This window comes from Rathayibacter sp. AY1A2, assembly GCF_002930935.1.
Taxonomy (GTDB): Bacteria; Actinomycetota; Actinomycetes; order Actinomycetales; family Microbacteriaceae; genus Rathayibacter.
In genome coordinates, this window is the sequence record NZ_PSTP01000006.1 from 1 (window position 1) to 56319 (window position 56319).

The window sequence follows — 56319 nt, forward strand, 5'->3', positions numbered from 1 at the left end:
TCGCGCAGACGCTTCTTGCGGCGGGGAGCCGCAGCCGGGGCGCCGTGCACCGCGATCCGGGGGGCAGGGCCGGCCGCCGCCGCGCCGGCCCCCGCTGCCGCCGCGCCCGCCGCCTCCCCCGAGCCCACCGACTCCAACCCCGGCTACGTCACCCCGCTCGTGCGCAAGCTCGCCGGCGAGAACGGCATCGACCTCTCCACCCTGACGGGAACCGGAGTCGGCGGCCGCATCCGCAAGCAGGACGTCCTCGACGCGGTCGAGGCCGCCAAGTCGGCTCCGGCCGCCCCGGTCTCGGCGCCCGCCGCCGCAGCCGCCAAGGCCGCGCGCACCCCGCTCGAGACGTCGCCCCTTCGCGGCACCACGCAGCCGATGTCGCGCCTGCGCAAGGTCCTCGCGCAGCGCGCCGTCGAGTCGATGCAGACGAGCGCCCAGCTCACCTCGGTCATCGAGGTCGACGTCACGGCGGTCGCCCGCTTCCGCGACTCGGTCAAGAAGAGCTTCCAGGAGAAGACCGGCGCCAAGCTGTCCTTCCTCCCGTTCTTCGCCCTCGCGGCGGCCGAGGCGCTCAAGGCCTACCCGGTGATCAACTCGACCCTCGACGGCGAGTCGATCGTCTACCCGGACCACGAGAACATCAGCATCGCCGTCGACACCGAGCGCGGCCTGCTGACTCCGGTCCTCAAGAACGCGTCCGAGCTGAACCTCGCGCAGATCGCCTCCACCATCGGAGACCTGGCCGAGCGCACCCGCAACAACAAGCTGAAGCCCGATGAGCTCGCCGGCGGCACCTTCACGCTGACCAACACCGGTTCGCGCGGGGCCCTGTTCGACACTCCCGTCGTGTTCCTGCCGCAGACCGCGATCCTCGGCACCGGCATCGTCACAAAGAAGCCGGCCGTCGTGCAGGTGGACGGTGCTGACGCGATCGCGATCCGCTCGACCGTCTTCCTCGCGCTCTCGTACGACCACCGCACGGTCGACGGAGCCGACGCGGCGCGCTTCCTGGTCGCGATCAAGGAGCGCCTCGAGGAGGGCTCGTTCGAGAACGACCTCGGCATCTGAGACGCTCCCCCTGAGCGCGCCTCTCACGAGGCCGCTCCGGTGTAGACGTCGCGGATGAGCCAGCCGGCCTCCGTCCTGATGATCAGGACGGAGGCCGCTGTCGTCCCCGGGGCCGTCCGGAGGTGCACGACCGCCGATGCCCCGTTCACGTCGACGAGGACGGCCGATGCCTCCCCCGTCTCCGGGACAATGGAGGAGGGGCCGTCCGCTGCGTCGCCGAGCGGCGAGTCCGCCGTGACCAGCCCGCGGGCGCACTCCCGATCCCCGCACGCGCGCACCGCGTCGATCAGCACCTCCGCCGCTTGCTCGGCGTCGAGCGAGGCCGCCGCGACCGGAGCCGGCGGCGCCGCGGTCGCCACAGCAGGCGGAGCCGACCGAGCCGGAACGGGCGCGGCTGCGGTCGACGCCTCCGCATCCTGCACCTGCCGACCGGGCCCGCCCGCGAGCGAACCGGCGAGCACCGCTCCCAGCACGATCGCCGTCCCGACGGAGAGCGGTCCCCGACGCCGGACGACGAACGCCCGGAGGCGGTCCTGCCAGCCGTCGAGCGGATGGACCCGCCTGTGCCGGGCAGCCGGAGCGGGCACCGCCTCCCGACCCCGTGCATCCGCGCCGGACGTCGGCAGCGCCCGCACCGCCTCGCCTATCCCCTGCGGATCAGCGAGTCCGTAGAGGTTGCCCTCCAGCGCCAGCAGGTCGCGGTGCCGCGCGAGGGCGGCGACCGGCAGCTCCGGGCAGAGCATCCCGAGGCGCTCCAGGACCCGCTGCAGCGCGTCGCGCGCCGCACGTGGGGTGTCGACGACGGGCGTCGTCAGCAGCAGCAGCGGCCGACCCTCCTCCGTCAGGCCGATGTCGTCCGTCGTCGGAGCCAGCCATGCTCCCTCGAGCGCGGCCGACCGGACCGCGCCCACCACGGGGGCGAGGAGGGTGACCGCGGCGCCGAGTCCGATCCCCCGCTCGACCCGCAGGAACCTCTCGAGCGTGGCGACGACGGGAGGGGCGGTCGAGACGATGCACCTCCTCGGAGAGGACTCCACCCGGACGATGCGCTCGCGGTGGCGGTGCTCGGCGAGCCGAGCCACCGGCGACGCCTGCAGCGCCTCGGCCTCCCGCGGCCGCATCGTCCGCTCGGCCGATGGTGCGGCGTCCGGCGCAGGCGTCCGCCGCCTCCCCGTCCGCGCTCCGCCGATCCTCCGGCCCTGGACCGTCCCGCTGCTCGTCATGAGGCGAGCCTGACCGCAGGCCGAGGCGGAGGACGCCCGCCGATCCCGATCGGTGGAGGGATCGGTGCACGTGCCCTCTGTGGAGGAGCCGGATCCGCGTCCGGGGTCCGCCGCCGCGCTCCCGCTCGGTATCCTTGACGTCATGGCACGCAGCACGGAACCGTCGACGAAGGCGGTCAAGGAACCCGGACGTCTCAAGCAGATGTGGCAGGTGTTCCAGATGACCCGCCGCTACGACAGCAGCGCCGTCTGGATCATCCTCCTCGCGCTCCTGCTCCCGATCCTGCTCGGCGTGCTCCTCGGCATCCTCCTCGGCAACGGCAACGGCTTCGTGATCGCGCTGTGGATCATCGTGGGCGTGATGGCCGGCCTGGTCGCCGGACTCGCCGTGCTCTCGCGTCGCGCCGAGCGCGCCGCCTACGGGCAGATCGCCGGGCAGCCCGGCGCGGTCGGCGCCGTCCTGCGCAGCGGACTGCGCGGCACCTGGACCGGCGGCGAGATGCCCGTCGCCGTCAACGGCAAGACCCAGGACGCCGTCTACCGCGCCGTCGGCCGCGGAGGCGTCGTGCTGATCGCGGAGGGCCCCGCCTCCCGGACCAAGCGCATGCTCGAGGACGAGCGGCGCAAGGTGTCGCGGATCCTGCCGAACGTCCCCGTCACCTTCGTGCACGTCGGCTCCGACGCCGATGCGACTCCGCTGCACAAGGTGCCGAGCCGCCTCTCGAAGACGAAGAAGGTCCTCACCAAGGCCGAGGTCCTCGCGGTGAAGAACCGGCTCTCCTCGCTCAACACGTCGCTGCCCATCCCGAAGGGCGTCGACCCCTTCAAGGTGCGCCCTCAGCGATCGCGCTGACGCACGACACGACAGGCCGGTCGGGATCTCTCCCGGCCGGCCTGCTCCGTCTGCGGCGCGAGTCAGTAGCGGACGAGAACCGTCCCGGCCACCTTGTCGTGGAAGCCGCGCTGGTCCGAGTCCCAGACGAGCGCCGGCACCAGCACGGCCAGCAGCACCGAGCGCACGATCGGGCGCCACACGCCGACCCAGCCCCCGCCGAGACGGATGACGCGCATCCCGAGCAGGCGGTGCCCGATGCTGCCGCCGATGGTGGGGATGAAGACGACCTGCAGCAGGACGAACAGCAGCAGGCTCGCCCAGCGGTCGTAGTCGAAGAACGCGAGCGACAGCAGAGCGGCGACGGCGAAGTCGACGGCCAGGGCGGCGATGCGGCGGCCGGACCGTCCGACCGAGAGGCGGCCCTCTCGCGGGAGGCCGAGACGCTCCCCCGGGTACGAGCTCGGGGCGGCGTCGGCGAAGGTCCTGCGGTCGGCGGCTGGCATCCTCCGATCCTATCCGCGGCGTCTCGGAGCGGACCGAGGAGCGGGTGGTCCGGCCGGCGACGTGGAGCCCGACCCCGGACGATCCCCGTAACATGTCGGAAACAACAGGGACACGGTGGGGAAACCCCCCGTCACTACCCTGGAACGGCTGCGCTCTGCAGCACCCCGTCACGCCATTGGAGACCTTTGCATGTTTAAAGATTCTTCCGAGGTGCTCTCGTTCATCAAGGACACGGACGTCAAGTTCCTCGACATCCGGTTCACCGATCTCCCCGGTGTCCAGCAGCACTTCAACATCCCCGCCTCGACTGTCGATGAGGAGTTCTTCTCCGTCGGTCAGCTCTTCGACGGGTCCTCGATCCGCGGATTCGCGAACATCCACGAATCGGACATGCAGCTGATCCCTGACGTGACCACCGCCTACGTGGACCCGTTCCGCGTCGAGCGCACGCTGATCCTCGTCTTCGACATCTACAACCCGCGCAACGGCGAGATCTACTCCAAGGACCCGCGTCAGGTCGCGAAGAAGGCCGAGAAGTACCTCGCGTCGACCGGCATCGCCGACACCGCGTTCTTCGCCCCCGAGGCGGAGTTCTACATCTTCGACGACGTCCGCTACGAGATCACGCAGAACTCCGCGTTCCACTCCGTCGACTCGGTCGAGGGCGCCTGGAACTCGGGACGCGTCGAGGAGGGCGGCAACCTCGGCAACAAGACGCCCTACAAGGGCGGCTACTTCCCGGTGAGCCCCGTCGACAAGCAGGCCGACCTCCGCGACGACATCTGCCTCAAGCTGATCGACGCCGGCCTCATCCTCGAGCGCTCGCACCACGAGGTGGGCACCGGCGGCCAGGCCGAGATCAACTACCGCTTCGACACGATGGTCCACGCGGCGGACGACATCCTGAAGTTCAAGTACATCGTCAAGAACACGGCCGAGCAGTGGGGCAAGACCGCCACGTTCATGCCGAAGCCGCTCTTCGGCGACAACGGCTCGGGCATGCACACCCACCAGTCGCTGTGGAACGACGGCACGCCGCTCTTCTACGACGAGAACGGCTACGGCGGTCTCTCGGACCTCGCGCGCTGGTACATCGGCGGCCTGCTCAAGCACGCCCCCGCCGTCCTCGCATTCACGAACCCGACGGTCAACTCGTACCACCGCCTGATCCCGGGCTTCGAGGCGCCGGTCAACCTGGTCTACTCGGCCGGCAACCGCTCCGCGTCCATCCGCATCCCGATCACGGGCACGAATCCGAAGGCCAAGCGCATCGAGTTCCGTGCGCCCGACGCCTCCGGCAACCCGTACCTCGCGTTCGCCGCCCAGCTGATGGCGGGCCTCGACGGCATCAAGAACCGCATCGAGCCGCACGAGCCGGTCGACAAGGACCTCTACGAGCTGCCGCCCGAGGAGGCGAAGCTCATCCCGCAGGTCCCCGCGACCCTGGGCGAGGCGCTCGACGCCCTCGAGGCCGACCACGACTTCCTCCTCCAGGGCGGCGTGTTCACTCAGGAGCTCATCGACACCTGGATCGAGTACAAGCGCGAGAAGGAGATCAAGCCCCTCGCGCAGCGTCCTCACCCGTTCGAGTTCGAGCTGTACTACGGGGTCTGATCCCGCAGTACTGCCGAAGGGCCGTTCCTCCTCGGAGGGGCGGCCCTTCGCCGTCCCCGGCGCGCGGGCGTCAGCGGTAGGAGGGAGCGTCTCCCGCGGCCGGCCCGTAGAACAGGCGCTCGAAGACCGCGCGGGAGCGGCGGGTCACGCCGAGGTAGTCGTCCTCGAGCTCCGTCGCGGACCCGGCCGGGTACTCCAGCAGGCGCGCGACGCCCTCGAGCTGCCGGCGGTCGGTCGGGAGGACGTCGCTGGTGCGGTTGCCCCAGAGCGTGGTGCCCGAGCGGACACGGGACGCGAGGATCCACGCGGCGCGCAGCCGCTCCGCGTCCTGCGGGCCGACCATGCCCTCCTCCTCCGCGACCGCGAGGGCGGTGAGGGTCGAGGTGGTCCGCAGCGCCGGGGTCCGCCGCGCGTGCTGCAGCTGGAGGAGCTGCACCAGCCACTCGACGTCGCTCAGCGATCCACGGCCGAGCTTGAGGTGACGGCGGGGGTCGGCGCCCTGCGGCAGACGCTCGCTCTCGACCCGTGCCTTGATCCGCTTCACCTCGCGGATGTCGCGGTCGGAGACCGCTCCCGGGTAGCGGACCCCGTCAGCCAGCTCCTCGAAGTCCTCGATGAGCGCCTGGTCCCCCGCCACTCCCCGCGCCCGGAGCAGCGCCTGCGCCTCCCAGGTCAGCGACCAGCGGGCGTAGTAGGCGCGGTAGGAGTCGAGGGAGCGCACGAGGGGCCCGTTCTTGCCCTCGGGCCGCAGATCGGCGTCGAGGTCGAGCGGCAGGCGGGAGTCCTCCGTGAGCCGGACCAGCTCGGCGACGACGAACTGCGAGTAGAGCTGGGCCTGGTGCGGCTCGGCGGTGCCGGGTCGCTGGACGTACATCACGTCGGCGTCGGAGCCGAAGCCCAGCTCCGCTCCCCCGTACCGGCCCATGCCGATGATCGCGAACTCCGCGTCGGCGCCGGGCCGGGTCGCACTGCCGCGCCGGATGGCGGCGAGCACGCCGCCCAGCAGTGCGCTGATGATGTCGGTGAGGCTGGTCGCGATCTCCTCGATCGAGCTGAGACCGAGCACGCCCCCCATGGCGGTCCGCAGCACCTCGCGCCGGCGCATCGAGCGGAGGACTGAGGCGACCGCGTCGGGCGTCTCGTGCCGGGCGAGCACGGCGCGCACCTCCTCGGCGAGCTGGGCGGCGCTACGGGGGCGGAGGGCGTCGTCGTCCTCGAGCCAGGCCGCCGACTCCGGGATGCGGTCGAGCAGCTCGCCGACGAAGCGCGATCCGGAGAGCACCGTGGTGAGCCGCTTGGCGGCTCCGGACGAGTCGCGCAGCATCCGGAGGAACCAGGGCGTCCCGCCCAGTGCGTCGCTGAGGCGCCGGAACGCGAGCAGGCCGTAGTCGGGGTCCGGTCCGTCGGCGAACCACTGCAGCATCACCGGCACGAGGTGGCGCTGGATGCTCGCGCGACGCGAGACGCCCGAGGTCATCGCGGCGATGTGGCCGAGCGCCCCGCGGGCGTCCGCGAAGCCGATGGCGGCGAGGCGCGCCTCCGCCTGGCCGGTGGACAGCTCGGCGCCGCCGTCGGAGAGCGCGGCGACCGCGGAGAGCAGCGGACGGTAGAACAGGCGCTCGTGCAGGCCCCGGACGCGGTGCTTGATCCCGTTCCAGACGCTCAGCAGCTCCTCCGCCGTGCGGGCGAGCCCGCTGGAGCGGGCGAGGGTCCGCAGCTCGTGCTCGTCCCGCGGCATCAGGTGCGTGCGTCGCAGGCGCCGCAGCTGGAGGCGGTGCTCGAGCAGCCGGAGTGCTCGGTAGTCCTGCGCGAACTCCTCGGCGGCGGAACGGCCGATGTACCCGCGGTCGGCGAGGGCGCCCAGGGCGAGCAGAGTCCCGGGCATGCGGATCTCGTCGTCGGTCTGCCCGTGGACGAGCTGGAGCAGCTGCACCGTGAACTCGATGTCGCGCAGGCCGCCGGGCCCGAGCTTGATCTGGTAGTGGACGTCGTTCTGCGGGATGTTCTCGGTGACCCGCTCCCGCATCCGCTGCACCGACTCGACGAAGTTCTCGCGGGAGGCGCTCGACCAGACCTTGGGCGCGACCGCGTCGACGTACGCCCGCCCCAGCTCCTGGTCGCCGGCGAGCGGACGCGCCTTGAGCAGCGCCTGGAACTCCCAGCTCTTCGCCCACCGGTCGTAGTAGGTGATGTGCGACTCGAGGGTGCGCACGAGCGCGCCCTGCTTGCCCTCCGGGCGCAGGTTCGGGTCGACCTCCCAGAGCTCCGGCTCCATCGCCAGCGCAGAGGTTCCGCGCATGAGGAGCACGGCGAGCCGGGTGGCGACGTCGATCGCACGGGCGTTCGTCAGCTCCTTCTCCGGGTCGCCCTCGGCGACGAAGATCACGTCGACGTCGCTGACGTAGTTGAGCTCGGACGCTCCCGCCTTGCCCATGCCGATGACGGCGAAGCGGGTGGCGGCGACCTCGTCGCGGCCGAAGCGACCCGGGCCCGCGCCCTCGACCAGCTCGGTCCGCGCCACGGCGAGGGACGCCTCCAGCGCGGCTCCGGCGAGGTCGGCCAGCGCCCTCGTCACCCGGTCGATCGCCGCGACGGGGTCGGCCTGGCTCAGGTCGTGGACGACGATCCTGGTGAGGAGGCGGCGGTACCGCACGCGCAACGCCGTCCAGCCCGCCTCCTCCCGGAGCGACGAGAAGCCGTCGACGGCGCCGACCGACTCGAGCAACTCGGCCTTCATCTCGGCGCGCCCGGGGAGCGTGCGCACCGGCTCGAGCACGCTGGCCAGCTCGTCGGGCCGGCGCTGGAGGAAGTCGGCGAGGCCGGAGGAGGCCCCCACCACCAGAAGCAGCCGGGTCAGGGCCTCGTCGTCGGCGAGGACCGCGTCCATGCTGTCGCGGTGCCGTCGCAGCAGGTCGATCAGAGCGAGCAGCGCCTCGTCCGGGTCCGCCACCCGGGCGAAGGAGGGCAGCACCGACTCGAGCTGCCGCCCGGCCAGCTCCTCCGCCTCGGCCAGCCGTGCCCCGGTCTCGCCGAGCGCGGCGAAGCCGAGGCGTGCGACATCGCGGAGGGAGCGTTCGCGGGGCATGGCCGAGGCGTCAGAGCATCTCGAGATTGCTGCGCAGCTCGTACGGCGTGACCTGGGCGCGGTACTCGGCCCAGTCCTTCCGCTTGTTGAGCAGCACGAAGTTGAACACCTGCTCGCCCAGCGTCTCGGCCACGAGCTCGGACTCCTCCATCAGCGAGATGGCGCGGTCGAGGCTGGCGGGCAGGGCGCCGTAGCCGAGCGCCCGGCGCTCCGCGTCCGACAGGGCCCACACGTTGTCCTCAGCCTCGGCCGGGAGCTCGTAGCCCTCCTCGATGCCCTTCAGCCCGGCTGCCAGGAGCAGCGAGTACGCCAGGTAGGGGTTCGCCGCGGAGTCCAGCGCCCGGTACTCGATGCGCGACGACTGCCCCTTGTTGGGCTTGTAGAGCGGAACGCGCACGAGGGCGGACCGGTTGTTGTGGCCCCACGAGACGTAGCTGGGCGCCTCGTCGCCGCCCCAGAGCCGCTTGTAGGAGTTGACGAACTGGTTCGTCACGGCGGTGATCTCGGGGGCGTGCTTGAGCAGGCCCGCGATGAACTGACGGCCGAGCTTCGAGAGCTGGTACTGGGCGCCCTGCTCGTAGAACACGTTCACGTCGCCCTCGAAGAGCGAGAGATGCGTGTGCATGCCCGAGCCGGGGTGCCCGGAGAGCGGCTTCGGCATGAACGTCGCGTAGACGCCCTGCTCGATCGCCACCTCCTTGATCACGGTGCGGAAGGTCATGATGTTGTCGGCCGTGGTGAGCGCGTCCGCGTAGCGGAGGTCGATCTCGTTCTGGCCGGGGCCCGCCTCGTGGTGGCTGAACTCGACCGAGATGCCCAGATCCTCCAGCATGCGCACGGAGCGGCGGCGGAAGTCGTGCGCCGTGCCTCCGGGGACGTTGTCGAAGTACCCGGCGGAGTCGACCGGCTCCGGACCCTCGGCGCCGAAGGACGACGACTTGAGGAGGTAGAACTCGATCTCGGGGTGCGTGTAGAAGGTGAACCCGCGCTCGGCCGCCTTCGCCAGCGTGCGCTTGAGCACGTTGCGCGGGTCGGCGACGGCGGGCTGGCCGTCGGGCGTCGTGATGTCGCAGAACATCCGCGCCGTCGGGTCGATCTCTCCGCGCCACGGGAGGATCTGGAAGGTCGACGGGTCCGGATGCGCGAGGACGTCGGCCTCGAAGGAGCGGGTGAGGCCCTCGATGGCGGAGCCGTCGAAGCCGAGCCCCTCCGCGAACGCGCCCTCCACCTCGGCCGGCGCGATCGCGACCGACTTCAGCGTGCCGACGACGTCGGTGAACCAGAGGCGAACGAATTTGATCCCTCGCTCTTCAATGGTGCGAAGAACGAAGTCCCGTTGCTTGTCCATCCAGACCCCTCCTGTTTCGACCCTCAGGCTACTGCCTCCGACCGGGGCCCGCGGGGCGCCCGAGGCGCGCCGTAGACTGGCGCCCATGTCAGCGCAGCCCGTGAAACGCGTTCGAACCCGCCACTTCCAGAACGCGAAGGACTCCGGTGTCCGCATCACCGGGCTGACCAGCTACGACCAGCTGACGGCGAAGATCTTCGACGACGCCGGGATCGACTTCCTCCTCGTGGGCGACTCCGCCGGCAACACGGTGCTCGGCTACGACACCACTCTGCCCGTCACCGTCGACGAGCTCATCCCGCTGGCGCGCGCCGTCGCAGGAGCCGTCGAGCGCGCCTTCGTCGTCGCCGACATGCCCTTCGGCTCCTACGAGTCGGGTGCCGACGACGCGCTGCACACGGCGTTCCGCTTCATGAAGGAGACGCACGCGCACGCGGTGAAGCTCGAGGGCGGGGTCCGCTCCGCCGAGCAGATCCGGCGCATCGTCGAGGCGGGCATCCCCGTGATGGCGCACATCGGCTTCACGCCGCAGAGCGAGCACGGGCTCGGCGGCCACATGGTCCAGGGGCGCGGCGAGGGCATCGAGCAGCTGCTCGCCGACGCGCGAGCCGTCCAGGAGGCCGGGGCGTTCGCCGTCGTCCTCGAGATGGTGCCCGCGGACGCGGCACGTCAGGTGACGGAGGAGCTGCGCATCCCGACGATCGGAGTCGGAGCGGGACCGCACGTCGACGGACAGCTGCTCGTGTGGACGGATTTCGCCGGATTCACCACCGGCCGCATCCCCCGCTTCGTGAAGCAGTACGCGGATCTGCGCGGCGTGCTCACCGGAGCGGTCACCGCGTACCGGGACGACGTGGAGTCCGGCGCCTACCCCGGCGCCGAGCACAGCTACGAGTAGCCGCGGTCAGCGGTCCTCGGCGGCGTCCTCCTCGGCCCACTTGCGGCTGTTCTCGTGCAGCCGCTCGACGGCGTGCTCCGCCTCCTCGCGAGAGGAGAAGGGTCCCACCCGGTCGACGGAGGGGGACACGAATCCCTGCTCCACCGTGCCGGCCTTGAGGTTGTACCACCAGGAGTTCGCGTCGCCGTCAGCCATGCCGCGATCCTACGCCGCAGCCCGCGTCGGTCCGCACCCCCGCCCTTCGCTAGCATGGCCGCTATGACTGCTGCGGCGACCGCCATCGGGATCGACATCGGGGGAACGGGCATCAAGGGGGCCTCGGTGGACCTGGCCGCGGGCACTCTGCTCAGCGACCGGATGAAGCTCGCCACTCCCCCGGGCGGCACGCCGAAGGACATCGTCGCCACCGTCCAGCAGATCCTCGAGAAGATCCCGGACCTGCCCTCGGACACCCCGGTCGGCATCTGCTTCCCCGCCGTCGTCGTCCACGGACGGACGATGTCGGCGGCGAACGTGTCGGACGAGTGGATCGGCCTCGAGGCCGAGAAGCTGTTCGAGGACGCGATCGGCCGGAACATCTTCTTCGTCAACGACGCCGATGCGGCGGGCTACGCCGAGTCGCGCTTCGGAGCGGCGAAGGACAAGGAGGGCCTGGTCATCATGACCACCCTCGGCACCGGCATCGGGACGGCGCAGATCCACGACGGGATCCTCATCCCCAACGCTGAGCTCGGCCACCTCGAGATCCACGGCGGCGACTACGAGAAGAAGGCCTCGTTCGCCGCCAAGGAGCGCGACGACCTCGACTACAAGCACTGGGCGAAGCGGCTGCAGCGCTACTACTCCCACCTCGAGGCGCTGCTCTGGCCCGATCTCTTCATCGTCGGCGGCGGCATCTCCAAGCACCACGACGAGTTCCTCCCGCTGCTCGACCTGCGTACCCCGATCATCCCGGCGGCGCTCCGCAACAACGCCGGCATCCTCGGCGCGGCCGCGCTCGCAGGGCGGGGCTGAGTCTTTTTCCTCGGCGGTCCCCGCCCGCCGAGGCGCGGTCGGCCTCGGGAGGTGACGCGTTCCGGGGAGCGGGGTGCGGACGGCTACGGCGAAACGCTGGCACGCGTTTCGCCGGTTCGCCTGGTGCGTGGCGCCATGGCGCACGGACGTGATCGGACCTTCGGGGTCCAGCGGTCGCGGTGAGCCACGACGGGGCGGGGGCACCTGGTCCTCGGCGGCGATCCGCAGCGGCGTCTCAGGACCGTCCTCCGGGACCGTCGCCTGCCGGACGTCGTGCTGCACCGCTTCGTCCGCAGGAGGCAGCGCGAGAGATGGACCGCGCCAGTCCTGTCGAGTGGCGGCGCAAGGATGTATCGAGACCCCGGAACCGCCACGGCAGGCCGTCGCGCTGCCTGCGGGCGGGAGCGCGAGCTCGGCGACCGGCGGAGACGCGAGATGCCCCGCCGGGGCGGGGCATCTCGTGGCGAAAGGGTCGGCTGATACGCCGGGTTCTGTTCACGCCGCGCCTCTCGGCGGGCGCTGGACGGCCATCTCTCTCGGAGCCACGTCGCCGTGACCCTCCAGCGGTCTACCCGAGGACCCGACGAGCAGCCGCATCGTCCTCTGTCTGACCTTGCTCCGGGCGAGGTTTACCGAGCGGACCGGATCACTCCGGCCCCTGGTGGTCTCTTACACCACCGTTTCACCCTTACCGCCGGCCGGAGCCGACGGCGGTCTGTTCTCTGTGGCACTGTCTCGCGGGTCGCCCCGGGTGGGTGTTGCCCACCGCCCTGCTCTGCGGAGCCCGGACGTTCCTCGGCACCACGGCTCTCGCCGCGGTGACGCGACCGTCTTGCCGGCCCGTTCGCCAGTCCAGTGTAAGGCTCAGGCGAGGGTGGACTCCTCGCCGCGCACCAGGATGCAGCCGCTGTCGGGGCAGAGGACGACCTCGTCGGGAGCGGAGGCGCGGATCCAGGAGAGGTCCGACTCGGTGAGGGCCACGCCGCTCCCCTCCGACACCTTCCCACGGAGGAGGGCCGCGCCGACCCCGTAGCGGGCGCGCTGCTTCTCGTACAGCTCGACCAGGTCCTCCGGAAGCGTCGTCACCAGGTCGGCGCGGTCCCGGGCGAGCGCCTCCTGCTTGTCGCGGAGCTTCTCGGCCTGCGCGTCGCGCTCCTCGGCGAGGGTCCCGAGCGAGGCGACGACCTCGTCGCGCTCGGCCTGAGCCGCGGCGACCTCGGACTCGATGCCCTCGATCCGCTCCATCAGGGTCAGCTCGATGTCCTCGAGGTCTCCCCGTCGCTTCACGAGGGAGGTGATCTCGCTCTCGAGCGCGGCGATGTCCTTGGCCGCGGAGGCGGTCTGCAGGCGGTCGCGATCGCGGGTGAGCCGCTTCTCGACCACGCCGACGTCGGACTCGACGCGCCCGAGCTCGGTGCGCACGTCCTCGAGGCGCCCTGTGCGCTCGGCGAGGGAGCGGCGGGTCTCGTTGTCGCGGGCCTGCATCGCCTGGATCCGCGCGATCTGCGGGAGCGTCGCGAGGGCGTGGCGCAGCTGCGCGCCCCTCGTGTCCAGACTCGCCAGAGTCAGGAGTTCGCGCTGGTGTGCGGGGCTGGCTTTCACGTGGCGGTCCTCGTTCCCGGCGCGCAGTACGGGCGCGCCGCGTCCATTCTCCCGCGCCCGCGGCGGGTCAGTGCACGATCGCGAAATCCCACGGGTCGGTGCGGGTCTCGCTCACCTCGACGGTGACCGTGGGCAGGGCTTCCCGCAGCGCGGTCGCGGCGACGTCGAGCCACAGCCACTCGCTCGCCCAGTGCGAGACGTCGATGAGGGCGGGGCCGGTGCCGTGCAGGGCCTTCTCGCGCGCCTCGGACGCCGGGTGGTGCCGGAGGTCGGCGGTGATGAAGACGTCGCTCGTGCGGACGGCGGGGGCGTCCAGGAGCGAGTCCCCCGCTCCCCCGCAGAGCGACACGCGGCGCACGGGTGTCTCGTAGGCGCCCGCGGCCCGCACTCCCCCTGCGGTGGCCGGCAGGAGCTCGGCCACGGCTCCGGCCAGGCGTCCGAGCGTCACCTCCTCGGGCAGGTCGCCCACTCGGCCGAGCCCGATCGACGGGTCGGCGCCCGGGACGAGCGGCGTCGTGCCGGTCAGGCCGAGGCGGGTCGCGATCACGTCCGAGACGCCGTCCGCGACGATGTCGGCGTTCGTGTGGGCCGAGATCAGTGCGCAGCCGCCCCGGATGAGGTCCGCGAGCAGGCGGCCCTTGTAGCCGTCCTCGGCGATCGAGGTGACGCCGCGCAGCAGCAGCGGGTGGTGCGCGACCAGGAGCTGGTATCCGCCGTCGACGGCCTCCGCGACGGTGTCGGAGACCACGTCGACCGTGAGCAGGATCCGCTCCACCGCGGCGTCGGGGTCGCCGGTGACCAGGCCGGGCGTGTCCCAGCTCTCGGCGGCCGCCTCCGGCCAGAGACGGTCGATGACGGCATGGACGTCGCGCAGTGAGGGCATGCGTCCAGGGTAGGGCCGCTCAGCGCGGGTGGTCGGTCTCCACGGCGCGGATCGCGGCGTCTGCGTCGGCCGCCGCGTCGAGGTCGGCTCGCAGGTGGTCGTCCGACTCCGGCACGCGGACGGTGATGCCGCTGTACCGCTCGATCTCGATCAGGCCCGCGACTCCGGAGGCGGCGAGCACGTGGCCGCCGATCCCTCCGGTGGTGTCGACGACGTGCGTGTGCAGGCCGGCGACGCTGATCCCCTGGAACGGCTGCGGGCCGACGAAGCCCAGCAGCGTGCCCTCGACGCCGGTCAGCCGGACCTCGTGCTGGTCGCGCATCGCGTCCGCCAGGCGGCGGTAGGGCTCCGCCTGCGCGATCGGCCGGCGCAGGGTCGGCGTCTCCGCCGCGCGCGCAGGCGGACGCCGACGAAGACGTCCGGGCCGGGCACGAGCGAGCGCACCGCGGCCGGTCCGCCGAGCGGCGTGATCGGGAGCCGTCGCGGCGCACGGTCGGTGGTCCGTGCTTGCCTGGGGACCATGAACGAGTACCTCCCCTGGGCCGTCGCGGCCGCCCTGCTCCTGGCCCTTCTCATCACGGTCGTCGCCGGCCGCCGACGGCGCACTGCGGCGAGAGCGGCGGCGGAGCAGGCCGCGGAGGAGGCCTCGGAGGAGCACCAGCGAACGATCACCGAGCGCGACCGGAGCCACGAGGCGGCGCTGAAGGCATTGACGGGCGCGCGCGACGCCGAGCGCGACCTCAGTCGGACCGAGCTCGAGACGGCGCAGGAGGAGGCCGAGCAGACCCGTGACGCGCTCGCCAGGACCTGGAGCAGCGAGGCCGTCTCGCACACCCTGATCCGGGAGGCGTGCGCCTCGGCGGGGCTGTCCGGCGTTCTCGCCACGAACGTCGTCTTCGTACCGGTCGAGGCGCGCACGACGCGCCGCTTCCTCGCGCAGATCGACCATCTGCTGCTCACCCGGCACGGCGCGCTCATCATCGAGGCCAAGTACTGGCAGGGGGTCGTCTTCGACGGCGTGCGACCCGGTACCGTCCACCCCTCCTACGGCGTCCTCCTCGACGAGGATGCACTGCCCGAGGCCTTCGCGGTTCAGATCGCACCGGGGACGGTGTCGCGGTGGACGGTGCGCACGCATGTCGAGCAGCACGTCCCCGCCCGGCAGGTCCGGATCCAGGCCGCGAGGCTCAAGGAGCACCTGGCCCTGAACGGTCTGCCCACGCCGTGGTTCGAGACGGCCGTGCTCTACAGCCACCCCGACGTCAGGACGTACGCGCCCGGATGGCAGGGCACGGGAGCGGCACGGACGAGGATCCTGACGGGAGTCGACGAGTTGACGGACGCTCTGGCCGATCTCGCACGGCGCCCGGGCACCACGATCGGGGAGGACGCCTGGGGCGAGCTCTCCGGATTCCTCGCCGGATGCTGCGGCCATGTGGAGCCGGTCGGGCCGACCCGTGCATGACCAGCAGGGGGACCCGGTGGCCGGACGGGAACGGTCCTGGCTGGCCTGACCGGCCTGAGCCGGACAGGACGGCGCCGGACAGGACGGCGCCCGACCCTGTAGCGCCGGGAACGACGAAGGTCCGCACTCCCGGAGGAGTGCGGACCTGTTCGGTGGATCCGAGGGGATTCGAACCCCTGACCCCCTGCATGCCATGCAGGTGCGCTACCAGCTGCGCCACGGACCCATGTTCTGTTTTGTCTTGCTTCGTCATGTCTTTCGCTGTCTCCGCCCGGCGGAAGCAACTCGAATAAACTACAACACGATCCGCGTGAAGTGAAATCGAGCGCTGTCGCCGGGCGTGTTCGTCAGTTCGAGGACGTCGACGAGTCGACGGCGACGGGCTGCTCGAGGGTGAACGGCACTGTCGGGCAGTCCTTCCAGAGGCGCTCGAGCGAGTAGTACATGCGGTCCTCCTCGTGGAAGACGTGCACGACGAGGTCGCCGAAGTCGAGGAGGATCCAGCGGCCCTCCGCACGGCCCTCGCGGCGCAGCAGCTTGGCGCCGGAGTCGTTCAGGCGGTCCTCCACCTCGTTCGCGATCGCGACCACGTTGCGCTCGGAGCGGCCGGTGGCGAGGAGGAAGATGTCGACCAGCGGCAGCGGACCCGAGACGTCGAGGGCGACGAGGTCCTCACCGCCCTTGGAGTCGGCGGCGGTGGCCGCGAGCTGGAGCAGGGCGCGGGCGGAATCGGTCGCAGTCATGAAGCCTTCAGTGTCGGTGGTGGAGATCAGAAGATGTTGAGCACGAAGCCGCCGATGAACAGCGCGATCGCGCCGACCAGCAGGACGGCCGCGGTGATCGCGAGGACCACCGGGACGCTCACGCCGGCGCGCTTCTGCGGCGCGATCATCGAGGTGCCGGCGGCGTGCGTGGAGACGGCGCTGGACGCCCGGACCGGCTCGGACTCGCCGGCGGGCTGCTCGCGGTCGATGCGGTCGACGTAGCGGTCCACATCGGGCGAGTCGTAGAGGTTCGGGTGCTGGCCCGTGGAGCCGAGGCTGCGCGGGAGGTCGAACGAGCCGGTGACGAGGATCTCCCCCGTGTCCGTGCCGACGGGCGCGCCGGGACCCGTGGTCGGCAGGATCAGCGCGTTGGTGGTGGTGACGGCACCGGTGGCGGCGACTCCGCTCGCGATGAGGGAGTCGAACGAGGCGTCCACCTCCTCCTTCGACTTGCTGTCGAGCTCCTCGGTGATGGCGAGGTGCTCGATCGGCGGCTCGAAGCTCCCGGTGATCTCGGTGGCCTTCTCGTCGGCGATGTCGAGGGATCCGCCCACCGACGCGAAGAGCGCGGTGTTCAGGTGCGGCTGCTCGGGCTGCTCGCCGGCCGTCGGCTGCTCGTCGTCCGCGTCCCGCTCGTCGGAGGCGTCCGCGGACGGCGTCTCTTCGTCGGCGGAGGAGCTCTCGATCTCGGCCTCGTGCACCTCGGCCGCGTCGGCCTCGTCGGCGTCCGCGGTCGCATCGGTGGCGGACTCGTCCGCCTCCTCCTCGGACGCCTCGGGGGCGTCCTCGGTGACGACGTCCTCGTCGCCCTCCGGCTCCTGCTCCGCTGCACCCTCGGGCACCGGCTCCGCATCACGGGACTCGTCGGCCGCCTCGATCACGGGGACCGCCCCGGTCGGCGGGAGCGCCGAGGCACGCTCGAGGGCGCCCTCGACGTCGTCGGAGCGCTCGTCGTCCGACCGCTCCTCGTCGGCGGGCGGCTCCGCCTCCGGTGCGGCGGCGACCTTCTCCGCCTGCTGCTGCGCCAGCAGTGCGCGCAGCTCCCGACGGGTCAGCTGGCGGCCCGTGGCGTTCTCGGTGGCGACGATCTCCATCGAGGAGGTGCGCAGGTCGGGCTCGCTCGCGGGGCTCGGCTCGACGGGGGTGATCCGCAGGGCCTGGGTGGGGGTCAGCACCGGCATGTCGCCGGCGGTGGTGGCGGTCGCGGTCGCAGCTCGGCGGGACGTCGTCGGAACGGCGGCGGTCGTGGCCGCACCGGCCTCGCGCCTCTCGCGCTCGCGGATCTCGCGCCGGGTGAGCGGCTTCTCCTCGGGCTGAACTGTCATGACGTGCTCCGATACAGGTGGTGCTTCGAGATGTACTGGACGACACCGTCGGGAACCAGGTACCAGACCGGATGACCCCGGTTGACGCGGCTCCGACAGTCGGTCGAGGAGATCGCCAGTGCCGGAATCTCCAATAAGGATACGTCCTGGGCCGGCAATCCCGAAACGTTGAGGACGTGCCCCGGCCGGCTGACGGCGACGAAGTGGGCCAGCTCCCACAGCTCGTCGTAGTCCTTCCAGCTCAGGATCTGAGCGACCGCGTCCGCGCCGGTGATGAAGAACAGCTCGGCGTCGGGGTGCGCGGCGTGGATGTCGCGCAGGGTGTCGATCGTGTAGGTCGTGCCGATCCGGTCCACGTCGACGCGGCTGACGGTGAAGCGCGGGTTCGACGCCGTCGCGATCACCGTCATCAGGTACCGGTGCTCGGCGGCGGTCACCGTCTTCTTGTGCCACGGCTGGCCGGTGGGCACGAAGACGACCTCGTCCAGGTCGAACGACTGGGCCACCTCGGAGGCGGCGACCAGGTGACCGTGGTGGATCGGGTCGAAGGTGCCGCCCATCACGCCGATGCGCGGACGCCGCGGGCCTCCGCTCGCGGCGGACGTCACGATCGCTGGGCTCCCCGCCTACTGTCCGTGACCGTGCTGGTCGTGGGAGCCGGCGCCGGTCTTGTGCGAGTGGCGGTTCGCCACGTCGCGGTAGCTCCAGGTGACGAAGCCGAGGGCCGTGAAGGCGACGGCGGCGATCAGGCCGAAGACGATCGGGGGGAACGGCAGCTCCGTGTGGGCCGCTGCTTCGGCGAGGACGGTCGTCGCGAGGGACATGCAGTGCTCCTTGGAGGTCGTGGTCGCCCCGGCGGGGCTCCGACGAGTCTACCCGGACGCCGCTCGTCGGCGGATCGCCGGTCCGTGCGCTAGGCGCGGACCTGTCCCGCGCCGCGCAGCAGCCACTTCGTGCTGGTCAGCTCGGGAAGACCCATGGGGCCCCGAGCGTGCAGCTTCTGCGTCGAGATGCCGACCTCGGCGCCGAACCCGAACTCCCCGCCGTCGGTGAAGCGGGTGGAGGCGTTGACCATCACGACCGCGGAGTCGACCTCGGCGAGGAAGCGCTCGGCGCTCCGGAGGTCGTTCGTCACGATCGACTCGGTGTGGTGGGTGGAGTACCGGTCGATGTGGGCCATCGCGGCGTCGAGGTCGTCGACGATCGCGACGGCGACGTCGAGCGAGTAGTACTCCGCGGACCAGTCCTCGTCGGTGGCGGGCACCGCGTCGGGCCAGAGCGCCGCGACGCGCTCGTCGCCGTGCACGGTCACTCCCGCTTCCGCGAGCCGGCCGAGGACGGGCGGGAGGAGGCGCTCGGCGGCGTCGCGGTGGACGAGGAGGGTCTCGAGGGCGTTGCAGGTGCTCGGACGCTGCACCTTGGCGTTGTGGACGATGTCCACGGCCCACTGCTCGTCGGCACTGGCGTCGAGGAAGACGTGGACGACTCCGGCGCCCGTCTCGATCACGGGGACCGTCGACTCCGTCACGACCGACTCGATGAGGCCCGCGCTCCCCCGCGGCACCAGGACGTCGACGTAGCCGCGCGCTCGCATGAGGGCCTTCGCGCCCTCGCGGCCGTGGTCGTCGACCGTCTGCACCAGCTCGGCGGGCAGGCCCACGGAGGCGACGGCCTCCTGCAGCAGCTCCACCAGGACGCGGTTCGTGTTCTCCGCGGCCGTGCCTCCGCGCAGGATCACGGCGTTCCCGCTCTTGAGGGCGAGCGCCGCGATGTCGATGGTGACGTTCGGGCGCGCCTCGTAGATCGCTCCGACCACGCCGAACGGGACCCGCACCTGGGTGAGGGAGGCGCCGTTGGGCAGGTTCGATCCCCGCACCGTCTGCCCGACCGGATCGGTGAGCCCGACGACCGCGACGACGGCGTCGGCGAGGGACCCCAGGCGCACCGCATCGAGGCGGAGGCGGTCCTGCAGGCCCGGGCTCATGCCGCTCTCGCGACCCCGCTGGAGGTCGAGCTCGTTCGCCGGGACGACGCGCTCGGCGCTCGAGCGCACCGCGTCGGCGATGGCGAGCAGAGCCCGGTTCTTGAGGTCGGTGGTCGCACTGCGGAGGGAGCGCGACGCGACGCGGGAAGCGGCGAACCGCTCGGTCAGCGCACTGCTGTCGGGGGTCGTCTGCGGCATCCGGCCAGTGTAGAGGCAGACGACCCCGGCGGCGGGAGTCAGCTCTCCTCGCCGGCCTCCGTGCCGTCGCCCTCGTCGGCGACGCGCCAGACGCCGCCCTGGCGCTCGCGCTCGAGCTCCGCGCGGGCCTCGGCCTTGGCGTCCATCCGCTCGAAGTAGTCCTCGCGACGCTCGTTGCGGGTCTTGCGCCGGTTGTCCTCGAGGCGGAGGTCCGTTCCGCGGGGCGCGGTGATGAGCTCGGCCGTCGAGGTGAGGGTCGGCTCCCAGTCGAAGACGACGCCGTCGCCGGGGCCGATGACGACGGTGGAGCCGGCGACCGCTCCGGCCGAGAACAGGCCGTTCTCGACTCCGAGCTTGGCCAGGCGGTCGGCGAGGAAGCCGACGGCCTCGTCGTTCGTGAAGTCGGTCTGCGCGACCCAGCGCACGGGCTTGGTGCCCAGGACCCGGTACACGTTGCCGTACGAGCCGCCCTCGACCCGGATCTCGAAGTCCTTCTCGTCCACGGCGCGGGGGCGGATGGTGATGCGCTCCACCCGCGGCACGGCGGCGAGCTCGAGGCGGTGCTTCTCGACGATCTCGGCGAGGGCGAACGTCAGCTGGCGGAGTCCCGAGTGGCTGACCGTCGAGATCTCGAACACGCGGTAGCCGCGGCCCTCGAGGTCGGCCCGGACGAAGTCGGCCAGTTCCTGGGCCTCGGGCACGTCGACCTTGTTGAGCGCGATCAGCTGCGGCCGCTCGATCAGCGGCACCTGTCCGTCGCCGACGGGGTACGCCGCCAGCTCCCCGAGGATGATGTCGAGGTCGGTCAGCGGGTCGCGGCCGGGCTCGAGCGTGGCGCAGTCGAGCACGTGGACGAGCGCGGTGCAGCGCTCGACGTGGCGGAGGAACTCCAGACCCAGGCCCTTGCCCTCGCTCGCGCCCTCGATGAGACCGGGCACGTCGGCGACGGTGAAGCGCGACTCCCCCGCCTGCACGACGCCGAGGTTGGGCGCGAGGGTCGTGAACGGGTAGTCCGCGATCTTCGGCTTGGCCGCCGAGATCGCCGCGACGAGGCTCGACTTGCCCGCCGAGGGGAATCCGACGAGCGCGACGTCCGCGACGGTCTTCAGCTCGAGGACGACGTCGCCCTCCCAGCCCGGCGTGCCGAGCAGCGCGAAGCCGGGCGCCTTGCGCTTCGTGGTGGCGAGCGAGGCGTTGCCGAGCCCGCCCTGCCCGCCCGGAGCGATGACGAACCGGAGGCCGGGCTCGTCCATGTCGATCAGCTGGTCGCCGTCCGGCGACTTGACGACCGTGCCGACCGGGACGGGGAGCTCCATGAGCTCGCCGTTCCCGCCCGCGCGGTGGTCGCCCATGCCGGGACCGCCGTTCTCGGAGCTGCGGTGCGGGTGGCGGTGGTAGGCGAGCAGCGTCGTCGTCTGCGGGTCGGCGACGAGGACGATGTCGCCCCCGTGCCCGCCGTTGCCGCCGTCGGGGCCGGCGAGCGGCTTGAACTTCTCGCGACGGACGGAGACGCAGCCGTTGCCGCCGTGGCCGGCACGCAGATGCAGCGTGACGTTGTCGACGAAGGTGACCATGGTGTGAATCCGTCCGTGAGTGCGTGCGGCGCCGGGATGCCGGCGCCGGGGGGCTGTGCCCCGGTAAACGCGCAAGGGGCGAGCCGAAGCCCGCCCCTTGCGTCCTGTGCCTGTGCGGCCGAGGAGGTCGACCCTACTGGGCGGCCGCCACGATGTTGACGACCTTGCGGCCGCCCTTGCTGCCGAACTCGACAGCGCCCGCCGAGAGGGCGAACAGGGTGTCGTCGCCACCGCGTCCGACGTTCGCGCCGGGGTGGAAGTGGGTGCCGCGCTGGCGGACGATGATCTCGCCCGCGTTCACGACCTGGCCGCCGAAGCGCTTGACGCCGAGACGCTGCGCGTTCGAGTCGCGACCGTTGCGAGTGGAGCTCGCGCCCTTCTTGTGTGCCATTTCTCATCTCCTCGAGACCGGGGGGCCGCAGCCCCGTGCTGTTGCCCTGCAGGGCGATGGCTCGCTCCGCAGGTCAGCTCAATTCCTTTGCAGGACTACTTGATGCCAGTGACCTTGACGCGCGTGAGGTCCTGACGGTGCCCCTGGCGCTTCTTGTAACCGGTCTTGTTCTTGAACTTCTGAATGATGATCTTCGGACCACGGAGGTCCTCGAGCACCTCGGCGGTGACGGTGACGCCCGCGAGGGTCGCCGCGTCCGAGGTGATCGACTCACCGTCGACGAGCAGCACGGCAGGAAGCTGCACGGTGCCGTTCTCGTCGGCCTTGACGCGGTCCATCGTCACGATGGTGCCGACCTCGACCTTCTCCTGCCGACCGCCGGCGCGCACAACTGCGTAAACCACTTCTCGTACCTGTTTCTCGTCTGGACGGAGCGGAGGCCTCGTCCGGGGCTTGTAGGGACGGGGCTGAGCCCCGGTCTTCCGGTTCGTACCCGTCTCCTCACGACACGAGGGAACCGGCACCGCGGCCCGCGCCCCGTGAGGGGCGGAGCGACAACGGAAATCTGCGTGAGCACATGGATCGCGCCACACCAACGGTCAAGAGTACGGGATCCGCGCTCCACGGTCAAACGCAAACGACTGCGAAGCCGTGTCCACCCGACCGGCGACCCCGTCACGATAGTCGAGGAGGAGGCGCGTGGACGGACGGCGCGCCGCCTACGATCGGGGAATGGCCATCCTCGTCGACGCCGCGCGCTGGCCGGCGCACGGCCGGCTGTGGGCGCACCTCGTGAGCGACGTCTCGCTCGAGGAGCTCCACGACTTCGCGCGCCGTCTCGGCGTGCCCGAGCGCGGCTTCGACCTGGACCACTACGACGTGCCCGACGAGCGGATCGACGAGCTCGTCGCCGCGGGCGCGGTCCCCGTCGGCGCGCGGGAGCTGGTCGAGCGGCTGAGGCGGAGCGGGCTCCGCGTCCGCGGGCGCGACCGGGACGCCGAGAGGGCCCGGCGCCGGCTCTCGCCGGGCACCGGGCCCTCCTGACACCGGGTCGCGCTACTGGTCGGCGCGGCGCGGGGTCTGCTCGGGGATGACCGCGACTCCGGTGAGCGCGGCCGTCGTGACGCGCCGGCTCTTCGCACGGCCCTGGCCGGGCTGCTTCGGGGCCGGCAGAGCGTCGAGCACGGAGTCGAGCAGGTGCTCGGCGACCTCGCTGCGGACGCGGCGCGGAGGCGTGACCGGCGCGATCGGGATGTCGAGGATCGGCGCGGCAGCGGCCGGCTCGATCTCCTTCTCGACCGGGGTCTCGACGGGAGCCGACTCGACGGCCGCCGTCTCGGCGGCCTCCTGGCGCGGCTCGCGGTCGCGGCTGCGACGACGGCGCTCGCCCCGGGCGGGACGCTCGCCGCGACGACTCGGCTCGGACGGCTGCTCCTCGGGTGCCGTGGCGGACTCCTCCGGCGCCATGGCCTCGACGGTCTCGGCGGCGTCCTCGACCAGCGCGGCCGCCTCCTCCGCCGCCTGGCGCACGGCCTGGGGGTGGATGGTGCTGGCGGCGATCTGCGCGAGCGCGTTCTTCGCGTCGTCCGTGATGGCGTGGGTGCTGATCGGCTTGGTCGCCGGCGCGCCCTGCCCGTTCTGCCCGCCGTTCGAGCGCCCGGAGGCGGCGGGCTGCTGCTCGCCGCCCTTGCCCCGGCGGCGCTGCTCCTGCTGCGGAGCGGCGGTCGACCGGTGCTTGAGCACGGGGTCGTGGTGGACGATGACGCCGCGCCCGGCGCAGATCTCGCAGTTCTCGCTGAAGGTCTCGAGCAGGCCCAGGCCCAGCTTCTTTCGGGTCATCTGCACGAGGCCGAGCGAGGTGACCTCGGCGACCTGGTGCTTCGTCCGGTCGCGGCTCAGGCACTCGACCAGGCGGCGGAGCACGAGGTCGCGGTTGGACTCGAGCACCATGTCGATGAAGTCGACGACGATGATGCCGCCGATGTCGCGCAGGCGCAGCTGGCGGACGATCTCCTCGGCCGCCTCCAGGTTGTTCTTCGTGACCGTCTCCTCGAGGTTCCCGCCCGAGCCGACGAACTTGCCGGTGTTGACGTCGACCACCGTCATCGCCTCGGTGCGGTCGATCACGAGCGAGCCGCCGCTGGGCAGCCACACCTTGCGCTCCAGCGCCTTCTCGATCTGCTCCGTGATGCGGAACTCGTCGAACGCGTCCTTGTCACCCGTGTAGACCTCGACGCGCTCGAGCAGATCGGGTGCGACCTGGCTGAGGTAGAGCTCGATGGTCTCGCGGGCGTCGTCGCCGGCGATGACCATCTTCTCGAAGTCCTCGTTGAAGACGTCGCGGACGATCTTGATCAGCAGGTCCGGCTCGCTGTGCAGGAGAGCGGGAGCCTGCCCGCTCGCGGCCTTCGCGCTGAGAGCCGTCCACTGCGCGGTCAGGCGCTCGACGTCGACGGTCAGCTGCTCCTCCGTGGCGCCCTCGGCCGCGGTCCGGACGATGACGCCCACGTTCTCGGGCAGCACCTCCTTGAGGATCTTCTTCAGGCGGGCGCGCTCGGTGTCCGGGAGCTTCCGCGAGATGCCGTTCATCGAACCGTTGGGCACGTAGACGAGGTAGCGGCCGGGGAGCGAGATCTGGCTCGTGAGACGGGCGCCCTTGTGGCCGACGGGGTCCTTCGTGACCTGGACGAGGACCCGGTCGCCGGGCTTGAGCGCGAGCTCGATCCGGCGGGGGCCGCCGGCGTTGTTCGCGGCGTCCCAGTCGACCTCGCCGGAGTAGAGCACTGCGTTGCGCCCGCGTCCGATGTCGACGAAGGCGGCCTCCATGCTCGGGAGGACGTTCTGCACGCGGCCGAGGTAGACGTTGCCGATGAGCGACGCCTCCTGCGAGCGGGCGACGTAGTGCTCGGCGAGGACGCCGTCCTCGAGCACGCCGATGCGGATGCTGTCCTCCTTCGAGCGGACGACCATGACGCGGTCGACGGCCTCCCGGCGGGCGAGGAACTCGGACTCGGTGACGACCGTGCGGCGCCGGCCGGCGTCGCGGCCGTCGCGGCGGCGCTGCTTCTTGGCCTCGAGGCGGGTCGAGCCCTTGATGCGCTGCGGCTCGGTGATGAGCTCGGGCTCGCGGGCCTCGCGCTGCTCGCGCGGCTGGCGGACCCGGACGACGGTGTTCTCGGGGTCGTCGGAGCCGGACCTCTCGCTCTCGCCGCTGCGGCGGCGCGAGCGGCGGCGGACGGAGCCCTGCTCCTCGGCCGGGCTCTCGCGCTCCTCCTGGACGCCCAGCGGCGCACCGCGGGGAGGCAGCGGAGCCAGCTCGACGTAGTCGGGCAGGACCGGCGCCTGGAACAGCAGCGACGGGCTCGGCAGTGCGGGCCGTCGCGGCTCCTCCTGCTCGGCGCCCGGAGTCTGCGGGAGGGCGTTGAAGAACACCGCGCCCGTCGACGTCGACGGCTCGGCCGCCTCCGCGGCGCTCCCGGTCTCGGGCAGCTCGGTGCCCTCGGCTCCGGTCTGGTCGGTCTCGTTGCTGTCGATGATCGTCTCCCCTGTCGCTGGCGCGCTCGACTCGGTCCGCCGGGTAGCCCGGCGGCCACCGAAGAGGCGGCTGATCTTCCTGGCCCCGCTGCGGGGCTCGTCGCGGTCCCGATCGGATCCGCTCGTACTGTTGTCTTCCACCATTCCTGGTGCACTCCTCGGCCGGGTCGTCCGCCGCGTCGTCTTCCCGGATCCTTCTCTCGTGCGAGGGGCCTCGGCCCGCCGCGAATCCTTCCGCTCCCCCGGTCCCGTCGCGCTCGTGGCGCGGGACTCCGGTTGCAGCTGCACTCTCGGAACTGACTATCCGACACTCGCTCCTCCGCGGTGCGACCTGCGGTCGACTCCCGGCGGAGCGGAGATCCGGCGCGTCCATTCGCGGAACGCTGTCGATCTCCTGTGGCCCGGTACTCGCCCGGTAAACCTTCTTCGCGTCGATGCGGGGTCCCCCGGACCGACGGCTCCGATTATCGCACGCATTCCCAGAGGCGCCGATCCGGCGCGTGCCATAATCCCCCGGTGTCCAGCGATCCCGGGGTGCGCGACGCCCCCACCCAGCAGCGCCCCGTCGTCTTCGCCGTCCTGCTGATCGTCCTCGGCGTGATCGGCTGGACCGCCGCCTTCGCCCTCACGAACGACAAGTTCGCCGCTCTCGAGAACCCGGATGCGGGCCTCGGCTGCGACTTCAGCCTGCTCGTGCAGTGCAGTGCGAACCTGAACTCGGTGCAGGGCGCGGTCTTCGGCTTCCCGAACCCTCTCATCGGCCTGGCGGCCTGGATCGCGCCGATCGTGGTGGGGCTGGGCCTGCTCGCGGGCGCCCGGTTCGACCGGTGGTTCTGGGCGGCCTTCAACGTCGGCTTCCTGCTGGCCCTGGTGTTCGTGGGCTGGCTCATCGCGACGAGCGTCTTCGCGCTCGGAACGCTCTGCCCCTGGTGCATGCTCACCTGGGCCGTCGTCATCCCGGGCTTCTGGCTGGTGACGCTCCGCAACCTCCGTGAGGGCGTGTTCCCCGTCCCCGCCGGGGTGCGCCGCTTCGCCGGTGCCGCCTACGGCTGGGTCCCGTTCATCACGCTGCTCTGCTACCTGCTGATCGCGGTGATCGCGCAGGTGAGGCTGAACGTGCTCGCCTACCTCTGACGGACGTCGTCAGAGGCAGGCGGCCGAGCGGCTCAGGCGAACCAGAGGCCGAGCTCGCGCGCGGCCGACTCCTCGGAGTCGGACCCGTGCACGAGGTTCTGCTGGACCTTGAGGCCCCAGTCGCGGCCGAGGTCGCCGCGGATGGTGCCGGGAGCGGCCGTGGTCGGGTCGGTGGTGCCGGCGAGGGCGCGGAAGCCCTCGATCACACGGTCGCCCGCGATGCGCAGGGCGACGATCGGGCCGCTCTCCATGAACTCGACGAGCGGCTCGTAGAAGGGCTTTCCCTCGTGCTCGGCGTAGTGGGCGGCGAGCAGCTCGCGGTCGGCCTCGACGAGCTTCACGTCGACGAGGGAGTAGCCCTTCGCCTCGATGCGGCGGAGGATCTCGCCGGTGAGGTTGCGGGCGACGCCGTCGGGCTTGACGAGGACGAGGGTCTCCTGAGTGGCCATGGTTCAGCGGTCTCCTTCGGTGGGATCGGTGGGCTCCGCCGCCCGGCGCGTCTGAGCGTCGAGGCGGGTGCCGGTCACCATGCAGTACGTCCACAGCGCCACGAAGGCGGCGCCGATCACGTACATGATCGGGACCAGCAGGCCCGAGGCCACGATAACGAACTGCAGCACCCAGCCGATGCGGAAGCCGACCGGCCGGTTCAGCAGGCCCAGAGTGGCGACGAGCGCGAGGCAGACCACCGCTCCCCCGACCAGCACGATCACGGGGTCGGCCGCCTTCAGCCCGAAGGCCACCAGGGTGGCGAGGAAGACGATGACCGCCTCGAAGCCGAGCACGATCGAGCCGAGGCTCTCCCGGACGGTCCGCGAGCGCCGCGGGCGCCCGGCCCTCACGCGCCCAGCCAGTTCTCGTCGCGGGCCGCGGTGATCGTGCGGCCGACGAGGGTGATCGAGCCCGTGACCAGCAGGGCGCCCTTGTCGGTGCGCGCCGCGAGGACGCGACCGGCCGTGAGAGCACCCAGCGGGTCGTCGGCGACGCGGACCGCCTCCTCCGGGAACACGGTGCGGGCGAGCGCGGCGAGCTCCTCGGCGGGCATCGCCCGATCGCTCGGCGCCGTGGTCACGATCAGCTCGTCCACCACGGGGCGGAGCTCCCGGAGGATCCCCTCGGCGTCCTTCTCGGCCAGCACGCCGAGGACGGCCGTCACGCGGTCGAAGTCGAAGTAGCGGCCGAGAGCGGCGGCGAGGGACGCGGCACCGTGCGGGTTGTGCGCCGCGTCGACGACGGTGCGCGGAGCGAGTCCGACGAGCTGCAGGCGGCCCGGGGAGGTCGCGGCGGCGAAGCCCTCGTCGAGGACGTCGCCGGTGAGCTCCTGCGTCCCGCCTCCCAGGAACGTCTCGACCGCGGCGACGGCCACGGCGGCGTTCTCGGCCTGGTGGTCGCCGAAGAACGGCAGCAGCAGCTGCTCGTACGTGGTGACGAGTCCCCGCACGGTGACGACCTGGCCGCCGACGGCGACGGTCGTCGACTCGACGTCGAACTCCGCCCCCTCGACGACGATCGTCGACTCGGTGGCCTCGGCCGCGTGCCGCAGCACCGCCTCCGCCTCGGGGACCTGCCTCGCGGAGACCACCGAGGCGAGCGGCTTGACGATGCCCGACTTGGTGCGCGCGATCTCCTCGATCGTCGAGCCGAGGCGGTCGGTGTGGTCGAGGGCGATCGGCGTGAAGACGGCGACCTGCGCGTCGGCGACGTTCGTCGAGTCCCACTCGCCGCCCATCCCCACCTCGACGACGGCCACATCGACCGGCGCGTCGGCGAAGGCCGCGTAGGCCAGGACGGTGATCGCCTCGAAGAAGGACAGCGGCGCCTCGCCCTGCTCGGCCAGCTCGGCGTCGGTCATCCGCAGGTACGGCTCGACGTCCTGCCAGTTGTCGGCGAGGCTCCGGTCCGAGATCGGCTCTCCGTCGATGACGATGCGCTCGTTGAAGCGCTCGAGGTGCGGACTGGTGAACAGGCCCACCCGCAGCCCGTGGGCGCGCAGCAGACTCTCGATCATCCGGCTGGTCGAGGTCTTGCCGTTGGTTCCGGCGATCTGGATCACCGGGTAGGCGCGCTGCGGGTCGCCGAGGATCTCGACGGCGCGCCGGGTCGGAGCGAGGCGCGGGCGGACGCTCGCCTCGCCCAGGCGCTCCAGCAGCGCGGCGTAGACGGCGTCGGCGGCCGCGCGGTCGGCGTCGTCCGGCTCGAACGGATCAGACATCGGCGGCCTCGACCTTCTCGACGCGGATGATGGCGGTGCCCGCGGGGCCGACGGCGATCGCGCCCTCGCCGCCCTCGAGAGCCGTGGTGAGCGGAGTGAACGCGCATCCGGTCGCGAGGGTCTCCTCCGCGATCCAGAGCGCGTGCGGCTCGAGCGCCTGCAGGCTCGGCTCGTCGAGCACGACCTCCAGGACGATCCGGTCGCTGACCTCGAACCCGGCCGCCTTGCGGGCGTCCTGCACCGCGCGGATGAGGTCGCGGGCGAGCCCCTCCGCTTCGAGCTCGGGGGTGGTCGCCGTGTCGAGGAGCACGAAGCCCCCGCGCGGGAGCAGGGCGATGGCGCGGTCGTCGCCGGCCGAGCCGCCGACCTCGAGCGTGAGCTCGTACTCGCCCTCGACCAGCTCGACGCCGCCGGCGGTGACGACACCGTCCGTCTCGCTCCAGTCGCCGGCCTTGGCGGCCCTGATCACGGTCTGCACGCCCTTGCCGAGCCGGGGCCCGGCGGCGCGCGCGTTGACCGCGAGACGGGAGGTGACGCCGTAGTCGGCGGCGCTGGAGTCGACCAGCGGCACCAGCGACACCTCCTTCACGTTCAGCTCGTCGCGGAGGATCGCCTCGAACGGCGCGAGCTCGGCGGCGTCGGCGACCACCACGGTCAGGCGCGCGAGCGGCAGGCGGACGCGGAGCCCGGCCTGCTTGCGGAGGGAGAGCGCGGTGGACGAGATGCCGCGGACCGCGTCCATCGCGTGCACGAGCGCCGGGTCGGCGGGGAACTCGTCCGCCTCCGGCCAGTCGGTGAGGTGGACGCTGCGGCCGCCGGTCAGGCCCTGCCAGATCTGCTCCGTGACCAGAGGCAGGAGCGGGGCGGCGACGCGGCACACGGTCTCGAGGACCGTGTAGAGCGTGTCGAACGCCTCCGATCCGCGGCCGTCCTCGTCGACGCCATGCCAGAAGCGGTCGCGGGAGCGGCGCACGTACCAGTTCGTGAGCACGTCGCTGAAGTCGCGGAGCGCGGCGGCCGCGAGCGTGGAGTCCAGCGCCTCGAGCCGGCCGGTCACGGTCTCGACCAGATCGCGGGTCTTGGCCAGCAGGTAGCGGTCGAGGACGTCCTCGGAGCCGGTGCGCCTGGTCGCCTCGTAGCCGCCGCCCGCCGAGGCGTTGGCGTAGAGGGAGAAGAAGTACCAGGTGCTCCACAGCGGCAGCAGCACCTGGCGGACGCCCTCGCGGATGCCCTCCTCCGTCACGACGAGGTTGCCGCCCCGGAGGACCGGGCTCGACATCAGGAACCAGCGCATGGCGTCGGAGCCGTCGCGGTCGAAGACCTCGGCCACGTCCGGGTAGTTGCGCAGCGACTTGGACATCTTCTGCCCGTCGTTGCCCAGCACGATGCCGTGGCTGACCACGTTGCGGAACGCCGGGCGGTCGAAGAGCGCGGTGGAGAGCACGTGCAGCGTGTAGAACCAGCCGCGTGTCTGCCCGATGTACTCGACGATGAAGTCCGCCGGGTTGTGGGTGTCGAACCAGTCCGCGTTCTCGAACGGGTAGTGCACCTGGGCGAAGGGCATCGATCCGGAGTCGAACCAGACGTCGAGGACGTCGCTGATCCGGCGCATCGTCGAGCGCCCGGTCGGGTCGTCGGGGTTCGGGCGGGTCAGCTCGTCGATGAACGGCCGGTGCAGGTCGTCCGGGCGCACGCCGAAGTCGCGCTCCAGCTCGTCCAGCGAGCCGTAGACGTCGATCCGCGGGTACTCCGGGTCGTCGCTCTTCCACACCGGGATCGGCGAGCCGAAGTAGCGGTTGCGGCTGATGGACCAGTCGCGCGCGCCCGAGAGCCACTTGCCGAATTGGCCGTCCTTGACGTTCTCGGGGACCCAGGTGATCTCCTGGTTGAGCTCCTCCATGCGGTCGCGGATCGCGGTGACGCGGACGAACCAGCTCGAGACCGCCTTGTAGATCAGCGGGTTGCGGCAGCGCCAGCAGTGCGGGTACGAGTGCTCGTAGCTCGCCTGGCGGAGCAGCCGGTGGCCCGCGCGCAGGAGCTGCGTGAGGGGCTTGTTCGCGTCGAAGACCTGGAGGCCGGCGACCTCGCTGATCTGCGGCAGGAAGCGGCCGCCGTCGTCGACCGAGATGATGACGGGGATGCCCGCCGCCTCGCAGACCTTCTGGTCGTCCTCGCCGTAGGCGGGCGCCTGGTGCACGATGCCGGTGCCCTCGCTGGTGGTCACGTAGTCGGCGACGAGGATGCGCCACGCGTTCTGCGTGCCCCAGGCCTCGGTGTCCGCGTAGTGGTCCCAGAGGCGGTCGTAGCTGATCCCCTCGAGCTCGGAGCCGCGGTGGGTGCGCGAGACGGCGGCCAGGGCCGACTCCGCGTCCGGATAGCCGAGGTCCTTCGCGTAGGCGCCGACCTGGTCGATGGCGAGCAGGTACTCGGCCGAGAGCTCGCGCTCCTCGGGCTCGCCCCTGCCGTCGGCCGCGCCGTTCGGGCCGGCGGGGACGACCGCGTACTCGATGTCGGGCCCGACGGCGAGCGCGAGGTTCGTCGGCAGCGTCCACGGCGTCGTCGTCCACGCGAGAGCGCGGACCGCCGTCAGCTGGAGCGCCTCCGCCGTCTCGCCGACCAGCGGGAAGGTGACGGTGACCGTCTGGTCCTGGCGCATCTTGTAGACGTCGTCGTCCATCCGCAGCTCGTGGTTCGAGAGCGGCGTCTGGTCGCGCCAGCAGTACGGCAGCACGCGGTGGCCCTCGTAGGCGAGGCCCTTGTCGTAGAGCTGCTTGAACGCCCAGATCACCGACTCCATGAAGGTGGGGTCGAGCGTCTTGTAGTCGTCGTCGAAGTCGACCCAGCGCGCCTGGCGGGTGACGTAGTCCTGCCACTCCCCGGTGTAGCGCAGCACCGACTCCTTCGCGGCGGCGTTGAAGGCCGCGACGCCCATCTCCTCGATCTGGGACTTGTCGGTGATGCCGAGCTGCCGCTCCGCCTCGAGCTCGGCGGGCAGGCCGTGGGTGTCCCAGCCGAAGCGGCGGTGCACCTGGCGTCCGCGCATAGTCTCGAAGCGGGGGAAGACGTCCTTGGCGTAGCCGGTGAGGAGGTGCCCGTAGTGCGGCAGGCCGTTCGCGAAGGGCGGGCCGTCGTAGAAGACCCACTCCGGCGCTCCCTCGCGCTGCCGGATCGACTCCTGGAAGGTGTCGTCCGCCTTCCAGTACGCGAGCACGCGCTCCTCGATCTCGGGGAAGCGCGGCGACGGGGACACGCCCCGGCCGAACGCGGAGCCCTCGGTTGGCTCGGCTCCGTGCGGGGTGGGCGGGGTCAGGGGGTAGGTCACGTGCGGTCTCCTGGCAGTGCTGCTGGTCTGCACGAGGACGGCCCGCCCGGATCTCAGACCCCGGGCCGGGTCGCGGTACCACCTCGCTTGGACCGGTCGGCCGGTCGCTCCCGGAGGAGTGCCCGCTGACGCGTTCCCACTCGATCGGCTGTCACGGGCCGCACCCGTCCGGGTCTACTGGGCGCAGGCCGGAGCCGGCGCCGTTCTTCCGGAGACTCACCGGTGATGGCCGGGTCGAAGTCGTCCGGCGCTATCCTAGCGCGTCGGGGGAAGCGGAGCAGGAGCGGGTCATGGTGCGAGGAGTGCAGCGCGGACGGCCCCGTGCGTCGTCGCGCTCCATGCTCGAGGACGCCGCTCTGGACCTCTTCGTCGAGCAGAGCTACGCGGGCACGACGATCGAGCAGATCGCTCAGCGCGCAGGCGTCTCGCGCAACACCTTCTTCAACTACTTCGAGTCCAAGAGCGACGTCTTCTGGGTCCTGGTCGACGACCGGCTGGCCGAGCTCCCGGAGGCGCTGGCCGAGACGGCGGCAGAGGCGCCGGTGATGGACGCGCTCGGCGACGCGCTGCTCGCGATCGGCTCCGGCTTCGGACCCGCGACGGTGCCGTGGGTGCTCACCCAGTCCGACATGATCGGCAGCGTCCACGAGCTGCAGGCGTCGGCCCTCGGCCGCCTCGCCCGGCAGGCGGCCGTCATCGCCCGCTTCGTGGAGGAGCGGAGCGCGCGCCCGCTGCCCTCGCACCTCTCGCGCGCCATCGCCTACGCGAGCGTCGGAGCCGCGGTGGCGGCTGTGCAGGCGTGGGCCGCGGCGGGCCCCACCCGCGGCGAGCTCGTGCCCTATCTCGACGAGGCGCTCGCGCCCGTCCGCGCCGGCTTCACCCCCGTCGTCGACTGACCCGGCTCCCGCCGCTCCGGTAGAATCGTCGCGGCCGGCGGGTGACTCGCCCCGGAGCCCCCATCCAGGCACCATCACCACCGACACGGTGCCGCCCATAGCGAACCGGAGCATCATGACCCTCGCCGACCGCCTCCCCGCGAAGCCCGCCCTCGAGGGCCTGGAGGGCACGTGGGGCCTCCGCTGGCAGGCCGACGGGACCTACCGGTTCGACCGCACCGGCCTCACCCGCGCCGACGTCTACTCGATCGACACCCCGCCGCCCACCGCGTCCGGGTCGCTGCACATCGGGCACGTCTTCTCCTACACGCACACAGACGTCGTCGCGCGGTTCCAGCGGATGCGCGGCAAGAGCGTCTTCTACCCGATGGGCTGGGACGACAACGGCCTGCCCACCGAGCGCCGCGTGCAGAACTACTACGGTGTGCGCTGCGACCCGACGCTCCCCTACGAGCCCGGCTTCACGCCTCCGTTCGAGGGCGGCGACAACAAGAGCAGCAAGGCCGCCGACCAGAAGCCGATCTCGCGCCGCAACTTCGTCGAGCTGTGCGAGCGCCTCACCGTCGAGGACGAGAAGCAGTTCGAGGACGTCTGGCGGGCCCTGGGCCTGTCCGTCGACTGGTCGCAGAGCTACCGGACCATCGGCGACGAGTCGCAGGCCGCCTCGCAGCGCGCCTTCCTCCGCAACCTCGCCCGCGGCGAGGCCTACCAGGCGCAGGCCCCGACGCTCTGGGACATCACCTTCCGGACCGCCGTCGCCCAGGCGGAGCTCGAGGACAAGGACCAGCCCGGCGCCTACCACCGCCTCGGCTTCCACCGCGAGGGCGGCGAGGACGTCTTCATCGAGACGACCCGTCCCGAGCTGCTGCCGGCCTGCGTCGCCCTCGTCGCGCACCCCGACGACGAGCGCTACCAGGCGCTGTTCGGCACCACCGTCCGCACGCCGCTCTTCGACGTCGAGGTCCCGGTGCTCGCGCACCACCTCGCGCAGAAGGACAAGGGCTCGGGCATCGCGATGATCTGCACCTTCGGCGACATCACGGACGTGGTCTGGTGGCGCGAGCTCGACCTGCCCAACCGCGCGATCATCGGCTTCGACGGCCGCCTGATCTCGGAGGCGCCCGCCGCGATCACGAGCGACGGGGGCCGCGCCGCGTACGAGCAGCTCGCCGGCAAGACCGTCTTCTCCGCGAAGCAGGCCGTCGTGGCACTGCTGAAGGAGTCCGGCGAGATGGTCGGCGACCCGCGCCCCATCACCCACCAGGTCAAGTTCTTCGAGAAGGGCGACAAGCCGCTCGAGATCGTGTCGACCCGCCAGTGGTACATCGGCAACGGCGCTCGCGACGCGGTGCTCAAGGAGCGCCTGCTGGAGCTCGGCCGCGACGTGCGCTTCGTGCCGGAGTTCATGCGCGTCCGCTACGAGAACTGGGTGAACGGCCTCTCCGGCGACTGGCTGATCTCGCGCCAGCGCTTCTTCGGCGTGCCGATCCCGGTGTGGTACCCGCTCGACGGCGACGGCAACCCCGTCTTCGACTCCCCGATCGTGCCGGACGAGGCGGCGCTGCCGGTGGATCCCTCCAGCGACCCGGCCCCCGGCTACACGGAGGACCAGCGCGGAGCGGCGGGCGGCTTCCAGGGAGAGCTCGACGTGATGGACACCTGGGCGACCTCCTCGCTGACCCCGCAGCTCGCGGGCGGCTGGGAGCGGGACGACGAGCTCTGGCAGCTGGTCGCTCCCTACGACCTGCGCCCGCAGGGCCAGGACATCATCCGCACCTGGCTCTTCTCGACCCTTCTGCGCTCGCAGCTCGAGGACGGCCGCGCCCCGTGGAGCACGGCGACCGTCTCCGGCTTCATCGTCGACCCCGACCGCAAGAAGATGTCGAAGTCGAAGGGCAACGTGGTCACTCCCGCCGCGATGCTCGAGCAGCACGGCTCGGACGCGGTCCGCTACTGGGCCGCCTCCTCGCGCCTGGGTACCGACGCGGCCTTCGACCCGCAGAACCCGACGCAGATCAAGATCGGCCGCCGACTGGCGATCAAGATCCTCAACGCGGCGAAGTTCATCCACGGCTTCCCTCTCGCCGAGGGCGCCGAGGTCACCGACCCTCTCGACCTCAGCATGCTGGCCACCCTCGACACCGTGGTCGCCGACGCGACGACGGCGCTCGAGAACTACGACCACGCCCGCGCTCTCGAGACGACGGAGGCGTTCTTCTGGACGTTCTGCGACGACTACCTGGAGCTGGTGAAGGAGCGCGCGTACAGCGAGGACGGCGCGTCCGCCGCGGCCGCCCTGCACCGGGCGCTCGACGTCCTCCAGCGCCTGTTCGCGCCGTTCCTGCCGTTCGCGACGGAGGAGACCTGGTCGTGGTCGCACGACGACTCGGTGCACCTGCGCCCCTGGCCGGCCGTCGAGGGCCTGGGCGGCGACCCCGCCGTCCTGGCCGCGGCGAGCTCCGTCCTCACGGCCATCCGGCGCGCGAAGACCGATGCGAAGGCCTCGCAGAAGACGCCGGCCCGCTCCGCCCTGGTGACGGCGCCCGCCGAGCTCGTCGCGTCTCTCCGACTCGCCGCGGGAGACCTCGCGGCCGTCGGCAGGATCGCGACGCTCGACTTCGCCGAGGGCGACGCCCTCGCGGTCGGCATCGAGCTCGAGACCGAGGCGTAGCGCCGCTCCCGGGAGGCGGGAACCGTCCCGCCTCCCTCCCCACCGTCGAGAGGACCCCTCCCATGCAGCTCGGAACCCGCTGGTCGGTCGGCCAGGTGCCGCCGCAGACCCTCCCCGAGATCGTCGTCACCGCCATCGGCAACGTCGAGGGCGAGCTCGCCGCGGCCGGCACGGCGACCGCCGACTGGCGCTGGACGCTCACCTGGCTCGAGGGCAGGCCCGTCCTCGAACTCGACGACGGCACGACGATCACCTACCGTCCCGACGAGGACGCTGCCTACATCACGCAGCCGCAGGGCCGCGTGGAGGGCGAGGACGACGACGACTGGGGCTGACGCCCCTTCGCGGCGCGGTCGCCGAGCCCGGTGAGCGCGCGCGTCCTGCGATCCTGAGCCGGAGCCCTCTCCCCCGCTCGAGCTCTAGGCTCGCAGGATGAGCGCACCCGATCCCGTCGCCGTCCTGCTCGAGCCGAGCGGACTCCCCCACGGGCTCCCCGACTTCGCCGCCGTCGACCCCGAGGCCTACCGCCCGGCGTTCCTCGAGGCCCTCCGCCGGCACCGCGCCGAGATCGACGCGATCGCCGGCGCCTCCGAGCCGCCGACCGTCGAGAACACCCTCGTCGCCCTCGAGCGGGCGGGCCGCGAGCTGCGCCGGGTGAGCGCCGTCTTCTTCACCGTCGCCGCCTCCGACCGCACTCCGCTCACCGACGCTCTGGAGGCCGAGCTCGCTCCGCTGCTCTCGGCCCACAGCGATGCGATCAGCCTCGACCCGCGCCTGTTCGCCCGTCTCCGCGCTCTCGCCGAGCAGTCGACGGAGCTCGACCTCGACGCCGAGACGGCCTACCTCCTCGAGCGGAGGATCACCGGGTTCGAGCGCTCCGGTGCGCTCCTCGACGACGCGGGGAAGGCACGGCTCGGCGAGCTGAACGAGCAGCTGTCGACCCTGACCACGCGCTTCGAGAAGGACCTGCTCGCCGAGTCGAACGACCGGGCGGTCCTCCTCGAGGACGTCGCCGGCCTCGACGGGCTCGACGAGTCCGACGTCTCGGCCGCCGCGCGCGCCGCCGCCGACCGCGGCGTCGACGGCTGGCTGATCACCCTGCCCCTCTACTCCGGCCACCCCTGGCTCGCGCGTCTGCGCGACCGCGGCGTCCGCGAGCGCGTCCTGCGCGCCTCTGTCGGCCGCGGTGCGGAAGGCGGGCCGCACGACACCACCGCGACTCTGCAGCAGATCGTCGCGCTGCGGGCCGAGCGCGCAGCTCTGCTGGGCGCGGCCTCGCACGCCGATTTCGTGATCTCGGGCCAGACCGCGGGCTCGCCGGAGCGCGTCCTGTCGCTGCTGCGCGAGCTCGCCGCTCCCGCCGCCCGGAACGCGAGGATCGAACTCGAGCGGATGCAGGCCTCCGCCGACGCCGAGCAGGACGCCGCCGGAGCGCCGCGCTTCACGATCGAGGCGTGGGACCGCGCCTACTACGAGGAGCGCGTGCGGTCGGAGAGCTACTCCGTCGACTCCAGCGCACTGCGTCCCTTCTTCGAGCTGGAGCGGGTGCTCCGGCACGGCGTGTTCGCCGCCGCCACCGGTCTCTACGGCGTCCGCTTCTCGGAGCGGAGCGACCTGGCCGGCTACAGCGAGCACGTCCGCGTGTTCGAGGTGCACGAGGAGGACGGGACGCCGCTGGGCCTGTTCCTGCTCGATCCCTTCACCCGCGACTCGAAGCGCGGCGGGGCGTGGATGAACTCCCTGTCCAGCCGCACCTCGCTGCTCGGCGACTCCGCCGTCGTCGTGAACAACCTGAACCTGTCGGCTCCGGGCGCGGGCGAGCCCGCCCTTCTCAGCCTCGACGAGGTGGAGACGCTGTTCCACGAGTTCGGGCACGCCCTGCACGGCCTGTTCGCGAGCACGCGGTACCCGCGCTTCGCCGGTACCGCGGTGTTCCGGGACTTCGTCGAGTTCCCGAGCCAGGTGAACGAGACGTGGGTGCACCGCCCCGGGCTCCTCGCCGAGTACGCCCGCCACGTCGAGACCGGCGAGGCCCTGCCCGCGGGGACCGTCGAGCGCCTCGAGGCGTCCGCGCTGTGGGGCGAGGGCTTCGCGACGAGCGAGTACCTGGCGTCCGCCCTGCTCGACCTCGCCTGGCACTCCCTGCCGGCCCCGGTCGAGCCGCGCGACGCGGCCGCCTTCGAGCGCGACGTGCTCGACGGCGCGGGCCTCCTCCTTCCCGCCGTGCCGCCCCGCTACCGCAGCACGTACTTCGCGCACGTCTTCTCCGGCGGCTACTCCGCGGGCTACTACTCCTACATCTGGAGCGAGATCCTCGACGCGGACACGGTCGAGTGGTTCGAGGAGAACGGCGGCCTCGACCGCTCGGCGGGCGAGCGCTTCCGCCGCGGGGTGCTCGAGCTCGGCGGCTCCCGCGATCCGCTCGACGCGTACCGCGCGTTCCGCGGGCGGGATGCGCGGACCGAGCCGCTGCTCGCGCGCCGCGGCCTCCTCTAGCGGCGCCGGGGGACGAGCCAGGCGAGGAGGACGAGTCCCACGACCAGGCCCCAGAACGCCGATCCGATCCCCGCGATGGTCGTGCCGGAGGCGGTGACCAGGAGCGTCGCCGCCGCCGGCAGCCGCAGCCGCGCGTCCTCCACAGCGGCCTGCACCGCCGACACGAACACCCCCAGCAGCGCCAGACCGGCGACCGCCTCGATCAGCAGCGGGCTCGCGGAGGACACCAGCGCGGCGGCCGCTCCGGCGAACACGCCCAGCACGAGGTAGGAGGCGCCCGCCGAGACCGAGGCGACCCAGCGCTGCTCCGGCCGCGGCGAGGCCTCGGGACCCGCGGTCAGCGCGGCGCTGAGCGCGGCGTAGTTGATCGGCACGCCGCCGAAGATCGCCGAGACCCCGGAGAGAGCACCGGTCGAGACGATCCCGGGACGCGAGTGGGCCGCGAAGCCGAAGCTCGTCAGCACCGCGATGCCCGGGATGTTCTGCCCGGCCATTGTGACCACGTAGAGCGGCAGGCCGATCCCGACCATCGCTCCGATCTCGAACACCGGAGCGACGAACTGCGGCACGGGGAGCAGCGGCGCACCGGCGAGTGCCGCGCCGTCCGTCACGATCAGCAGCACGATCGCCAGGGCGATCGCGGCCGGCACCGCCCAGCGGGGCAGGAGCCGCAGGAGCAGCAGCCAGAGCAGGATCACCGGCAGCGCGAGCGCGGGGATCTCGACCGCCGCGCGCACCGGCGCCAGGACGAGCGGGAACAGGATGCCCGCGAGCATGGCGTTCGCGAGCGGCCGCGGGATGCGCGCGACGAGCCTCCCGAGCGCCGGCCACAGCCCGGTGACCACCAGCAGAGCGGAGGCGACCAGGAACGCCCCGACCGCGCGGTCGAAACCACCGGGGAGCGTCGCGGTGGCGGCCAGCAGGGCGGCTCCCGGCGTGCTCCAGGCGAAAGTCATCGGCACGCGATAGCGGATGCTCAGCACGATGCAGAGGACCCCCTGCAGCACGCAGACCGCGAGGAGGCCCGACGCGGCCTGCGCGTCGGTGGCGCCCACCGCGACCACCCCGGCGAGCACGATCGCGAACGAGCTCGAGAAGCCGGTCAGGGCGGCGACGATCCCGGCGAGCAGCGGCTGGACGATGGCGGAGCCTCCCGGAGGATCGACCGGCACCGAGGCGACCGGACGCGCCGTCGGCGCGCTCCGCCAGGTTAGGGAAGCGGGAGCGCCTCGCCCGACGATCCGCCGGGCCAATCGCGGTGAACTGGCAGAGCGGGGCGGGGAGCGACTAGGCGCTCTTCTCCTGGCGACGGGGAGCGTGGGGGACGATCGTCGGGGCCGCGTTGTCGAGCACCGCGGCGCGGGTGACGACGACCCGAGCCACCTCGTCCGAGGAGGGCACCTCGAACATGATCGGGCCGAGCACCTCCTCGAGGATCGCGCGCAGTCCGCGGGCCCCGGTCTGGCGGAGGACCGCCAGGTCCGCGATGGCCTCGAGAGCGCCCCGGTCGAACTCGAGCTCGACGCCGTCGATCTCGAACATCCGCTGGTACTGCTTCACGAGCGCGTTGCGCGGCTCGGTGAGGATCTGCATGAGCGCGTCCTGGTCGAGCTGCGTGACCGTCGTCACGACGGGGAGACGCCCGATGAACTCGGGGATCAGCCCGAACTTGTGCAGGTCCTCCGGGAGGACCTCGCTGAAGATGTTGATCTCGTCTTCCTTGTTGTGCAGCGGGGCGCCGAAGCCGATGCCGCGCTTGCCTGCCCGCGACGAGATGATGTCCTCCAGCCCGGCGAAGGCGCCGGCGACGATGAAGAGGACGTTCGTCGTGTCGATCTGGATGAACTCCTGGTGCGGGTGCTTCCGCCCGCCCTGCGGGGGCACGGAGGCGACGGTGCCCTCGAGGATCTTGAGCAGTGCCTGCTGCACTCCCTCGCCCGAGACGTCGCGCGTGATCGAGGGGTTCTCGGCCTTCCGCGCGATCTTGTCGACCTCGTCGATGTAGATGATGCCGGTCTCGGCACGCTTGACGTCGTAGTCGGCGGCCTGGATGAGCTTGAGGAGGATGTTCTCGACGTCCTCGCCGACGTAGCCCGCCTCGGTGAGGGCCGTGGCGTCCGCGACGGCGAAGGGCACGTTGAGGCGCTTCGCGAGGGTCTGGGCGAGGTAGGTCTTCCCGCATCCCGTGGGGCCGATGAGCAGGATGTTGCTCTTGGCGATCTCGACCTCGTCGTGGATCGCGTCGGCGGCGGTGATGGTGTTGCGGGCGCGCACGCGCTTGTAGTGGTTGTACACGGCGACGGCGAGGGCCTTCTTGGCCTGCTCCTGCCCGATCACGTACTCCTCGAGGAAGCCGAAGATCTCCTTCGGCTTCGGGAGGTCGAACTCGTGGCTCGTCTCCTCGCTCGACTCGGAGAGGCGCTCCTCGATGATCTCGTTGCAGAGCTCGACGCACTCGTCGCAGATGTAGACGCCCGGTCCCGCGATGAGCTGCTGGACCTGCTTCTGGCTCTTGCCGCAGAAGGAGCACTTCAGCAGGTCGGCGCTTTCGCCAATACGTGCCACGGGGATGCCCCACTTCCTTGTCGTGCGTCTGTCGTGCGTCGGTCGGTCGTGCAACGGAGCCCGGAGCTCCGGCCGGTGCGAGCGGGACGAGCCCCCTGACACTGCTCCGAGCCTAGCCGCTGAGCCGCGAGGGCTCGGCAGGCGGGCCGGATTCGCCGTGCCTTGCGCCTCGTGTGGCGCTTTGCTACGGCGACGGAGGACGCAGAGAGGGGCCGGGCGGCGGATCGCTCCGCCACCCGGCCCCTCCCGGACGCCCTACGCCGTGAGAGCCGGCAGGCTCTTGCGGCTGGTGAGCACCTGGTCGATCAGCCCGTACTCGAGCGCGTCGCTCGCGCCGAGGATCTTGTCGCGGTCGATGTCCTTCTTGACCTGCTCGATCGAGCGGTTCGAGTGGTGCGACAGCGTCTCCTCGAGCCACTCGCGCATGCGCATGATCTCGGCGGCCTGGATCTCGATGTCCGAGGCCTGGCCCCCGCCCTGCTGCACGGCGGGCTGGTGGATGAGGATGCGCGCGTTCGGCAGCGCGAGGCGCTTGCCGGGCGTTCCCGCGGCGGTGAGCACGGCGGCGGCCGAGGCGGCCTGGCCGAGCACGACGGTCTGGATGTGCGGGCGGATGTACTGCATCGTGTCGTAGATCGCCGTCATCGCGGTGAAGGATCCACCGGGCGAGTTGATGTACATGACGATGTCGCGGTCCGGGTCCTGGCTCTCGAGCACGAGGAGCTGGGCCATGATGTCGTCCGCGGAGGCGTCGTCGACCTGGACGCCGAGGAAGATGATGCGGTCCTCGAAGAGCTTGGCGTACGGGTCCTGGCGCTTGTAGCCGTAGGCCGTGCGCTCCTCGAACGTGGGGAGGATGTAGCGCGAGGACGGTGCGGCTCCGGAGCCGAACGCCGTTCCGCCGAAGGTGGGTGTGGTCATTGTCTGTTCCTGATCTCTCGGCGCGTTCGCTGGACTACTCGTCGATGGCGGTTCCGCCACCGCCGGCCACGTCGGTCGCCGACGAGCGGATGTGGTCGACGAAGCCGTAGGCCAGGGCCTCCTCGGCGCTGAACCAGCGGTCGCGGTCGCCGTCCTCGTTGACCTGCTCGACGGTCTTGCCGGTCGCCTTGGCGGTGATCTCGGCGAGGCGCTTCTTCATGTCGAGGATGAGCTGCGCCTGGGTCTGGATGTCGGAGGCCGTGCCGCCGAAGCCGCCGTGCGGCTGGTGGAGGAGCACCCGCGCGTTCGGGGTGATGTAGCGCTTGCCCTGGGTTCCGGCGGTGAGGAGCAGCTGGCCCATGGAGGCCGCCATCCCGATGCCCACGGTCACGATGTCGTTCGGGACGAACTGCATCGTGTCGTAGATCGCCATGCCCGCGGTGATGGAGCCGCCGGGCGAGTTGATGTAGAGGTAGATGTCCCGCTCGGAGTCCTCGGCTGCCAGGAGCAGGAGCTTCGCGGCGATCTCGTTCGCGTTCTCGTCGCGCACCTCGGAACCGAGCCAGATGATCCGGTCCTTGAGCAGGCGGTCGAAAACACTGTTGGGCATAACCATGTCGGCCATGTATTGCTCCGTTTCAGTTGTCGCTTCGGAGGCGAATCTATCGGACGCCGCCAGGCCGATCCGGCCGTGTTCGCCCGGGGCGGAGCGGGAGTCGCCCGTGTTCGCCCGGGGCGGACCGGAGCCCCGCAACGAGAGGAGCCGCCCTCCGACGGATCGGGGGGCGGCTCCTGACGTGCTCGCGGGGACTACTCCGCGGCCGGGGTCTCCTCGGCGGGAGCGGCGGCCTTCTTCTTGGCCGGCGCGCGCTTCTTCTTGGGGGCCGGGGCGGGCTCCTCCTCGGCGGCGGGCTCCTCGGCGACGGGCTCGGCGGGGACCTCGGCGTCGGCGGCGGCCTGAGCCTCCTCCGCGACCTCGGTCTCGTCCGAGGCGACGGCCTCGTCGGAGGCCTCGACGGCCTCGTCGTCACCGGGGACCGCGGTGAACGCGGTCAGGTCGACGGCGTTGCCCTCGGTGTCGGTGACCTTCGCCTTGCCGAGGACGATCGCGAGCGCCTTGTTGCGGGCGACCTCGCCGACCATCTGGCCGATCTGGTTGTTCTCGGACAGGATCTTGATGAACTCGTTCGGCTCCATGCCGTACTGCGCCGCACCCTGGATGAGGTACTGCGTGAGCTCGTCCTGGCTGACCTGGACCTTCTCCTGCTCGACGACGTGGTCGAGGAGGATCTGGGTCTTGAAGGTCTTCTCGCTGGCCTCCTTGACCTCGGCGCGGTGCTCGTCGTCCTCGAGGCGGTTCTCGCCCTCGAGGTGGCGGTGCACCTCGTCCTCGACGAGACCGGCGGGCACGGGCACCTCGACGAGGGCGAGCAGCGCCTCGACGAGCTTCTCGCGGGCCTCGCCGCCCTGGCCGAAGGTCTTCTGCTGAGCGGCCTGCTCCTTGAGCGACTCGCGCAGCTCGGCGATGGTGTCGAACTCGCTGGCGATCTGCGCGAAGTCGTCGTCGGCCTCGGGGAGCTCGCGCTCCTTGACGGCGGTGAGCGCGACGGCGATCTCGGCCTGCTCGCCGGCGTGGTCGCCGCCGAGCAGCGGAGCGGTGAACGTGGTGCTCTCGCCCGCGGTGAGCGAGTCGAGCGCCTCGTCGATGCCCTCGATCAGCTCGCCCGAGCCGAGCTCGTACGAGATGGCGTTGGCGGTGTCGACCTCGACGCCGTCGATGGAGGCGACCAGGTCGATCTGCGCGAAGTCGCCGGTCTTCGCCGGGCGGTCCACGGTGACCAGGGTGCCGAAGCGGCTGCGGAGCTTGTCCAGCTCGGCGTCGACGTCGGCGTCGGTGACCTCGGCCGCCTCGACGGTGAGCTCGATGCCGTCGTAGTCCGGGACGGTGATCTCGGGGCGCACGTCGACCTCGATGGCGAGCTCGAGGTCGCCGGTGAAGTCCTTGTCGCTCGGCCAGGCGACGATGTCGGCCTGCGGGCGGCCCAGGGGGCGGACCTCGGTCTCGCGGACGGCCTCGCGGTAGAAGCCGTCGAGGCCCTCGTTGACCGCGTGCTCGAGCACCGCGGCCTTGCCGACGCGCTGGTCGACGATGGCGGGCGGGACCTTGCCCTTGCGGAAGCCGGGGACGTTGATCTGCTCGGCGATGTGGCCGTAGGCGTGCGTGATGCTGGGGCCGAGCTCGTCCGGGGTGACCGAAATCGCGAGCTTCACGCGGGTCGGGCTCAGCTGTTCTACCGTGGTCTTCACGTGAGGGGATCTCCTGTGCTGGTTGGTGTCGGCGCCGGATGACGGTCGTCACGGGTCGATGTCGTCACGATGAGTACTCGTGGTCGGGGCGACAGGATTCGAACCTGCGACCTCCCGCTCCCAAAGCGGGCGCTCTAGCCAAGCTGAGCTACGCCCCGGATGCGCGGGCCTGGGCACCGTGCGTGAGACTCTCGTCGAGCCGTCCCCGCACGTGCGCTTGCGCGACACGCCGAAATGGCCTTCGCAAGTGTACTGCACCGCGGCAGCGGCGACCGGAACCGCGCGGCGGAGGACGACCGGGGTGTCCACGGTGCACGCGCGATGTACTACGCTGTCCTGGTGCCCGGTCGAGAGACCCGGTCGCACCGGTTCGCGGTCGTCAGACCAACGATCCGGGGCTGTAGCTTAGTGGTAAAGCCTCTGTCTTCCAAACAGATGATGCGAGTTCGATTCTCGTCAGCCCCTCTCCTCTCGAAGAGCCCCGGACGTCCGGGGCTCTTCGTCGTTCCGAGGCGTTCCGGGCGTGCTCAGCCGACCGCGCCGCGGTGCTCCTCCGTCAGGGCGAGGTACGAGGCGGCGTTCCGGCGGATGCCCTCGCGCTCCTCCTCCGTCAGCTCCCGCCGGACCCTCCCGGGGACGCCCGCCACCAGCGAGCCCGGTGGGACGACCGTCCCCTCGAGGACGACGGCGCCTGCGGCGACCAGCGAGCCGGTGCCGATGACGGCCCCGTTCAGGACGGTCGCGCTCATGCCGACCAGCACGTCGTCCTCGAGGGTGCAGCCGTGCAGCACGGCGTTGTGCCCGACCGAGACTCCGGCGCCGATGACCGCGTCGTAGTCGGCGTCGACGTGGACGACGACGCCGTCCTGGAGGTTGCTGCCGGCGCCGAGCTCGATCCGCGCGTGCTCGGCGCGAAGGACGGCGCCGTACCAGACGCTCGCCCGCTCCCCCAGGCGCACGGAGCCGATCACGGTGGCGCCCGGAGCGACCCACGCGGTGTCGGCGATCTCCGGGGCGCGTCCCCCGGTCAGGGCGAGGACGCGGGCGCCCTCCGCAGGACTCGACGGCATCGGGTTCTCCTCTTCTCCGGTGGTCAGCGCCCGGCGCGCAGGAAGGCGAGGACCGCCAGCACCCGCCGGTGGTCGGAGCCCGAGTCCTCGAGCCCGAGCTTCTGGAAGATCGCGGTCACGTTCTTCTCCACGGCGCCCACGCCGACGAAGAGAGCGGAGGCGATGCCCGCGTTCGTGCGCCCCTGGGCCATCTGCTCCAGCACCTCCCGCTCCCGCGGGGTCAGCGAGGCGAGCGGGTCGCGGTTGCGCTGCAGGAGCGAGGCGACGACCTGCGGGTCGAGGACGGTTCCGCCCGCTGCGACGCGCTCGACGGCGTCGCGCAGCTCCTCCACGGAGGCGACCCGGTCCTTCAGGAGGTAGCCGAGTCCGCCGTCGCCGGAGCCGAGCAGCTCCTGCGCGTAGGTGACCTCGACGTACTGGCTGAGCAGGAGGACCGACACGTGCGGGTAGCGGCGGCGGATCTCCAGCGCCGCGCGGACGCCCTCGTCGCGGAAGGTCGGCGGCATCCGGACGTCGAGCACGGCGACGTCGACCCCGGCCGGGTCCCGTGCCAGATCGGCGAGCAGGGCGTCCGCGTCCCCGAAGGCGCCGACGGAGGCGAACCCCGCGTCCTCGAAGAGGCGGACCAGGCCCTCGCGCAGGAGGACCGAGTCCTCGGCGATGGCGACGCGGATCACGGGCACGCCCTCAGGATAGGACGGCCGGGCGGTAGGGGACGTGCACCCCGACCGTGGTCGGCCCGCCGACCGGCGACTCCACGCTCAGGATCCCGCGCAGGCCCCGGACGCGCCCGCCGACCCCCTCGAGACCGTGACCGGCGACCGGCGACGCCCCGCCGACTCCGTCGTCGACCACCCAGGCGTCGAGCCAGCGCTCCCCCGGAGTGCCGGAGTCGCGGGTGTCGAGTTGCACCCGCACCGATCGGGCACCGGAGTGCTTGGAGACGTTGGCGAGCAGCTCGGCGACGACGAAATAGACGCTGCGCTCGACCTCGGGCGGCACGTCCGCCACGGGGTGCTCGGTGAGGACCTCGACCGGCACCGGGCTGAGCTCGGCGAGCGAGTGCACCGCCGCCTCGAAGCCCCGGTCCTGCAGGATCGGCGGCGCCACTCCGCGGGAGAGGGCGCGCAGCTCGTCGAGCGCGGCGCGCACGTGCTCGCGGGCCTCGTCGACCAGGCGGGCGGCGGACTCCGGGTCGGCGGCGAGTCGGTTGCGGGCCGAGGCCAGGTCCATCTGGACCCGGATCAGGCGCTGCTGCGGGCCGTCGTGGATGTCGCGCTCGAGCCGGCGCAGCGCGCGGTCCTCGGCGGCGACGGCTGCGCCGCGGGAGGCGCTCAGCTCGGCGACCTCGCGCTGGAGCGCCTCCGACTCCCACGGGCCGAGCAGGAGACGGTCGACCAGCCAGTGCAGGAGGGAGAGGCCGCGGGTGGCGAACGGCAGGGTCGAGACGAAGAGGACGGTCGTGGCGACCGTCGCCGCGGCGACCAGTCCCGCCGGAGGCTGCGGGGCGCCCAGCAGAGCGGCCCCGCTCTCGGCCAGCAGGCGGGCCGGACCGGGGGCCCCCGTGAGCGCGGCGGCCACCGTGCCCGGGCCCGCCCAGGTCCACAGCGCCAGGAGCAGTCCGGACAGCAGCGCGAGCACCGGAGCCACGACGAGCGTGTGCAGGAGAGCGAGCCAGTAGTGCCCGTCGATCACCGGACCGTAGAGGGCGAAGGTCGACGGAGTGACGGAGGAGGGCGGTCGCCGCCACTGCGGCCGGGGGACGGCGGGCCGTCCGGCCAGCACGTCGAGGCCGACGGCGGCCCGGGAGAAGAAGCGCGCCGTGTAGAGGGCGGCGGGCAGGAACACCAGGCCGATCAGGACTCCGACGAGCCCGAGCGCGACGGCGAGCGCGACGCCGGCGCAGAAGGCGCCGAGGAGCGCGACCGGGATCGCGGCCACCAGCGCGACCACCTCCCGGGGCAGTCCGCGCCAGAGCCGGAGGTAGGCGCGCGAGGCCTCGCCGAGGGCCGTCGATGCTCCGCTCATCCGCGCCTCCTGTCCGCTCCCGCCGCCGCCGCGACCCGGTCGAGCGTACCGGCGGCACGGCTCCGGGCACCCGGGGGGAAGCCCCCGTGACGCCCCTCCGCGACCGAGGTGAGCCTGTCCTTCACCGGACTGAGCCGAGCCTGCGCTTCCTTGCGGCGCCGGGGGATCTGCGTACTGTTGACGATCAGTCACCCCTCTCGAAAGGACCAGACGATGTCCACCACGTCCGTCACGTCGCTCACCTCGTCGAACCCGGATGTCGCATCCGGAGTCGCCCAGTTCCTCAGCCCCGTCGTCGTCGAGATGACCGCGCTCGCCGTCAACGGCAAGCAGGCGCACTGGCACGTCCGCGGCGCCAACTTCATCGGCGTCCACGAGCTGCTCGACGCGATCGTCGGCCGCGCCATCGAGTGGGCCGACCTCGCCGCGGAGCGCGTCGTCGCCCTCGGCCTCCCGATCGACGCCCGCATCCAGACCGTCGCCTCGGCGACGCGGTCCGAACCCCTCACCCCCGGCTTCCAGCGCTCCGAGAACGCGATCGTCGAGATCATCCGCCAGATGGACGTCGCCATCGCGACCGTCAACACGGCGATCGCCGAGCTCGCCGAGATCGACGCGAGCAGCCAGGACGTCGCGATCGAGATCGGCCGCGGCCTCGAGAAGGACCGCTGGTTCCTCTTCGCCCACGTCAGCGAGAGCTGAGCACCACGCCTCGACCGGCCCGCGGATCCTCGGATCCCGCGGGCCGTCGTCGTTCCCGGGCCCGTTCGCGCGATCCGGAGCAGCCGGTGTCGCGACGGGCGCGGGTCAGCCGCCGTGCGTGAAGCGGCCCGCCAGGAGGGTCGCGGCGACCGGCATGGATCGGAGGGCTCCCGCGTCGGCGGCGAGCGGATCGCGGTCGACCACCACGAGATCGGCGGGATCGCCGGCCGCGGGCCTGAGCCGGCGCACCCGGGTCGAGGCGACGATCGCCTCCTCGACGCTCACCCGCTGCTCCGGATGCCAGGGCTCGTCGCCGGGCAGCGCCCGCGCGACCGCGGCCGAGATCGCGACCCACGGGTCGAGCGGAGCGACCGGAGCGTCCGAGCCGAGCACCACGCGGGCCCCGGAGTCGAGCAGCGAGCGCAGCGGGAACGCCCGGCCGGTCCGTCCCGGCCAGTACCGCTCCGCCACCTCGCGGTCGTCGAGCGCGTGCGCGGGCTGCACTCCGGCCTCCACGCCGAGCGCGGCGAACCGCGGAAGGTCGGTCTCCGCGAGCAGCTGAGCGTGCTCGATCCGGCCCCCGCCGACCCGGCCGAGCGCGTCCAGAGCCAGCGTCGCCGCGGCGTCTCCGATCGCGTGCACGGTGGAGCGGATGCCCCCGGCGGCCGCGCGGGCGAGCAGCTCGTCCAGCTCGGCGGGCTCCACGGTGAGGACGCCGTAGCCGTCGTGGTCGGCGTACGGGTGGGCGCAGTAGGCGGTCCTCGTGTTGAGGGAGCCGTCGATCAGGACCTTCAGCGGGCCCATCCGCAGCAGGCCGTCACCGCCGTCGAGCTCGTCGCCCGTGCGCAGTCCCTCCGCGAGGGCGCGGTCGAGGTGGTCGCGGTAGACGCCGGTGTCGACGCGGAGGGAGCGGGTTCCGCCGTCGACGCGACGGGGCCAGTCCCCCGCGTTCCAGCGCATCTCGAGGTCGACGACGCCGACCACCCCGCGGGCCGCAGCCCGCCGGGCCGCCGCGTCGGCGAGCGCGTCGAGCTCGTCGTCGCCGAGGGCTCCGAGTGCGGTGACGAGCTCGAAGCAGGCGTCCTCGCGCAGCAGCTCGGGCTCGGGAGCGACGGCGTAGCGCCGGTACGCGGCAGAGTTCAGCCAGGCGCAGTGCAGGTCGCCGCTGATCAGCACGACGGGCCGCTCCGGAGAGACCTCGTCCAGGAGCGCGGTCGTCGGCGGCTCCGGCCAGAGACCGTCGCGGAAGCCGAAGCCGATCAGCGTGCCGGTACCGGGCTCCTCCGCCAGGCGACGTCGGACCGCGTCCGCCGTTCCGCGGGCCGAGTCCGCCGACGAGACGTCCAGGCGCGGGGCCGTCATCGCCCACTGGGAGAAGTGGACGTGCTCGTCCCAGAGGCCGGGGAGCACCCAGCGCCCGTCGAGGTCGCGCACCTCGTCGCCCGGGGCGGCGGCGGCGTCCGGTCCGACAGATTCCACGCGGCCGTCGCGCAGGAGCACGGCACCGGGTCGGGACGAGCCGAGGAGGCGGGCGCCCCGAAGAAGGACACCGCCGGTCATCGGGCGGCCTCGCGGAGCGCGGGGCGGACGGCTCGGCGGGCGCGGGACCGGGCCGGCGTCTCTCCACCGGCGCTCACGACTGGCACACCGGGCACCAGTAGAGCTTGCGCGCGCCGATCTCCTCGAGCAGCACGTTCGTGCCGCAGACGCGGCAGGGCAGACCCTCGCGCTTGTAGACGTAGTTGCGCTCGGCGCGGCTGCGGACGGCTTTCGAGCGCTCGGTCTTCGTCAGGCCGCGGCGCGTGATCATCATCCCGGTCCGGATGCCGTCCTCGAGCAGGTCCGCCCAGTCCCGCCACAGCTCCTGTGCGAGCTCCAGCGGCACCTGCTTGCCGGGAGTGTGCGGGTCGAGGCCGGCGCGGTAGAGCAGCTCCGCGCGGTAGATGTTGCCGATGCCGCTGACCACGGACTGGTCCATCAGCACCAGCCCGACCGGCGTCGCCGTCCTGCGGAGCCGGTTCACGAAGCGGTCGCGCGCCTCGTCGGAGTCGTCGTCGGCCGGATCCGGACCGAGGCGGGCGAGGAGGGCCTCCACCTGGGCGGGGTCCATCACCTCGCAGGCGGTGGGGCCGCGCAGGTCGGCGACGGTCTCCTCCGTCATGATGCGGAGGCGCACCGCGCCCACGGGCGGCGGCGGGAACTCGTCGAGGTCGGAGTCGGTCTCGTGCTCCGTCTCGGAGAGGCGCACGGCGCGGCGGCGCCGGGGAGCGCCGATGCTGCTGCCGGCCTTCCCGTCCGGGAACAGCGGCGAGACGTGCCCGAGGAAGTCCCACGCGCCGTAGAGGCCGAGGTGGACGTGCAGCGTCAGGTCGCCCTCGAAGCGCAGCAGCAGGTGCTTGCCGACGGCCGTGGACTCGAGGACCTCGCGCCCGTCGAGGAGCGCGGCTCCCTCGGTGAAGCGGCCCTGGGGGCTGCTGGTCGCGACGCGGTGCCCGACGACGTCGCGCTCGAACTGCAGGGCGATCCGGTGGACGGAGTGCCCCTCGGGCACTCAGCGCTCCTTCGCGGCGGAGTCGACGACCCGGCCGGCGATGTCGCCGGTGGCCTCGTACTCGGCGAGCTGCGCGATGCGGCGCACGTGCCGCTCCTCGAAGGTGAAGGGCTCGGCGACGAACGCGTCGATGAAGCCGGTGGCCTCCTCGACGGAGTGCTGGCGGGCCCCGATCGAGATGACGTTCGCGTCGTTGTGCTGGCGGGCCAGCACGGCGGTGCTCAGGTTCCAGACGAGTGCCGCGCGCACGCCCGCGACCTTGTTCGCCGCGATCTGCTCGCCGTTGCCCGAGCCGCCGAAGACGACGCCGAGGGCCTCGACCCCTGCCTCCTGATCGCGGACGACCGCGGCGGCAGCGTTGATGCAGAAGGACGGGTAGTCGTCCAGCGGGTCGTAGGACGTGGGGCCGTGGTCGATCACGTCGTGACCGGCGGCGCCGAGGTGCTCGATCAGGTGACGGCTGAAGTCCAGCCCTGCGTGGTCCGTGGCGATGTGGATGCGCACGAGAGAACTCCTCCGGAAGAGCCGTCTGGGACCCGCGGTGCCCGGGCCGGGAGCCAGAGTACCGCGGGTCGGCTCAGTCGAACTGCGGGTCGCGGGTCCGCGAGCGCTTGAGCTCGAAGAAGCCGTCGAAGGAGGCGGCGGCGACGATGCCGTCCCAGAGGGTCAGCGCCTGCTCGCCCCTCGGGATCGGCGAGATGACGGGGCCGAAGAAGGCGACGTCGCCGATCGCGATGACCGGGGTGCCGACGTCCTGGCCGACCCGCTCGATCCCGTCGAAGTGGGAGGCGCGCATCGGCTCGTCGTACTCGTCCGAGTCGGCGTGGGCGGCGAGCTCCGCGGGCAGGCCGAGCTCGGCGAGCGACTCGGCGATCACCGCGTCGACGTCGGTGCGCCCCCCCGGGTGGATCCGGGTGCCGAGCGCGTCGTAGAGCGGCTTCACGTGCTCGCGGCCCTCGCGCTCGGCGACGGCGGCGACCAGGCGCGTGTAGCGCAGCGCGCGCGGGAGGAAGGCGCGGTACGAGTCGTCCACGTCCTTGTCCTCGTTGAGGACGGCGAGGCTCATGATGTGCCACTGCACGTCGAGGTCGCGCGCGGGGGTCACCTCGTCCACGAATCGCGAGGTCATCCAGGCCCACGGGCAGGAGGGGTCGAACCAGAAGTCCACAGAGGTCATGGGGACACGCTACGCCGCTCGCCGCGGCCGCGTCCGCGCTCCCCGGCGGCTCCGCAGGATCGGCGCCACGGGGCTCCACGGCGGGTCCCGGCAGCTCTAGGGTGGATCGGCGGCGCCCGTACCCCGGCGCCCGCGGCAGCGCCCGAGACGAACGGATGGAGCACCCCCGTGCCAGGAGACAACCTCACCCGGAGCGAGGCGCAGGAGCGCGCCTCGCTGATCCAGGTCCACGACTACGACATCGCCCTCGACCTGACCCGGGGAGCCGAGACCTTCCTCAGCACGACCACGGTGCGCTTCTCCGCCACCGAGGGCGCCTCGAGCTTCATCGACGCCGTCACGGGCACGGTCCACTCCGTCACCCTCAACGGCGCGGAGCTCGACCCCGCCGACGTCGCCGACGGCGTCCGCATCCGCCTCGACGCCCTGGCCGCGGACAACGAGCTCACCGTCGTCGCCGACGCGCTCTACACCAACACGGGCGAGGGCCTGCACCGCTTCGTCGACCCCGTCGACGGCGAGGTGTACCTGTACTCGCAGTTCGAGGTGCCCGACTCCCGCCGCGTCTTCGCGGTGTTCGAGCAGCCGGACCTCAAGGCCGAGTTCCGCTTCACCGTCACCGCGCCCGCGCAGTGGCAGGTCGTGTCGAACCAGCCCACTCCCGAGCCGGTCCCGGCGGGCGAGGGGATCGCGACCTGGAGCTTCGAGCCCACCCCGCGCATCTCCTCCTACATCACGGCCCTCGTCGCCGGACCCTACGTTGTCGAGACCGACTCGCTCGTCTCCTCCGACGGCCGCACCATCCCGCTGGGGGTCTTCGCGCGGGCCTCGCTCGCGCCGTTCCTCGACGCCGACTACGTGTTCGAGAAGACGAAGCAGGGCTTCGCCTTCTACGAGGAGAGGTTCGGCGTCCCGTACCCGTTCGCGAAGTACGACCAGCTGTTCGTCCCCGAGTTCAACGCCGGCGCGATGGAGAACGCGGGAGCGGTGACCTTCACCGAGACCTACGTGTTCCGCTCGAAGGTGACGGACGCGATCAAGGAGCGCCGGGTCGTCACGATCCTCCACGAGCTCGCCCACATGTGGTTCGGCGACCTGGTCACGATGAAGTGGTGGAACGACCTCTGGCTCAACGAGTCGTTCGCCGAGTACGCCTCCACCCTCGCCACCGCGGAGGCGACGGAGTGGACCGAGGCGTGGACCACCTTCGCCGCGATGGAGAAGAGCTGGGCCTACCGCCAGGACCAGCTGCCCTCGACCCACCCGATCGTCGCGACCATCAACGATCTCGAGGACGTCCAGGTCAACTTCGACGGCATCACCTACGCCAAGGGCGCCTCGGTGCTCAAGCAGCTCGTCGCGTGGGTCGGCGAGAGGGAGTTCCTCGCCGGCGTCCACGAGTACTTCGTGAAGCACGCCTTCTCGAACACGGAGCTGCGCGACCTGCTGGTCGAGCTGGAGGCCACCAGCGGGCGCGACCTCACCGAGTGGTCGGCGCAGTGGCTCGAGACGGCCGGCGTGAACACGCTCCGCCCCGAGATCGCGGTCGACGAGAGCGGAGCGATCGCGTCCTTCGCGATCCTGCAGACCGCGGTCGAGGAGTACCCGACGATCCGCCCGCACCGCCTGGCGATCGGCCTGTACGACTTCGAGGGCGAGCGCCTCGTCCGCGTCGAGCGCCTCGAGCTGGACGTCGACGGGGAGCGCACCGAGGTGCCCGAGCTGATCGGCCGCACCCGTCCGGCGCTCGTGCTGCTCAACGACGACGACCTCGCCTACGCGAAGGTCCGCCTCGACGACGCCTCGCTCGCCGTGGCCGTCGAGCACCTCGCGAGCATCGACAGCCCCCTGGCCCGCTCGCTGGTCTGGGGCTCGGTCTGGGACTCGACCCGCGACGCCGAGTCGGCGCCGCGCGACTTCGTCCGCCTCGTCCTGGGCAACGTCGCGACCGAGACCGAGTCCACGACCCTGCGGACGGTGCTCAACCAGCTCGTCGCCACCGCCACCCAGTACGTCGCTCCGGAGTACCGGGCCGAGGTCGTCGAGGAGGCGGGCGATCAGCTGTGGACGCTCGCGCAGAGCGCCGAGCCGGTCAGCGACGCGCAGTTCCAGTTCGTGAAGTTCTTCGCCGCGATCGCGTCCACCCCTGCGCACCTCGAGGCCGTGCAGGCGCTGCTCGACGGCTCCACCGCTCTCGACGGTCTCGACATCGACACCGACCTCGGCTGGGAGCTGCTGATCGCTCTCGTCGCCGGCGGGCGGGCCGGTGCGGACGACATCGACGCGGCGCTCGCCTCGGACAACACGGCGACCGGCCAGCAGTCGGCCGCGCACGCCCGTGCCGCGCTGCCGACCGCGGAGGCGAAACGCGCGGCCTGGGACTCCGTCACGGCCGACGACTCGGCTCCGAACACGATCGTCCGCTCGACGGGCCTGGGCTTCCAGCGCGCCGCCGACCCGCGCCTGCTCGAGGCGATGGTCCCGGTCTACTTCGACGCCCTCCGCTCCCTCTGGGAGTCGAAGAGCTACAAGATCGCCGAGTACCTGGTCGTCGGCTTCTACCCGGCCGCCACGCCCTCGCAGGAGATCGTCGACGCCACCCGCGCCTGGCTCGACGCGAACCCGGAGGTCCCGGCGCTGCGCCGACTCGTGATCGAGAACCTGGCCGGCGTGGAGCGTGCGCTCCGCGCCCAGGAGCGCGACACCCGGGGCTGACAGCGAGCCGCCCGGTCCCCCGGCGCTCGGCGCTGCGGGACCGGGCGGCTCTCCCCGCTCCCGGCGCCTAGCGCTGCGGGACCGAGCGGCGCTCCGGCCCGTCATAGGCGGACAGCGGCCGGATGAGTGCGTTCGAGCCCCGCTGCTCGATCACGTGGGCCGTCCAGCCCACCACCCGCGCGGCGACGAACAGCGGAGTGAAGATCCCGGTGTCGAAGCCCATCAGCCGGTAGGCGGGGCCGGACGGGTAGTCGAGGTTCGGCAGGATCCCCGTCCGCTCGGCCATCGCCGCGGCCAGGGCGTCGTACAGCTCCATCATCTCGCCGGCCCCCTCGTGCTCGGCGAGCCGCCGGAGAGCGGCGTCCATGGTCGGCACCCGCGAGTCGCCCGACTTGTAGACCCGGTGGCCGAACCCCATGACCTTCCGGCGCTGCCCGAGCGCCTCGGCGAGCCACTCGCGGGACCGCCGGTCCGCCTCCGGTCCGGTGCCGACCTCGTCGAGCACGTGCAGCACGGCCTCGTTCGCCCCGCCGTGGAGCGGTCCCTTGAGCGCTCCGACGGCGGCGGTCACGGCGGAGTGGACGTCCGACAGCGTCGACGTCACGACGCGGGCCGTGAAGGTCGAGGCGTTGAAGGAGTGCTCGGCGTAGAGCACCAGCGAGACGCGGAACGCGTCGACGACGACCGGCTCCGGCACCTCGCCGAAGGTCGTCCAGAGGAAGTTCTCGGAGTAGTCGAGGTCGTCCCGCGGCTCGATCGGCTCGAGGCCGCGCAGGCGGCGCTGGGCGTAGGCGACGATCGCCGGCAGTGCCGCCCAGAGCCGCACGGAGCGCTCCAGAACGGCCTCGGGAGCGTCGGCGTCCGGATCCTCCTCGAGCGCGCCCAGGACGCTCACCGCCGTCCGCACGACGTCCATCGGGTGCGCCGACAGCGGCAGCAGGTCGATCACGGTGCGCACCTCGGGGGCCAGGGCGCGGTGGGCCCGCTCCACGGCGGCCAGCCCGGCCGTCTCCTCCGCAGTGGGGAGCTCGCCGTGCCAGAGCAGCCAGGCCACGTCCTCGAACGAGGTCCCCGCCGCGAGCTCCTGCACGGGGTAGCCGCGGTAGAGCAGCGAGTTCGACGCCGGGTCGACCTTCGAGACGGCCGTCGTGTCGACGACGACCCCCACGAGTCCCTTGCGGATGTCCTGATCGGTCGTGCTCATCCTTCGCTCCTTCGCGAGAGGCGGGCGGCGGCGCCGGGGAGCGCCGCCGGTTCGTGCGGGTCGGCGCGCTCAGGCGCCGTAGTGGTCGGCGAGCGAGAAGTCGAAGACGCCCTCGTCGAAGCGGCTGTACGAGGCGTAGTCGAGGAGCTCGTAGAGCTCGGCGCGCGTCTGCATGCCCGCGACCTCCGAGCGGAGCGAGCCCTCCGCCTTGAGGGCGTCGAGTGCCCGCATCGCGGCGCCCATCGCGATCCGGAGCAGCGAGACCGGGTGGATCACGACGTTCACGCCGACGTCGGCGAGCTGCTGCGCGGTGAACAGCTCGCTCTTGCCGAACTCGGTCATGTTGGCGAGGATCGGCACGTCGATCACGGCGCGCACGGCCTCGAACTCGGACAGGTCGCGCATCGCCTCGGGGAACACCGCGTCGGCTCCGGCGTCGACGAGGCGCTTGGCGCGGTCGATCGCGGCCGGCAGGCCGTCGAGGGCGCGGATGTCGGTGCGGGCCATGATCACCAGATCGGAGTCGCGGCGCGCGTCGACGGCCGCCGCGATCCTCCGCACCGAGGTCGCCTCGTCGACGACCGCCTTGCCGTCGAGGTGCCCGCAGCGCTTGGGGTTCACCTGGTCCTCGATGTGCAGCCCCGCGACTCCGGCGTCCTCGAGCATCTGCACCGTGCGCGCGACGTTCAGCGGCTCACCGAAGCCGGTGTCCGCGTCGACGAGGACCGGCAGGTCGGTCAGGCGCGCGATCTGCTGCGAGCGGCCGGCCACCTCGCTGAGCGTAGTGAGCCCGATGTCCGGCAGCCCCAGCTCGGCCGAGAGCACGGCGCCCGAGACGTAGATCCCGTCGAAGCCCTTCGCCTCGATGAGGCGCGCGGAGAGCGGAGTGAACGCGCCGGGCAGCTGCAGCAGCTCGCCCGAGGCGAGGCGCTCGCGGAAGAGGCGGCGCTTCTCGGCGGGAGTCCGGGTGGAGTGGAGCATCGGGCGTCCTTCCCAGGGCGGTGTCCGGGTCCGAGCGGACCCGCCTCGAATCTATACGCGCTCG

General features: G+C 71.9%; 49 protein-coding genes, 3 tRNA genes and 1 other RNA gene. 15 read left to right on the top strand and 38 right to left on the bottom strand.

The genetic code is table 11. The features are described 5' to 3' along the window. A partial coding sequence (sucB, locus tag C5B93_RS07405) for a 2-oxoglutarate dehydrogenase, E2 component, dihydrolipoamide succinyltransferase (protein WP_104292141.1) occupies nt 1–1062 on the top strand: 1062 nt, incomplete at its 5' end. Between the two features lie 23 nt (nt 1063–1085). Here the strand turns inward: sucB and C5B93_RS07410 are convergent. Beyond that, entirely contained in the window at nt 1086–2285 is a 1200-nt protein-coding gene (locus C5B93_RS07410) for a hypothetical protein (protein WP_146078458.1), read from the bottom strand. A gap of 142 nt (nt 2286–2427) precedes the next feature. Here C5B93_RS07410 and C5B93_RS07415 point away from each other — a divergent pair, with 142 nt between their 5' ends. Further along, nucleotides 2428–3138 carry a DUF4191 domain-containing protein gene (locus C5B93_RS07415; RefSeq protein WP_104223728.1) on the top strand — a complete coding sequence of 237 codons (711 nt, stop codon included), beginning with the start codon at nt 2428–2430 and terminating at the stop codon, nt 3136–3138. 62 nt (nt 3139–3200) lie between these two features. On the opposite strand, the gene C5B93_RS07420 is transcribed toward C5B93_RS07415, so the two are convergent. Next, complete coding sequence (locus C5B93_RS07420; RefSeq protein WP_104223667.1) at nt 3201–3623, bottom strand: RDD family protein; 423 nt, start codon at nt 3621–3623, stop codon at nt 3201–3203. A 190-nt stretch (nt 3624–3813) separates the two neighbouring features. Here C5B93_RS07420 and glnA point away from each other — a divergent pair, with 190 nt between their 5' ends. Continuing rightward, a complete protein-coding gene (gene glnA, locus C5B93_RS07425; RefSeq protein ID WP_104223668.1) occupies nt 3814–5238 on the top strand; it encodes a type I glutamate--ammonia ligase in 1425 nt (474 codons plus the stop codon). 70 nt (nt 5239–5308) lie between these two features. Here the strand turns inward: glnA and C5B93_RS07430 are convergent, their stop codons facing one another. Together C5B93_RS07430 and C5B93_RS07435 are read right to left on the bottom strand one after the other, a co-directional pair. Then, nucleotides 5309–8323, bottom strand: coding sequence for a bifunctional [glutamine synthetase] adenylyltransferase/[glutamine synthetase]-adenylyl-L-tyrosine phosphorylase (locus tag C5B93_RS07430; RefSeq protein WP_104292143.1), 3015 nt, complete (start codon nt 8321–8323; stop codon nt 5309–5311). Between the two features lie 10 nt (nt 8324–8333). Then, entirely contained in the window at nt 8334–9671 is a 1338-nt protein-coding gene (locus tag C5B93_RS07435; RefSeq protein ID WP_068253236.1) for a glutamine synthetase family protein, read from the bottom strand. Between the two features lie 85 nt (nt 9672–9756). Here C5B93_RS07435 and panB point away from each other — a divergent pair, with 85 nt between their 5' ends. Further along, nucleotides 9757–10569, top strand: coding sequence for a 3-methyl-2-oxobutanoate hydroxymethyltransferase (gene panB, locus C5B93_RS07440; protein ID WP_104226711.1), 813 nt, complete (start codon nt 9757–9759; stop codon nt 10567–10569). Between the two features lie 6 nt (nt 10570–10575). Here panB and C5B93_RS07445 read toward each other — a convergent pair whose 3' ends face one another. Beyond that, complete coding sequence (locus tag C5B93_RS07445) at nt 10576–10764, bottom strand: hypothetical protein (protein WP_104257397.1); 189 nt, start codon at nt 10762–10764, stop codon at nt 10576–10578. A 63-nt stretch (nt 10765–10827) separates the two neighbouring features. Here C5B93_RS07445 and ppgK point away from each other — a divergent pair, with 63 nt between their 5' ends. Further along, a complete protein-coding gene (gene ppgK / locus C5B93_RS07450; protein ID WP_104239180.1) occupies nt 10828–11583 on the top strand; it encodes a polyphosphate--glucose phosphotransferase in 756 nt (251 codons plus the stop codon). 464 nt (nt 11584–12047) lie between these two features. On the opposite strand, the gene rnpB is transcribed toward ppgK, so the two are convergent. The 4 genes from rnpB to C5B93_RS17865 form a co-directional block, all read right to left on the bottom strand. Next, nucleotides 12048–12426: RNase P RNA component class A (gene rnpB, locus C5B93_RS07455), an RNA gene on the bottom strand. A gap of 21 nt (nt 12427–12447) precedes the next feature. Then, nucleotides 12448–13185 (bottom strand): zinc ribbon domain-containing protein, encoded by a 738-nt coding sequence (locus C5B93_RS07460; protein WP_104292144.1) that lies wholly within the window; start codon nt 13183–13185, stop codon nt 12448–12450. A 67-nt stretch (nt 13186–13252) separates the two neighbouring features. Continuing rightward, a complete protein-coding gene (locus C5B93_RS07465; RefSeq protein WP_104292145.1) occupies nt 13253–14068 on the bottom strand; it encodes a Nif3-like dinuclear metal center hexameric protein in 816 nt (271 codons plus the stop codon). A 19-nt stretch (nt 14069–14087) separates the two neighbouring features. Further along, nucleotides 14088–14390, bottom strand: coding sequence for an acetolactate decarboxylase (locus C5B93_RS17865; RefSeq protein ID WP_374953136.1), 303 nt, complete (start codon nt 14388–14390; stop codon nt 14088–14090). 198 nt (nt 14391–14588) lie between these two features. On the opposite strand from C5B93_RS17865, the gene C5B93_RS07470 reads away from it, so the two are divergent. Then, entirely contained in the window at nt 14589–15533 is a 945-nt protein-coding gene (locus C5B93_RS07470) for a nuclease-related domain-containing protein (protein ID WP_146078459.1), read from the top strand. 153 nt (nt 15534–15686) lie between these two features. Here C5B93_RS07470 and C5B93_RS07475 read toward each other — a convergent pair. The 9 genes from C5B93_RS07475 to rplU all read right to left on the bottom strand — a co-directional run bounded on the left by C5B93_RS07475 (nt 15687) and on the right by rplU (nt 22173). Beyond that, nucleotides 15687–15759, bottom strand: a tRNA-Ala gene (locus tag C5B93_RS07475). Between the two features lie 121 nt (nt 15760–15880). Beyond that, entirely contained in the window at nt 15881–16276 is a 396-nt protein-coding gene (gene rsfS / locus C5B93_RS07480) for a ribosome silencing factor (RefSeq protein ID WP_104223676.1), read from the bottom strand. 26 nt (nt 16277–16302) lie between these two features. Beyond that, a complete protein-coding gene (locus C5B93_RS07485; RefSeq protein ID WP_146078460.1) occupies nt 16303–17622 on the bottom strand; it encodes a hypothetical protein in 1320 nt (439 codons plus the stop codon). Beyond that, a complete protein-coding gene (gene nadD / locus C5B93_RS07490; RefSeq protein WP_104292148.1) occupies nt 17619–18230 on the bottom strand; it encodes a nicotinate-nucleotide adenylyltransferase in 612 nt (203 codons plus the stop codon). Before nadD ends, C5B93_RS07485 begins: the two co-directional genes overlap by 4 nt. An 18-nt stretch (nt 18231–18248) precedes the next feature. Continuing rightward, nucleotides 18249–18446, bottom strand: a complete 198-nt coding sequence (locus C5B93_RS07495; protein WP_104292149.1) for a hypothetical protein — start codon at nt 18444–18446, stop codon at nt 18249–18251. A gap of 89 nt (nt 18447–18535) precedes the next feature. Next, nucleotides 18536–19804, bottom strand: coding sequence for a glutamate-5-semialdehyde dehydrogenase (locus C5B93_RS07500; RefSeq protein ID WP_104292150.1), 1269 nt, complete (start codon nt 19802–19804; stop codon nt 18536–18538). 38 nt (nt 19805–19842) lie between these two features. Further along, entirely contained in the window at nt 19843–21378 is a 1536-nt protein-coding gene (obgE, locus tag C5B93_RS07505; RefSeq protein ID WP_104223681.1) for a GTPase ObgE, read from the bottom strand. Between the two features lie 133 nt (nt 21379–21511). Continuing rightward, nucleotides 21512–21769 carry a 50S ribosomal protein L27 gene (rpmA, locus tag C5B93_RS07510; RefSeq protein ID WP_068209107.1) on the bottom strand — a complete coding sequence of 86 codons (258 nt, stop codon included), beginning with the start codon at nt 21767–21769 and terminating at the stop codon, nt 21512–21514. A gap of 95 nt (nt 21770–21864) precedes the next feature. After that, nucleotides 21865–22173 carry a 50S ribosomal protein L21 gene (gene rplU / locus C5B93_RS07515; RefSeq protein WP_104223682.1) on the bottom strand — a complete coding sequence of 103 codons (309 nt, stop codon included), beginning with the start codon at nt 22171–22173 and terminating at the stop codon, nt 21865–21867. 328 nt (nt 22174–22501) lie between these two features. Between rplU and C5B93_RS07520 the strand changes: the two genes are divergently transcribed. Next, nucleotides 22502–22813, top strand: a complete 312-nt coding sequence (locus C5B93_RS07520) for a DUF4031 domain-containing protein (protein ID WP_104254915.1) — start codon at nt 22502–22504, stop codon at nt 22811–22813. Between the two features lie 12 nt (nt 22814–22825). Here the strand turns inward: C5B93_RS07520 and C5B93_RS07525 are convergent, their stop codons facing one another. Next, nucleotides 22826–25447, bottom strand: a complete 2622-nt coding sequence (locus tag C5B93_RS07525; protein WP_104292151.1) for an Rne/Rng family ribonuclease — start codon at nt 25445–25447, stop codon at nt 22826–22828. Between the two features lie 372 nt (nt 25448–25819). Here C5B93_RS07525 and C5B93_RS07530 point away from each other — a divergent pair, with 372 nt between their 5' ends. Next, a complete protein-coding gene (locus C5B93_RS07530; protein ID WP_258065401.1) occupies nt 25820–26437 on the top strand; it encodes a vitamin K epoxide reductase family protein in 618 nt (205 codons plus the stop codon). Nucleotides 26438–26469: 32 nt separating this feature from the next. On the opposite strand, the gene ndk is transcribed toward C5B93_RS07530, so the two are convergent. From ndk to ileS, 4 genes are read right to left on the bottom strand one after another with little or no spacing between them, the layout of a single operon-like run. Continuing rightward, on the bottom strand, nt 26470–26886 hold the full coding sequence (ndk, locus tag C5B93_RS07535; protein WP_104223686.1) for a nucleoside-diphosphate kinase: 417 nt from the start codon (nt 26884–26886) through the stop codon (nt 26470–26472). 3 nt (nt 26887–26889) lie between these two features. After that, the gene (locus C5B93_RS07540; protein WP_258060376.1) at nt 26890–27279 is read right to left on the bottom strand and encodes a DUF4233 domain-containing protein; all 390 of its coding nucleotides are present in this window, start codon (nt 27277–27279) and stop codon (nt 26890–26892) included. After that, nucleotides 27276–28649: a folylpolyglutamate synthase/dihydrofolate synthase family protein gene (locus C5B93_RS07545; protein ID WP_104223687.1), complete on the bottom strand. Its 1374-nt coding sequence runs from the start codon at nt 28647–28649 to the stop codon at nt 27276–27278. The genes C5B93_RS07540 and C5B93_RS07545 overlap by 4 nt, the downstream gene beginning before the upstream one ends. Next, entirely contained in the window at nt 28642–31971 is a 3330-nt protein-coding gene (ileS, locus tag C5B93_RS07550; RefSeq protein ID WP_374953137.1) for an isoleucine--tRNA ligase, read from the bottom strand. Before ileS ends, C5B93_RS07545 begins: the two co-directional genes overlap by 8 nt. A 290-nt stretch (nt 31972–32261) precedes the next feature. Between ileS and C5B93_RS07555 the strand changes: the two genes are divergently transcribed. The 4 genes from C5B93_RS07555 (at nt 32262) to C5B93_RS07570 (ending at nt 38034) form a co-directional block, all read left to right on the top strand. Beyond that, entirely contained in the window at nt 32262–32867 is a 606-nt protein-coding gene (locus tag C5B93_RS07555; RefSeq protein ID WP_104226722.1) for a TetR/AcrR family transcriptional regulator, read from the top strand. Between the two features lie 115 nt (nt 32868–32982). Next, the gene (gene valS, locus C5B93_RS07560) at nt 32983–35538 is read left to right on the top strand and encodes a valine--tRNA ligase (RefSeq protein WP_104292153.1); all 2556 of its coding nucleotides are present in this window, start codon (nt 32983–32985) and stop codon (nt 35536–35538) included. Nucleotides 35539–35600: 62 nt separating this feature from the next. Next, nucleotides 35601–35873, top strand: a complete 273-nt coding sequence (locus C5B93_RS07565; RefSeq protein WP_104292154.1) for a hypothetical protein — start codon at nt 35601–35603, stop codon at nt 35871–35873. A gap of 97 nt (nt 35874–35970) precedes the next feature. Next, entirely contained in the window at nt 35971–38034 is a 2064-nt protein-coding gene (locus C5B93_RS07570) for a M3 family metallopeptidase (RefSeq protein ID WP_104292155.1), read from the top strand. Here C5B93_RS07570 and C5B93_RS07575 read toward each other — a convergent pair. The 6 genes from C5B93_RS07575 to C5B93_RS07600 all read right to left on the bottom strand — a co-directional run bounded on the left by C5B93_RS07575 (nt 38031) and on the right by C5B93_RS07600 (nt 43985). Further along, nucleotides 38031–39206 (bottom strand): benzoate/H(+) symporter BenE family transporter, encoded by a 1176-nt coding sequence (locus C5B93_RS07575; protein ID WP_104292156.1) that lies wholly within the window; start codon nt 39204–39206, stop codon nt 38031–38033. The two genes, C5B93_RS07570 and C5B93_RS07575, sit on opposite strands and share 4 nt — an antisense overlap. Nucleotides 39207–39321: 115 nt before the next feature. Beyond that, a complete protein-coding gene (gene clpX, locus C5B93_RS07580; protein WP_104247278.1) occupies nt 39322–40599 on the bottom strand; it encodes an ATP-dependent Clp protease ATP-binding subunit ClpX in 1278 nt (425 codons plus the stop codon). Between the two features lie 255 nt (nt 40600–40854). Further along, a complete protein-coding gene (locus tag C5B93_RS07585; protein ID WP_068253282.1) occupies nt 40855–41520 on the bottom strand; it encodes an ATP-dependent Clp protease proteolytic subunit in 666 nt (221 codons plus the stop codon). A 34-nt stretch (nt 41521–41554) separates the two neighbouring features. Continuing rightward, nucleotides 41555–42145 carry an ATP-dependent Clp protease proteolytic subunit gene (locus C5B93_RS07590; RefSeq protein ID WP_097165884.1) on the bottom strand — a complete coding sequence of 197 codons (591 nt, stop codon included), beginning with the start codon at nt 42143–42145 and terminating at the stop codon, nt 41555–41557. Between the two features lie 185 nt (nt 42146–42330). After that, nucleotides 42331–43827 (bottom strand): trigger factor, encoded by a 1497-nt coding sequence (gene tig / locus C5B93_RS07595; protein ID WP_104257383.1) that lies wholly within the window; start codon nt 43825–43827, stop codon nt 42331–42333. A gap of 80 nt (nt 43828–43907) precedes the next feature. Further along, a tRNA-Pro gene (locus C5B93_RS07600) sits at nt 43908–43985 on the bottom strand. 236 nt (nt 43986–44221) lie between these two features. On the opposite strand from C5B93_RS07600, the gene C5B93_RS07605 reads away from it, so the two are divergent. After that, nucleotides 44222–44292, top strand: a tRNA-Gly gene (locus C5B93_RS07605). Nucleotides 44293–44354: 62 nt separating this feature from the next. Here the strand turns inward: C5B93_RS07605 and C5B93_RS07610 are convergent. The 3 genes from C5B93_RS07610 to C5B93_RS07620 are packed head-to-tail and all read right to left on the bottom strand — an operon-like array spanning nt 44355 to nt 46925. Continuing rightward, on the bottom strand, nt 44355–44897 hold the full coding sequence (locus C5B93_RS07610; protein WP_104292157.1) for a gamma carbonic anhydrase family protein: 543 nt from the start codon (nt 44895–44897) through the stop codon (nt 44355–44357). 23 nt (nt 44898–44920) lie between these two features. Further along, nucleotides 44921–45580 (bottom strand): response regulator transcription factor, encoded by a 660-nt coding sequence (locus tag C5B93_RS07615; RefSeq protein ID WP_104257382.1) that lies wholly within the window; start codon nt 45578–45580, stop codon nt 44921–44923. Nucleotides 45581–45584: 4 nt separating this feature from the next. Further along, nucleotides 45585–46925 (bottom strand): histidine kinase, encoded by a 1341-nt coding sequence (locus tag C5B93_RS07620; protein WP_104292158.1) that lies wholly within the window; start codon nt 46923–46925, stop codon nt 45585–45587. Nucleotides 46926–47138: 213 nt separating this feature from the next. Here C5B93_RS07620 and C5B93_RS07625 point away from each other — a divergent pair, with 213 nt between their 5' ends. Beyond that, a complete protein-coding gene (locus C5B93_RS07625) occupies nt 47139–47627 on the top strand; it encodes a Dps family protein (protein ID WP_104292159.1) in 489 nt (162 codons plus the stop codon). A gap of 105 nt (nt 47628–47732) precedes the next feature. On the opposite strand, the gene C5B93_RS07630 is transcribed toward C5B93_RS07625, so the two are convergent. The 4 genes from C5B93_RS07630 to C5B93_RS07645 form a co-directional block, all read right to left on the bottom strand. After that, on the bottom strand, nt 47733–49187 hold the full coding sequence (locus C5B93_RS07630) for an amidohydrolase (RefSeq protein WP_104292160.1): 1455 nt from the start codon (nt 49185–49187) through the stop codon (nt 47733–47735). A 73-nt stretch (nt 49188–49260) separates the two neighbouring features. Then, nucleotides 49261–50178 carry an Fpg/Nei family DNA glycosylase gene (locus C5B93_RS07635; RefSeq protein WP_104292161.1) on the bottom strand — a complete coding sequence of 306 codons (918 nt, stop codon included), beginning with the start codon at nt 50176–50178 and terminating at the stop codon, nt 49261–49263. After that, entirely contained in the window at nt 50179–50682 is a 504-nt protein-coding gene (locus C5B93_RS07640) for a ribose-5-phosphate isomerase (protein ID WP_104223700.1), read from the bottom strand. It abuts the gene before it with no gap. 73 nt (nt 50683–50755) lie between these two features. Then, nucleotides 50756–51355 carry a DsbA family protein gene (locus C5B93_RS07645; RefSeq protein WP_104223701.1) on the bottom strand — a complete coding sequence of 200 codons (600 nt, stop codon included), beginning with the start codon at nt 51353–51355 and terminating at the stop codon, nt 50756–50758. Between the two features lie 168 nt (nt 51356–51523). On the opposite strand from C5B93_RS07645, the gene pepN reads away from it, so the two are divergent. Continuing rightward, nucleotides 51524–54070, top strand: a complete 2547-nt coding sequence (gene pepN, locus C5B93_RS07650) for an aminopeptidase N (RefSeq protein WP_104292162.1) — start codon at nt 51524–51526, stop codon at nt 54068–54070. Nucleotides 54071–54137: 67 nt separating this feature from the next. On the opposite strand, the gene C5B93_RS07655 is transcribed toward pepN, so the two are convergent. Both C5B93_RS07655 and prpB read right to left on the bottom strand, forming a co-directional pair. Further along, on the bottom strand, nt 54138–55274 hold the full coding sequence (locus C5B93_RS07655; protein ID WP_104267232.1) for a bifunctional 2-methylcitrate synthase/citrate synthase: 1137 nt from the start codon (nt 55272–55274) through the stop codon (nt 54138–54140). Nucleotides 55275–55343: 69 nt separating this feature from the next. Continuing rightward, nucleotides 55344–56255 (bottom strand): methylisocitrate lyase, encoded by a 912-nt coding sequence (gene prpB / locus C5B93_RS07660; RefSeq protein WP_104292163.1) that lies wholly within the window; start codon nt 56253–56255, stop codon nt 55344–55346. Between the last annotated feature and the right edge of the window lie 64 nt (nt 56256–56319).

Bases quoted from the DNA above. Each gene is read 5' to 3' on its own strand.
- C5B93_RS07410 (WP_146078458.1), bottom strand. From the start codon at position 2,285: ATGACGAGCAGCGGGACGGTCCAGGGCCGGAGGATCGGCGGAGCGCGG.
- C5B93_RS07415 (WP_104223728.1), top strand. From the start codon at position 2,428: ATGGCACGCAGCACGGAACCGTCGACGAAGGCGGTCAAGGAACCCGGA.
- C5B93_RS07420 (WP_104223667.1), bottom strand. From the start codon at position 3,623: ATGCCAGCCGCCGACCGCAGGACCTTCGCCGACGCCGCCCCGAGCTCG.
- glnA (WP_104223668.1), top strand. From the start codon at position 3,814: ATGTTTAAAGATTCTTCCGAGGTGCTCTCGTTCATCAAGGACACGGAC.
- C5B93_RS07430 (WP_104292143.1), bottom strand. From the start codon at position 8,323: ATGCCCCGCGAACGCTCCCTCCGCGATGTCGCACGCCTCGGCTTCGCC.
- C5B93_RS07435 (WP_068253236.1), bottom strand. From the start codon at position 9,671: ATGGACAAGCAACGGGACTTCGTTCTTCGCACCATTGAAGAGCGAGGG.
- panB (WP_104226711.1), top strand. From the start codon at position 9,757: ATGTCAGCGCAGCCCGTGAAACGCGTTCGAACCCGCCACTTCCAGAAC.
- C5B93_RS07445 (WP_104257397.1), bottom strand. From the start codon at position 10,764: ATGGCTGACGGCGACGCGAACTCCTGGTGGTACAACCTCAAGGCCGGC.
- ppgK (WP_104239180.1), top strand. From the start codon at position 10,828: ATGACTGCTGCGGCGACCGCCATCGGGATCGACATCGGGGGAACGGGC.
- C5B93_RS07465 (WP_104292145.1), bottom strand. From the start codon at position 14,068: ATGCCCTCACTGCGCGACGTCCATGCCGTCATCGACCGTCTCTGGCCG.
- C5B93_RS17865 (WP_374953136.1), bottom strand. From the start codon at position 14,390: ATGCGCGACCAGCACGAGGTCCGGCTGACCGGCGTCGAGGGCACGCTG.
- C5B93_RS07470 (WP_146078459.1), top strand. From the start codon at position 14,589: ATGAACGAGTACCTCCCCTGGGCCGTCGCGGCCGCCCTGCTCCTGGCC.
- rsfS (WP_104223676.1), bottom strand. From the start codon at position 16,276: ATGACTGCGACCGATTCCGCCCGCGCCCTGCTCCAGCTCGCGGCCACC.
- C5B93_RS07485 (WP_146078460.1), bottom strand. From the start codon at position 17,622: ATGACAGTTCAGCCCGAGGAGAAGCCGCTCACCCGGCGCGAGATCCGC.
- C5B93_RS07495 (WP_104292149.1), bottom strand. From the start codon at position 18,446: ATGTCCCTCGCGACGACCGTCCTCGCCGAAGCAGCGGCCCACACGGAG.
- C5B93_RS07500 (WP_104292150.1), bottom strand. From the start codon at position 19,804: ATGCCGCAGACGACCCCCGACAGCAGTGCGCTGACCGAGCGGTTCGCC.
- obgE (WP_104223681.1), bottom strand. From the start codon at position 21,378: ATGGTCACCTTCGTCGACAACGTCACGCTGCATCTGCGTGCCGGCCAC.
- rpmA (WP_068209107.1), bottom strand. From the start codon at position 21,769: ATGGCACACAAGAAGGGCGCGAGCTCCACTCGCAACGGTCGCGACTCG.
- C5B93_RS07520 (WP_104254915.1), top strand. From the start codon at position 22,502: ATGGCCATCCTCGTCGACGCCGCGCGCTGGCCGGCGCACGGCCGGCTG.
- C5B93_RS07525 (WP_104292151.1), bottom strand. From the start codon at position 25,447: ATGGTGGAAGACAACAGTACGAGCGGATCCGATCGGGACCGCGACGAG.
- ndk (WP_104223686.1), bottom strand. From the start codon at position 26,886: ATGGCCACTCAGGAGACCCTCGTCCTCGTCAAGCCCGACGGCGTCGCC.
- C5B93_RS07545 (WP_104223687.1), bottom strand. From the start codon at position 28,649: ATGTCTGATCCGTTCGAGCCGGACGACGCCGACCGCGCGGCCGCCGAC.
- C5B93_RS07555 (WP_104226722.1), top strand. From the start codon at position 32,262: ATGGTGCGAGGAGTGCAGCGCGGACGGCCCCGTGCGTCGTCGCGCTCC.
- valS (WP_104292153.1), top strand. From the start codon at position 32,983: ATGACCCTCGCCGACCGCCTCCCCGCGAAGCCCGCCCTCGAGGGCCTG.
- C5B93_RS07565 (WP_104292154.1), top strand. From the start codon at position 35,601: ATGCAGCTCGGAACCCGCTGGTCGGTCGGCCAGGTGCCGCCGCAGACC.
- C5B93_RS07570 (WP_104292155.1), top strand. From the start codon at position 35,971: ATGAGCGCACCCGATCCCGTCGCCGTCCTGCTCGAGCCGAGCGGACTC.
- C5B93_RS07585 (WP_068253282.1), bottom strand. From the start codon at position 41,520: ATGACCACACCCACCTTCGGCGGAACGGCGTTCGGCTCCGGAGCCGCA.
- C5B93_RS07590 (WP_097165884.1), bottom strand. From the start codon at position 42,145: ATGGCCGACATGGTTATGCCCAACAGTGTTTTCGACCGCCTGCTCAAG.
- C5B93_RS07610 (WP_104292157.1), bottom strand. From the start codon at position 44,897: ATGCCGTCGAGTCCTGCGGAGGGCGCCCGCGTCCTCGCCCTGACCGGG.
- C5B93_RS07620 (WP_104292158.1), bottom strand. From the start codon at position 46,925: ATGAGCGGAGCATCGACGGCCCTCGGCGAGGCCTCGCGCGCCTACCTC.
- C5B93_RS07625 (WP_104292159.1), top strand. From the start codon at position 47,139: ATGTCCACCACGTCCGTCACGTCGCTCACCTCGTCGAACCCGGATGTC.
- C5B93_RS07630 (WP_104292160.1), bottom strand. From the start codon at position 49,187: ATGACCGGCGGTGTCCTTCTTCGGGGCGCCCGCCTCCTCGGCTCGTCC.
- C5B93_RS07645 (WP_104223701.1), bottom strand. From the start codon at position 51,355: ATGACCTCTGTGGACTTCTGGTTCGACCCCTCCTGCCCGTGGGCCTGG.
- C5B93_RS07655 (WP_104267232.1), bottom strand. From the start codon at position 55,274: ATGAGCACGACCGATCAGGACATCCGCAAGGGACTCGTGGGGGTCGTC.
- prpB (WP_104292163.1), bottom strand. From the start codon at position 56,255: ATGCTCCACTCCACCCGGACTCCCGCCGAGAAGCGCCGCCTCTTCCGC.